Origin of the sequence: Roseovarius autotrophicus, from assembly GCF_018069895.1 — a bacterium.
Taxonomy (GTDB): Bacteria; Pseudomonadota; Alphaproteobacteria; order Rhodobacterales; family Rhodobacteraceae; genus Roseovarius; species Roseovarius autotrophicus.
Window position 1 is genome coordinate 1 of the sequence record NZ_JAGQDH010000016.1, and the last position, 55,865, is coordinate 55,865.

The following is a 55,865-nucleotide window of genomic DNA, read 5'->3' on the forward strand; positions in this document are numbered from 1 at the left end:
CTATCTCGCCACCACCCTGCGCGCCATCCTCGACGGCCACCCGCAGAGCGGCATCGAAGACCTCATGCCATGGCGCTTCAACCAGCCGTCAAGCCTCGCCGCATAGGGTCTCGACGTCGCGCTTACGTTGAAAGCAGACGACAGAATCATTGGAAAGCTGCTTGCAAAAAAAGGGTGAGCCTTACCATTTTTCCGCACAGAATTGAGGCGCAGCTTGCTGCGCCGCCGCGTGATCGCCGGGCCGGCACGCCTTTGGCGTGACGGCCTGGCGATTTTGAGGTGTTGCGCTCCGTTTTGGGGTCACACGTATTCGGCAGGGATAAAGTGGCAGCCACAACCGTCGCCTCGCCAGACCGCGGCCCGTCGAGCGCGCGGCCCTCTCCCGAGGACAGGGCGCGACAGGTTGCAAGAGATCCCCGCCTGCGCGGGGATGACGGGGTGACGGGGTGACGGGAGTCCGCCCGCGCGGGGATGACGGGTGCATGGGGCGCGGCCCCATCACCCCCTTGCCGCCACGCCCCGGCAGGCTTATCTTCGCCAATGCAGCACCGGCCCCGCGCCGTGCCTGCTGCGCCCGAGGGCTCATCGCCCTGACCCTGTCAGGCTCCCTGATCCCCTGAGCACGACCCGGCCCGGCACCCCGCCCGACCGGGATCTTTCAGGAGACATCCCATGTCCAAAGGTAAAAGCCAGAACAACCGCGAGGCCAAGAAGCCCAAGAAGGAAAAGCCCAAGGTTCTTGCCACCGCGAATTCCAACCGCGACAAGAACGCCACGGTGATCGCGGGCAAATCGGTCAAGTGACGCCGCCCTGCGGCTGTCGGGATGATCCCCGCTTTGGCGGGGATCACGCGGGGTTTCAGGCAAAGAGGGCGGCGCCCGCCGCTCAGACCTCTGCCGCCTTGCGCGGCAGCACCCAGTCCGCGCGGGGGAAGTGGCAGGTATAGCCCTGCGGGAAGCGGTCGAGATAGTCCTGATGCTCCGGCTCCGCCTCCCAGAAATCTCCCACCGGTTCCACCTCTGTGACCACCTTGCCGGGCCAGAGGCCGGACGCCTCCACATCGGCGATGGTGCGCAGGGCCTCGGCCTTCTGCTCCTCGGAGCAGTAGTAGATCGCCGAGCGATAGCTGAGCCCCACATCGTTGCCCTGCCGGTTGGTCGTGGTGGGATCGTGGATCTGAAAGAAGAATTCCAGCAGCCGCCGATAGCTGATCCGCGCGGGATCGAACATGATCTCGATGCCCTCGGCATGGGTGCCATGGTTGCGATAGGTCGCATTGGGCACATCGCCACCAGTATAGCCCACGCGGGTGGAAATCACCCCGTCAAGCCTGCGGATGAGGTCCTGCATCCCCCAGAAACAGCCCCCCGCCAGAACCGCGCGTTCGCTCATGTCACGTCCTCCACCTGATCGAGATAGTCGCCATATCCCTCGGCCTCCATGTCGTCACGATGGATGAATCGCAGGCTGGCCGAGTTGATGCAATAGCGCAGTCCGCCCCGGTCATGCGGACCGTCGGGAAAGACATGGCCGAGATGACTGTCACCGCCGCGGCTGCGGACCTCGGTGCGGATCATACCCATGGTGAAATCATGCTTCTCGACCACATGCGCGGGGGTGATGGGCTTGGTGAAGCTCGGCCAGCCGCAGCCTGATTCGTATTTGTCTGAACTGGCGAAAAGCGGCTCTCCCGAAACAATGTCCACATAGATGCCGGGGGCCTTGTTATGGAGATACTTGCCCGTGCCGGGGCGCTCGGTGCCGTTCTTCTGCGTCACCCGGTACTCCTCGGGCGAGAGGGCGGCGATGCGGTCGGGATCCTTCTGGTATGGGGGCATGTCGGTCTCCTTTTCGGGGTTCGTCATAAAAGATGGGTCTCGGATAGGGAAATCAATGGCGCGTGGGGATTGCCGGAACGTGTCTCTGGTCATATGATTTGACCAATCGGTTCAGGACGCTGCGATGCCATTCGAGAAAGTAACTCCCGAAAAGCTATCGACCGCGGTGACGCGGCAGATCGAAAAGCTTATCCTGCGCGGGATCCTGCGTCCAGGTGAGCGGCTGCCCGCCGAGCGCGAACTGGCCGAGAAGCTGGGCGTATCGCGCCCCTCGCTGCGAGAGGCGGTGGCAGATCTTCAGGACAAGGGGCTGCTTACGACGCGCGCCGGGGCGGGCGTCTATGTTGCCGATGTTCTGGGCAGCGCGTTCTCGCCCGCGCTGATTCGGCTTTTCGCCGATCATGACGAGGCGGTGTTCGACTATATCGGCTTTCGGCGTGATCTGGAGGGGCTGGCGGCCTGCCGCGCGGCGCGGCTTGCGTCCGATACCGATCTGCGGGTGATCCAGACCGTGATGGACAAGATGGAGGCGGCGCACAAAAAGACCAACCCGACCGACGAGGCGCGGCTTGATGCCGAGTTTCACATGGCGATCATCGAGGCGAGCCATAACGTCATCATGTTGCACATGATGCGTTCGATGTTCCAGCTTTTGCGCGAGGGCGTGTTCTACAACCGCCAGGTCATGTTCAGGCAGCGCACCACACGCGGCGTGCTGCTTGACCAGCATCGGGCAATCAACACCGCGATTCAGGTGCGCGATTCGAAGGCAGCGCAGGCGGCGGTCGAGGCGCATCTGAACTATGTCGAAAAGGCGCTCTCGGATCAGCAGAAGGCCGACCGCAACGAGGCCATCGCGCGCCAGCGGTTCGAGCACGAGCAATCCCGCTGAGACAGACCGCGTGGCAACGGGCATGTCTGCGCCCGGCGCGTCCATGTTGGGTTGGCTGGTGCGTTGGCCACCATATCTTGCTGTGCCGCCACTATTTTGAGCAAAACGCCATATAAAGTAATGCTTTAATCGACACTGTTCATGTGATAGGCTCTCCGTAACAACAAAGCTGACCGCAACAATGCGGCGGCGCGAGGCAGTAGAGAGCAGTTCAATGAAAACATGGGGCAGGCAGCCTCTTCTATGGGGCTTGGTCGTTCTGGCAGCCGTATGGATGCTTGTGGTCGTACCGCTGAGCGCCGCTGCCGCGCCTTATGCCGGCTTTGTCATGGATGCGCGCAACGGCAAGGTGCTTTATTCCGAGAATGCCGATACGCCGCTGCATCCGGCCTCTCTGACCAAGATGATGACGCTTTACGTGGTCTTCGAGGCGGTCGAGAATGGCGAGATCGGGCTTGACGATATGGTGCGGATCTCGGCCAACGCTGCGAACGAGCCGCCAAGCAAGCTGGGCTTGCGCGCGGGGCAGACGATCAAGCTTCGCTATCTGATCCGCGCAGCAGCCGTGCGCTCGGCCAATGACGCGGCGACCGCACTGGCCGAGGCGATCGAGGGTTCGGAGGCGCAATTCGCCCGACGCATGAACCGCACCGCCAAGGCGATGGGGATGACGCGCACCAATTTCAAGAATGCCCATGGCCTGACCCAGACCGGTCACCTCTCGACCGCGCGCGACATGACCATTCTAGGGCGACATATGTTTTACGACTATCCGCAGTATTACAATCTGTTCTCGCGGCTTGAGGCCGATGCCGGCATCGCGAAGGTGCAGCACACCAACCGCCGGATGCTCAGCAGTTATCGTGGGGCGGACGGGATCAAGACAGGCTACACCCGTGCAGCGGGCTTCAACCTCACTGCCAGCGCCGAGCGCGGCGGTGTCCGGGTGATCGCCACGGTCTTTGGTGGCAAGTCAACCGCCTCGCGCAATGCGAAGGTGGCGGAATTGCTGGATCTTGGCTTTCGCAAGACCCCGAATCGGGTGGCTGTGGCAACCCCCATCCGGCCCGCCTACGTGGGCAAGATCGGCACCGCGCCAATCATGATTGCCGAGGGCGAGGCACGGCCGAACGTGGCGGGCAAGACCGTGCGGCTGACTGCGGCCGCCGCTGTCAGGAAAAGCCTGCGCCCGCAACTGCGCCCCGGCGCAGAGGCCCCGACCCTCGTGGCCGCCATTGGTGCGACAGCGATCGAGCAGGCGGTGCAGGCGGCCGCCGAGGGGGCGGTCGCGCTTCAGGCGCGCGTGGAGGCCGTGGCAGAAGTCGCGCCGCCCGTATCCTTGCGCCCCGAGCCGAGACCGGAGGAACCGAAGGTCACGCAGGTCGCCGCGGCCGTGACCGAAGCTGAACCCGAGGTCGTCACCCGCATCTCCACCTCGGACGGGCGGCATTGGGGCGTCAATGTCGGTCGTTATCCCAGCCAATACAAGGCGCGGCAGGTGCTTTTGCAGACCGCGCTTTCCGAGATGTCCACGCTTGATGGAAGCCTGCGCAAGGTGGTCAAGCGGCCGTCTGGGTTTGACGCGAATTTCATGGGGCTGAGCCGCGAGACCGCCGATCTTGCCTGCCGTCGTCTTCAGGCCAAGAAGGTCACCTGTTTCATGATCGGGCCGGGCTGAGCGGTCACTCGCCGCGCAGCACGGCAAGCGCATAGGGCGGCCACATCATCGCCCGGCGAAACCGCCCCAACGGCCAGCGCCGGGGCGGTTTTTGCATGATGTCGGGGTAGGGATGGCGCGGAGGGCGATCCATCGCCAGATCGGCAAGAAGTGCGCCCGCATAGCTTGCCATCGCAACGCCGTTGCCGTGATAGCTGAGCCCGGTAAAGGCGCCGGGCATGTCGGGGATCGGCCCGACATAGGGCGTGAGGTCCGGGGCGAGCGACAGAAGGCCGTTCCAGCTATGCGGCGTCTCTACATGACGCCATGCCGGGAACATCGCGTCGAAATGCCCCCGGATCGTGCGGTGCATCCGGGCATCGAACGGGGCCGAGGAAAACAGCCCCCCGCGCATCCCGAAAAGCATCCGGTTATCGGGAATGAGGCGAAAATAATGCAAAAAGAACCGGTCATCGTAGCACATTTGCCTGGTGGTCCAGCCCTGCGCATCCAGTTCGTCGCCGGTCATCGGGCGGGTGACGATGACGTTGGATTGCGTCGGCAGATAGCGCGCGCGCATCCAGCCCGGCAGATCGTCCGAGGAATAGCCATTGGTCGCCACGATCAGGCGGCGCGCGGTGATCCGGGCTTCGGGCGTGTTGAGGTGAAAGGCCCCTTCCTGCCGGATCGCCGTGACCGGTGAGCGGGTGTGGATGCGCGCACCTGCCCGCGTCGCGGCCCCGGCAAGCCCAAGGGTATATTTCATCGGGTTGAGAGCAAGGCCAAGCGGTGTTGTGAGGGCTGCGTGAAACGGGCCGCGCATCCCGGCCTGCGCCAGCTCTTCGCCGGGGATCAGCGTGGGCGTCACACCGTAATTCGCGGCGATGCGGGCCGCGCGTTCGGGGAAAGAGGCCGCTGCCTGCGGGGTATGGGCCAGGAGGGTCTCACCCTCGGAATGGGTGTCGGCGGTGATGTCGTGGCGTGCGATCAGGTCTTGCGCCATGCGCACCGCCTCAACCTCGGTGCGGCGCCAGGCGTGCCGTGCCTTCTCGCCATGCATCCGCCGCAGCATCGCGTCAGAGGCCGCCGATCCGCCCAGACAGCAAAACCCGCCATTGCGCCCCGAGGCGCCCCAGCCTGGTGTTTCCGCCTCGAACACGCGCACATCCTGTCCCGCCTCGGCCAGATGGAGGGCCGCCGAAAGGCCGGTAAAGCCCGCGCCGATCACCGCCACGTCGCAGGTAATGCGTCCCTCGGCGCGCGAATGGTCGGGCGCCGCGACGGTGGTGGGCCAGAAACAGCGCGCGCGTGGCCCCTCGCCATAGGCATGGGCGGGAAAGATTCGTCTCATCCCTGCACCGCGGCGCGCTCCTCTGCCTCGCGGCGCAGCGCCGAACGTTTGGTGATCAAAGAGGCGCTGATGACACCGACGGCCACGATCCCGATCATGATGGTCGAGAGCGCGTTGATCTCGGGCGAGACGCCAAGCCGGACCGCCGACCATATCTTGATGGGCAGCGTGGTCGCCGATGGACCGGCGGTAAAGGACGCGATCACGAGGTCGTCAAGCGAGAGCGTAAAGGCCAGAAGCCAGCCGGAGATGACCGCCGGTGCGATGATCGGCAGGGTGACAAGGCGGAAGGCGTCGAAATGCGAGCAGCCCAGATCAAGCGCCGCCTCCTCCAGCGAGCGATCGAAGGTCATCAGCCGCGACGACACAACCACCGCGACGAAGGCCATGGAAAAGGTGGTATGCGCGAGGATTATGGTGAATATCCCGCGATCAAGCCCGATGCCGATGAACAACAGCAACAGCGACAGGCCGGTGATCACTTCGGGCATCACGAGCGGCGCATAGATCATACCTGAAAACAGCGTCCGGCCCGGAAAACGCCCTACCCGCACCAGCACCAGCGCCGCCATCGTCCCCAGCACCGTGGCAACGGTAGACGACGCCACCGCCACCTTGAGCGTGACCTTGGCCGCGTCGATGAAGCCCTGATTGGAAAACAGCGTGCCATACCACTGCGTCGAGAACCCCGCCCAGACCGTCACCAGCCGCGAGGCATTGAAGCTGTAGATGATGAGGATCAGCATCGGCAGGTAAAGAAACGCAAAGCCGAGCGTGAGCGAGGTGGCGTTGAACCATGTGAGCCGTCTCATTCCTCAGCCTCCCGCTGCTTCTGCTGGTTGATCTGGAACAGCACGATGGGAATGATCAGGATCAGGAGCAGGATCACCGCCACGGCACTGGCCACCGGCCAGTCGCGGTTGTTGAAGAACTCTTCCCAAAGTACCTTGCCGATCATCAGGGTTTGCGACCCGCCCAGAAGCGAGGGGATGACGAACTCGCCTATGGTGGGGATGAAGACGAGGAAACATCCCGCGATGATGCCGTTTTTCGACAAGGGCACCGTCACCAGCCAGAAGGCCGAGAGGCGCGAACAGCCCAGATCCTCGGCTGCCTCCAGAAGCGAGCCGTCCATCCGCTCCAGCGCCGAATAGATCGGCAGGATCATGAACGGCAGATAGGTGTAAACGATGCCGATATAGACCGCCGTCTGCGTGTTGAGGATCGTGAGCGGCGTGGAGATCACCCCCAGCCAGAGCAGGAACTGATTGAGATAGCCCTCGGTCGAGAGGATGCCCATCCACGAATAGACCCGGATCAGGAACGAGGTCCAGAACGGCAGGATCACCAGCATCATCAACGTGGGGCGCCAATGGTCCGGGGCGTTGGCCATGCCATAGGCGATCGGATAGCCCACGAGAAGCGTGAGCACCGTGGCGATGAGGGCGATTTGCAGCGAGGACAGATAGGCCTTCCAGTAAAGATCGTCCTGCGTGAGAAAGATGAAATTCTCGAAATCGAGTTGCGACAGGAACGCCTTGATCCCCGCCCACCCCTCGGACAGGTCGAGCGTGGGGGTATAGGGCGGGATGGCAAGCGCGATATCCGACAGCGAAATCTTGAAAACAATCAGGAACGGCACCAGAAACAGCGCCAGAAGCCAGGTAAAGGGCAGCGCGATCAGCAGGAAACGGCGCATCCCCTCACTCCTTCAACAGCACGGTGGCGGTGTCGGTCCATGACAGCCAAACGGTGTCTTCCCAAGTGAAGCCGCGCCGCGACAGGCGGCGGGTGTTGGCGGTCTGCGCCTTGAGCATCTGCCCCGAGGGCAGCTTGACGTGATAGGTCGAGAGATTGCCGAGATAGGCGATGTCGATGATCGTGCCCTCAACCACGTTGCGCCGATCCTCGGGGCGCTCGGCGCTGATAGCCACCTTTTCGGGGCGCAGCGCAATATGACAGGTGTCGCCATTGTCGAAAACGGTCTCGGCCTCGGCGTAGAGGGGCGGCACCCCTTCGGCATAATGGACCTCATAGCCCGCGCCGGATCTTTGCGCCTTGCCAGAGAGGATCGTTACCTCGCCGATGAAATCGGCCACATAGACGGAATTTGGTGTCTCATAGATCCGCGCGGGCGTGTCGGCCTGGATGATGCGGCCATTGTCCATCACGGCCACGCGAGAGGCCACGGTCATCGCCTCTTCCTGATCGTGGGTGACGATGACAAAGGTGGTGCCGGTCTTTTCCTGAATATCCATCAACTCGAATTGCGTCGCCGTGCGCAGCTTGGCGTCGAGCGCGCCCATGGGCTCGTCCAGAAGCAGCAGCTTGGGTGCCTTGGCGAGGCTGCGCGCAAGCGCCACGCGCTGCCGCTGGCCGCCGGAGATCTGATGCGGCTTGCGCTTGGCGAACTGCGTGAGGCGGGTGAGCTTCAGCATCTCCTCGACCCGTGCCGCGATCTCGTCCCTGGGTTTGCCGTCGCGCTTGAGGCCGAAGGCGATATTGTCCCAGACCGAGAGATGCGGGAAAAGCGCGTAGGACTGGAACATCATGTTCACCGCGCGCTTGTTGGGCGGAATCGGCGCAATGTCCTTGCCGCCCAGAAGGATCGTGCCCTCGGTCGGTTTTTCGAAACCCGCAAGCATCCGCATCATCGTGGTCTTGCCACAGCCCGAGGGGCCGAGCAGGGCAAAGAATTCGCGCTCGTAGATGTCGAATGTCTGGTTGTCGATGGCGGTGAAATCACCGAATCGCTTCGTAACATTGCGGAACTGGATAAGCGGTCTTGCCTCGGGATCATTCCACGGCTCGAAGACGATCTGCCCCATTGTGCCCCCGGCTGTTATCGTTGGAAAAAGGCCCGCGCCGTCGGGGGCGCGGGCCGTGTGCGGGATCAGGTGCCGGACTTGATCCTGGTCCAGAGCCGGGTGACGATCCGCTGGACATTGGCCGGGTAGGGCGTGGTGGTGAAGAGGTTTTCCATCGCCTCGTCCGAGGGGTAAATGCCCGGATCGCCGATCACGTCTTCTTCGAGAAACTCCTTCGAGGCCGCGTTGCCGTTGGCATAATAGACATAGTTCGACGCGGCGGCCATGTTTTCAGGGTCCATGATGAAATTCAGGAACAGATGCGCCGCGTCCGGGTTGGGCGCATCGACCGGAATGGCCATCTGGTCGAACCACATCTGCGCGCCCTCGGTGGGGGCGTTATAGACGATCTCGACGCCGTTATCGGCCTCTTCGGCGCGGTCGCGCGCCTGAAGGATGTCACCCGACCAGCCGACGGCCACGCAGATATCGCCATTGGCGAGGGCGTTGATATATTCCGAGCTGTGGAATTTCTGGATGTAGGGGCGCACCGCGCTTAGCACAGGCTCGGCCTTGGCGATCACGTCCGGGTCATGGCTGTTGGGGTCTTCGCCGATATATTTGAGCGCCATCGGGATCATCTCGGCGGGTGCATCCAGGAAATGCACGCCGCAGGCGGCCAGTTTTTCCATGTTCGCCGGGTTCAGCACCAGTTCGAGACTGTCAAGCGGCGCATCCTCGCCAAGCACCTCTGTCACCTTGCCGACATTCGCGCCGATGCCGGTGGTGCCCCACATGTAGTTGATCGAATAGTCGTTGCCGGGGTCGTATTGCGCGGTGCGCGCCTCGATCACATCCCACATGTTCGCGAGATTGGGCAGCTTGGACTTGTCGAGCTTCTGGAACGCACCTGCTGTAATCTGGCGTTGCAGGAACGTGCCGGTCGGCACCACCACGTCATACCCCGATCCGCCGGCGAGCATCTTGGTCTCCAGCACCTCGTTGCTGTCGAACACGTCGTAGATCAGCTTGATCCCGGTCTCCTGCTCGAATTTCGACAGAAGCCCCTCATCGATGTAGTCGGACCAGTTGTAGACCCGGACTTCCTGCGCATGAGCCGCGAAAGCCGTAAGCGCGAGCGCGGCGGTGGTGGTCATCATCAGATGTCGCATTGTCTTCTCCTGTTGGTTTGGCACGTTTCCTGCCTTGCCGTAGATTTGATCAAAAAATGCCGTGACTGGCAATATGGTAATGTTTCCACGCAGCCGTTAAACTCGCAAGGATGGAGTTTGGGAATGGATCGGAGAGGGCGCAGGGATGCAGAAAACCGCACGGAAAACGGGCAGTGAGGCGGCGCCCGTTTCACGCCTTCCGGCGCATGAGACGATCTATCGCCAACTGCGCGCGCTGGTGCTGTTTGGCGACCTGGCGCCAGGGCAGGCGGTGACGATTCAGGGCCTGTGCGAGCGGCTCGGCGCGGGCATGACCCCGGTGCGCGAGGCGCTGCGACGGCTCATCGCTGAGGGCGCGCTGGAATTGCAGGGCAACAGGCGGGTCTCGGTGCCCTTGCTCGACGCCGGGCATGTAGGAGAATTGATCTTTGCCCGTCAATGGCTTGATCCACATCTGGCCGAACGTGCCACAGCCCGCGCGAGCATGGAAGACTTGCGCGCGCTGACGGCCATCGACAACGATCTGGATCGCGCGATCCTGCGCGGCGACATGCGTGGCTATCTTGAGCTAAACTACCGCTTTCATCGCCGTATCTACGAGCTTGCCGATGCGCCGATCCTCGCCGACGTGGCGGACGGGCTGTGGCTGCGTTTCGGCCCCTCGCTGCGGGTGGTCTGCGGGCGGGTTGGCACGCAAGGTTTACCGGACAAGCACAAGGATCTGCTTGCGGCCATGCGCGCGCGCGATCATCAGGCCGCTGCCGAGGCGATCCGGGCGGATGTGGTGCAGGGAATGGAGCAGGTGCGGCAATCTCTGGCGCGGGCGGTGCGGGCCGACTGAGTCGATTGACAGGAATAAATTTGATCATATTCTGGGCGCAAAGCGGCTGACCGGGCCGCCCTCGATTTCCCATACTGAAAGGGACCGCCATGACCGCGATCACCAACCACCTTCCCACGGCCGATCTTCAGGCGCTTGACGCTGCGCATCACATGCACCCTTTCACCCATGGCGACGGGATCAATGCCAAGGGCGCACGGATCATCACCCGCGCCCGTGGTGTGACGCTCACCGACAGCGAGGGCAACGAGATCCTCGACGCCATGGCCGGACTGTGGTGCGTCAACGTCGGCTACGGGCGCGAGGAACTGGTCGAGGCGGCGGCGCGGCAGATGCGCGAACTGCCGTTCTACAACACCTTCTTCCAGACCAGCCATGTGCCCGCCATAGCCCTTGCCGCGAAGCTGGCGGAACTGGCGCCTGGAGATCTGAACCACGTGTTCTTTGCCGGGTCGGGGTCCGAGGCGAACGACACCAATATCCGCATGGTGCGCACCTACTGGGCCGAGATGGGCAAGCCCGAGCGCAACATCATCATCGCGCGGAAAAACGGCTATCACGGCTCGTCCATGGGCAGCGCGAGCCTTGGCGGCATGGCGGGGATGCACGCGCAGGGGGGGATGCCCATTCCCGACATCCACCATATCGACCAGCCCCACTGGTATGCCGAAGGCGGCGACATGGACCCCGAGGCATTCGGCCTCGCGCGCGCGCGGCAACTGGAGGAAAAGATCGAGGAACTGGGGCCGCACCGTGTCGGGGCGTTCATCGGAGAGCCGGTGCAGGGCGCGGGTGGCGTGATCATCCCGCCTGACAGCTACTGGCCCGAGATCCAGCGGATCTGCGACAAGTATGGCATTCTGCTGATCGCCGACGAGGTGATCTGCGGGTTCGGGCGCACGGGCAACTGGTTCGGCAGCCAGACCATGGGCATCCGCCCTGACATCATGACCATCGCCAAGGGCTTGTCCTCAGGTTATGCGCCGATTGGCGGCTCGATCGTCAATGACCGCGTGGTCAATGTGATCAATGGCTGTGAGTTCAACCACGGCTATACCTATTCCGGGCACCCGGTTTCCTGTGCCGTAGCGCTGGAGAACCTGCGTATTCTTGAAGAAGAGCGCATCATAGAGCGCGTGGCCAGGCAAACCGCGCCCTACATGAAGGAGAAATGGGAGAGCCTGACCGCACATCCGCTGGTGGGCGAGGCGCGGATCGTGGGGCTGATGGGTTCGATCGCGCTGACGCCCGACAAGGCGGCCCGTGCCAGGTTCGCCTCGGAGCCTGGGACGGTGGGCTATATCTGCCGCGAGCGGTGTTTTGCCAACAACCTGGTGATGCGCCATGTAGGGGATCGCATGATCATCTCGCCGCCGCTGGTGATCGGGAACGCGGATATCGATACGCTCATCGAGCGCGCGTGGCAGTCGCTGGACGAGGCCGAGCGCCGGATCCGGGCGGATGGTCTGATGCAAGCGGCGGCGTGAGGGGCCAGCCCCTCACACTCCCCGGGATATTTGAGGCCAGAAGAAACAGCGCGCGATCTGCGGTTTCTTCTGGCCGGAAATATCCCCGCCGGAGGCTCCTGTCCGTGCCACCTGCGCCGAGGCTTGTCAGTCTTTCACATACATTTTCCGCGGGCGGTTGCAGAAGGTTTCCGCAGAGCCGCTTTCGGTGATGAGGATTGATTCGGTGATCTCAAGCCCCCAGTCCGACATCCAGAGACCCGGCATGAAGTGAAACGTCATGCCCGGCTCGAGTACGGTTTCGTCCTCGGCGCGCAAGGATATGGTGCGCTCGCCCCAGTCGGGTGGATAGCTGAGGCCGATGGGATAGCCGCAGCGCGCGCCGCGCTCGATCCCGGCACGTTCAAGAGGCGCGGCGAGCGCATTGGCGATGTCGCAGGCGCGGTTGCCTGCCTTTGCGGCCTCCAGCCCTGCCTCCAGCCCCTCGACCAGAGCCTTTTCGGCGTCGAGCAGGAATTGCGGCGGCTTACCCAGAAAAAGCGTCCGGCAGAACGGCGCGTGATAGCGGCGGTAACAGCCGGAAATCTCGAAGAATGTGGCCTCTCCGGTGGCAAATTCACGCCCGTTCCACGTCAGGTGCGGGGCGGCGGCATCGCTGCCCGAGGGCAACAGTGGCACGATGGCCGGGTAATCGCCCCAGGCCCCCTCCACGCCGCGGATCGCGTCGCGGAAGATCTCGGCCACGATCTCGTTCTTGGGGATGCCCGGCTCCACCCGTTCCATCAGGCCATCGGTGATCTTTTCCGAGATGAGCGCGGCCTTGCGGATGAATACCAACTCTTCTTCGGATTTTACCGTGCGTTGCCAGTTCACCAATGCGGTTGCGTCAAGGAATGTCGCCTCGGGCAGTTCTTCGCGCAGCGTCTGCATCGCCTTGGCCGAGAAATAGTAATTGTCCATCTCCACGCCGATCCGCTTGTCGGCAAGGCCCATGCCGCGCAGGCGCTCTGCCAGATCCTGCATCGGGTGGCGCTCGGTCGATTGAACGTAATTATCGGCATAGCCGATCACCCGGTCATCAGTCATCCAGACGGTGCGCACCGCGCCGTTGGCATCCTGGTTGCGCCCCCACCAGACCGGATCGGCCTCGGGCAGGACGATCACACCCTGATGCACATAGAAAGACCAGCCGTCATAGCCAGTGACCCAGTGCTGGTTCGACGGGTCGGTGATGAAGAGCACGTCCAGACCCTGCCGTGCCATGGCGGAGCGGGTCTTGTCGAGCCGGCGGGCATATTCCGCGTCGGAAAAGGGCAGGTCCTTGGTGATCATGGGCGCGTCCGTCCTGTGATTTGCCGCGCCATATTGAGGTTTTGGCTCTGATCTGACAAAGAAAATCCGTCAGACCATGTCGCTTTCAGACCAGAGAGCGGCCAGAATTTTCCGCAGCGCCCCTTGGCGCGCCCGTTCCCGAAAGGAAAGACGATGCTCAGAAACGATCAACTCGACCAATGGGACCGCGAGAATTTCTTTCATCCCTCCACGCATCTGGCGCAATTCGCGCGGGGCGAGGCCCCCAATCGGGTCATCACCGGGGGCAGCGGCTGCCATATCGAGGATCGTGACGGGAACCGCCTGCTTGATGCCTTTGCCGGGCTTTACTGTGTCAATGTGGGCTATGGTCGTCAGGAAATCGCCGAGGCGATCGCCGCGCAGGCGCGTGAGTTGGCCTATTACCACGCCTATGTGGGCCATGGCACCGAGGCGTCGATCACGCTGGCCAAGATGATCCTCGACCGCGCGCCAGCGCATATGTCCAAGGTCTATTTCGGCCTCTCGGGTTCGGACGCCAACGAGACCAACATCAAGCTGATATGGTATTACAACAACATCCTCGGGCGTCCCGAGAAGAAGAAGATCATCTCTCGCTGGCGCGGCTATCACGGCTCCGGGCTGATGACCGGCTCGCTGACGGGGCTGGAGCTTTTCCACAAGAAGTTTGATTTGCCGCTGGCGCAGGTGCTGCATACCGAGGCACCCTATTATTATCGCCGCGCCGAACTTGGGCAATCCGAGGCGCAGTTCACCGCGCATTGTGCGGCGGAGCTTGAGGCGCTGATCGCGCGGGAAGGGGCGGACACCATCGCCGCCTTCATCGGCGAACCGGTCCTGGGCACAGGGGGCATCGTGCCGCCGCCTACAGGCTATTGGGCCGCCATTCAGGAGGTGCTGGAGAAGCACGACATCCTGCTGATTGCCGACGAAGTGGTGACGGGCTTTGGCCGTCTCGGCACGATGTTCGGATCCGAGCATTATGGCCTGAAGCCTGACCTCATCACCATCGCCAAGGGGTTGACGAGCGCCTATGCGCCGCTCTCGGGCAGCATTGTAGGCGAAAAGATGTGGAAGGTGCTGGAGCAGGGCACGGACGAGAACGGCCCCATCGGCCACGGATGGACCTATTCGGCCCATCCCGTCGGGGCTGCGGCGGGGGTGGCGAATCTCAAGCTTCTCGACGATCTGGACCTCATCGCCAACAACCGCAAGGTGGGCGGCTATCTCAACCGCACCATGGCCGAGGCGCTGGCGGATCACCCGAATGTCGGCGAGGTGCGCGGCGAGGGGATGCTTTGTGCGGTGGAGTTTGTGAAGGACACGGACAGCCGCACATTCTTTGATCCCGGCGACAAGATCGGCCCGCAGATTGCCGCCGCGCTGGCCGCTGATCACGTCATCGGGCGTGCCATGCCGCAGGGTGATATCCTCGGTTTCGCGCCGCCCTTCTGCCTGACGCGCCAAGAGGCGGACGAGGTGGTGGACAAGACGTTGAAGGCGGTAAGATCGGTTCTGAACTGAGCGCTCTTTCCTGATTTGACGGATTCGCGGGCTATTCGCCCCAGAGGTTCGCGAATCCGGCTAAAAACGTCGCAGATCGCTTGCATCGGACAAAGTTTGGCGCTTAAGTCGTGTGCGAACGTGGAAAAACCACGATGTAAAGTACAGGGAGTATCGGTTGTCCGGAACATCCGTGAGGGATGCGTTCGTAGAGTTCGAACGTGTGCAGAAAAGTTACGACGGCGAAACGCTTGTCGTGAAGGATCTCAATCTTAGCATTCCCAAGGGCGAGTTTCTGACCATGCTCGGGCCGTCGGGTTCGGGTAAGACAACCTGCCTGATGATGCTGGCGGGGTTCGAGACCGCGACCCATGGCGATATCCGTCTCGAGGGGCGGCCCATCAACCACATTCCGCCGCACAAGCGCGGGATCGGGATGGTGTTTCAGAATTACGCACTTTTTCCGCACATGACAATTGCCGAGAACCTGAGCTTTCCACTCGAGGTGCGCGGCATGGGCAAATCCGAGCGCGAGGGCAAGATCCGCCGCGCGCTCGATATGGTCGAGATGGGCGATTTCGGCGGGCGGCGCCCGGCGCAGCTTTCAGGCGGACAGCAGCAGCGGGTCGCGCTGGCGCGCGCGCTGGTGTTCGAGCCGGAGCTTGTGCTGATGGACGAGCCGCTTGGCGCGCTTGACAAGCAGCTGCGGGAAAAGATGCAGTTCGAGATCACGCACCTGGCACATAATCTTGGGATCACAACGGTTTACGTCACCCATGATCAGACCGAGGCGCTGACCATGTCGGACCGGGTGGCGGTGTTCAACGATGGCAAGATTCAGCAGATTGCGCCGCCGGACGAGCTTTACGAGAGCCCGCAGAACAGCTTTGTCGCGCAGTTCATCGGCGAGAACAACACGCTGGAAGGGACTGTGAAGGAAATCAAGGATGGTGTGGCCGTGGTCGAGCTTGATGATGGCGAACTGATCGACGCCAAGCCTGTCAATGTCGAGAGGCCCGGCGACCGCACGCTGGTTTCCATCCGGCCCGAGCGGGTCGAATTCAACCGCGAGCGGCTGCGCGCGGGGGTGCACACGCTCAAGGCCGAGGTGGCCGAATTCATCTACATGGGCGATATCTTCCGCACCCGACTCAAGGTGGCGGGGCGGGACGATTTCATCATCAAGACCCGCAACGCCCCCGATCAACGCCGCCTGCAACCGGGTGAGGAGATCGAGATCGGCTGGTTGCCGGAGGACTGCCGGGCGCTCGATCTGCCGACGCGCTAGACCAAATACCCCGCGCGCGGAACGTGTGCGGGGCTAATACGGTCGGGGCGCAAGAGGCGTTCCGGCCCGATAAACTCAGGGAGCAACCATGAAAAAGACACTTATCCTCACCACCGCCCTGACCGGGATGGCATTCGCCGCCTCGGCGCAGGAAGTCACGGTCATGTCTTGGGGCGGAGCCTATACCAAGAGTCAGGTGGAAGCCTATCACAAGCCCTTCACCGCCGAGACCGGTATCCGTGTCAATTCGGTCGACGCCGACAACCCGGCCACGCCGATCAAGGCGCAGGTCGAGGCGGGCAATGTCACTGTGGACGTGGCCGATATCGAACTGGCCGATGCTGTGCGGCTTTGCGACGAGGGGCTGTTGGAGGTGATCGACCATTCGGCGCTTCCGCCCGCGCCCGACGGCACCCCCGCGACCGAGGATTTCCTGGCTGCCGCGATGGTCTCGGACTGTGCCGTGCCGTCGATCGTGTGGTCCACCGTGGTGGCCTACAACACCAACAACGTGAGCGGCACGCCGACCACGCTGGCCGATTTCTTCGACACCGCGACGTTCCCCGGCAAGCGCGGCGCGCGCAAGGACCCGACATCGCTTCTGGAAATGGCGCTGATGGCCGATGGTGTGCCTGCCGGTCAGGTCTATGATCTGCTGTCAACCGACGCGGGCGTGGACCGCGCCTTTGCCAAGCTCGACACGATCAAGTCCGATGTCGTGTGGTGGGAAGCGGGCGCTCAGCCGCCGCAGCTTCTGGCCGATGGCGAGGTGGTGATGTCCACCGCGTATAATGGACGTATCTTCAATGCGCAGTTGACCGAGGGCCAGCCCTTCGGCATCATCTGGGATGGTCAGATCCTTGATTTCGACCTTTTCGTGATCCCGAAAGGTGCGCCCAACAAGGAAGAGGCGCTCAAATTCATCAGCTTCTCGACCGATACGCAGCGTCTGGCGGATCAGGCGGCGTGGATCAGCTACGGTCCGGCGCGTGCCTCGTCCGCGCCGCTCGTGGGCCTGTTCAACGATGGCAAAACCGAGATGGGCCCGCACATGCCGACGGCGCCCGAGAACCTTAAGAACGCGCTGGCCAACGACTTCGAGTTCTGGGCCGATCGCAAGGTTGAGCTGACCGAGCGGTTCAACGCCTGGCTTCTGCGCTGATAGCCCGAGACAGGACCGGGGCGCGCGTGCGGCCCGGTCCACGCGCGCCCCGGCGCGGACGAGATGAGGGAATGACCGACATGGCCGATACCGCCCAGATGCAGACCGACGTTGCCGGCGCACTGCGCACGCCCGATGGCCGGCCGCTCAAGCAGGCGCTGGCACAGGCCGAGCGGCGTGCGAAAATCCGGGCGTTTCTTCTGGTGCTGCCGCTTCTGGCCTTTGTGCTTCTGACCTTCATCATTCCCATCGGGCAGATGCTGTCGCGTTCTGTCCTGAACGACACGTTCAGCGCCAATATGCCCGCGTTGACCGAATGGTTCCGAGAGAATCCCGGTGCCCAGCCGGACGAGGCCGCGTTCGAGGCGCTGGTGCTCGATCTGCGCGTGGCGCGCGAGAGCCGCACGCAGGGGGCGGTCGGCACGCGGATCAATTACGAGGTGCCGGGGACGCGCTCTCTGTTTACCGGAACGGCGCGTCGGGTTGACAGCCTCGAGCCGCCCTTCCGTGAGGCGGTGCTCGACGTGGACGAGAACTGGGCGCGGCGCGATCTCTGGGCTGCCATGCGTTCGGCTGCGCAGCCCGTCACGCTCAACTTTTACCAAGCGGCGGTGGATCGCAAGATCAGCCCCGAAGGCAGGTTCCAGCGCGCTGACGATCAAAGCCGCATCTATGTCAAGCTTTTCATCCGCACCTTCTTGCTTTCCCTCGTTATCACGGGGCTTTGCCTCATCCTCGGTTTTCCCGTGGCGCATCTTCTGGCGGTGCTTCCGATGCGCAAGGCGAGCCTGCTGCTCATTCTCGTGCTTTTGCCCTTCTGGACATCGCTTCTGGTGCGCACGACAAGCTGGATGGTGCTCTTGCAGGGGCAGGGGGTGATCAACAACACGCTGGTGGCGCTCGGTATCTTGAGCGACGATGGCCGCCTGGCGATGATGTATAACCAGACCGGCACCATCATTGCGATGACGCATATCCTGCTGCCCTTCATGATCCTGCCGCTTTATTCGGTGATGAAGACCATCCCGCCAAGCTATGCCCGCGCTGCGCGCAGTCTGGGGGCCACAAGCTGGACCACCTTTCGCCGTATCTATGTGCCGCAGACCGTGCCGGGGATCGGCGCCGGGGCGATCCTCGTCTTCATCCTCGCGGTCGGGTATTACATCACGCCCGCGCTTGTGGGCGGGGCCACCGGCACGCTGATTTCCAACCAGATCGCCTTTCACATGCTGAGTTCGCTGAACTGGTCGCTGGCAGCGGCACTGGCGGCGATGCTGCTGGCGGCCGTGCTGGTGCTCTACTGGGTCTATGATCGCATCGTCGGTATCGACAACATGAAACTGGGATAGGACCGATGGCGCTTCCGATCTACGCATCTCCGCTCGAACGGCTCTGGCATTACGTCTATCTCGTGCTCTGCGGGCTGATCTTCTTCTTCCTGATCGCGCCGATCCTTGTGATCATTCCGCTCAGCTTTAACGCCGAGCCTTATTTCACCTTCACCCAGAAGATGCTGACCTTCGACTCCGAGGGCTATTCGATGCGCTGGTATGACAACCTGCTGACCTTCGGGATGCAGGAGCCGGGCGCGGCGCGTGATGGCAACTGGTGGGCGGATGTCTGGACCAATGCCGCTTGGGTCAAGGCCGCCAAAAACTCAGTGATCATCGGGTTTTTCGCCACGATCCTCGCTACCTCGCTAGGCACGCTGGCGGCGCTTGGCCTGTCGCGGCCCGAGATGCCCTATCAAAAGGCGATCATGGCCGTTCTTATCTCGCCCATGATCGTGCCGATCATCATCACGGCGACGGGGCTGTTTTTCTTCTACTCCGCCACCGGGCTTGCCAACAGTTATCTGGGCGTGATCCTGGCCCATGCGACGCTTGGCATTCCCTTCGTTATCATCACCGTGACGGCGACGCTTGCGGGGTTCGACCGTTCGCTTTTGCGCGCCTCGGCCAATCTCGGGGCCGGTCCTGTGCGCACCTTTTTCAAGGTGCAATTGCCGCTCATCACGCCGGGTGTGGTGTCGGGGGCGCTTTTCGCCTTTGTCACCTCGTTCGACGAGGTGGTGGTGGTGCTCTTCGTCGGCAGCCACGAGCAACAGACCATTCCGCGCCAGATGTGGAACGGTATTCGCGAACAGATCAGCCCGTCGATCCTTGCGGTGGCGACGCTTCTCGTGATCATTTCCATAGCCCTGCTGACAACGGTAGAACTGCTGCGCCGTCGGTCCGAGCGGCTGCGGGGGATGTCCCCGACCTGAGCAAAATCCGCGCCGCTCAGGCGCGGTATCTTGCAAGAAACATCTCGACCGCGCCATCCGCTACGCGGTTCATGGCAGTGTTGTCGGGGCTTTGGCACAGCCCGCAAAGCGCGCGCACGAAAAGATCACCCTTGCACAGTTCGACAAACTGATCGGCGGCAAGATCCATGTCCTCGATTCGGAGCGCGCCGCGCTCGACATAGACGCGCAGCACGAGGCTCAGCCGGTCGCGCGCAAGTTTTGGACCGGATGTGTAAAAGCGCCGCCCCAGTTCGGGAAAGCGATGCGATTCCGCCACGCAGATGCGAAACACCTGCTGGCCGAAATCCGACAGATAAAACCGCAAGATACGGTCTGCCACCTCGCGCAGAAGCGTCTCGACTGATTGGGTAAGGTCAAAGGCGTCGATCGCCTCATCGGCCTGTCGGTTGCATTCCAGCCGCGCCACTTCGGAGAACAGGAGCCGCTTGTCCGGGAAATAGCTGTAAAGCGTCGCCTTGGATACCTTGGCTTCGCGCGCGATTTCATCGACGCTCGCGCCCTCGAACCCGTCGCGCATGAACACGCGCCGCGCCCCTTCGAGCACCTGATCGAATTTGCGCCCTTTCTTGATTTCCGTGGCCTGAGCCGTCATGCGTCTCTCCCCCTGAACTACGAGTGTAGTCAGGCCAGGGGGAGGGGTGCAAGCCTGTGCGTGACCGGCAGGAGGCGACGGGCGCGTTACTTCAAGGGCTTGACGGTGCCTTGCTTCACCGTCTGCGGGGCAGGGTCCGGGAAGGTGAAGGTCGGGGTGAGCGTGCTTGAGTCGAAATTGAACGCCAGCGCCGGGGTGGCCGTCAGCGCGACCGAGAGGAAGAGAGCGGTGAGGGTCTGTTTCATGGTCGTCTCCACAAGTAAACCGTTTGGTTTACTTTATATCGACGCCCGACCGTCCCGCGTCAAGCCATATTGAACAATACAGTTCACTTTGAGTCAAAGGTTGGCTTTGCCATCGTGATATTCGCGTTATAAAAGTAGTTTAGAATAATTCCAGAGAGGCTGCCCCATGATTCCCGGTATCTCGTCGCGTCGGCGGTTCAGCGACCTGAGCGAGCAGGAAATCCTTGCGCTTGCAATATCTTCCGAGGAGGATGACGCGCGGATCTACCGCTCCTATGCCGAGATGTTGCGTGCCGATTATCCTGATACAGCCGCGATTTTCGAGGGCATGGCCAAGGAAGAGGACGGCCACCGCCAGCGCCTGATCGAGTTGCATCGCAGCCGCTTTGGCGAGGTCATCCCGCTGATCCGGCGCGAGCATGTGGCGGGGTTCTATGCGCGGCGTCCGGTCTGGCTGGTGGAAAATCTCGGGATCGAGCGTATCCGCGCCGAGGCGGAGGGAATGGAACGGGATGCCGAGACATTCTACCTCAAGGCCGCGAAGGCCAGCAGCGATGCGGCGACGCGTAAGTTGCTGGGCGATCTGGCCGCGGCCGAAGCCGGGCATCAGGCGCGCGCGGGTGAGTTGAAGGAGGCGCATCTGAGCGAGGATGTGCTTGAAAAGGAACAAAGAAAATCACACCGTCAGTTCATTCTCACCTGGGTGCAGCCGGGGCTTGCGGGGCTGATGGACGGCTCTGTCTCGACGCTCGCACCGATCTTTGCCACGGCCTTTGCCACGCAGGACACCTGGACGACCTTTTTGGTCGGGCTGGCGGCGAGTGTGGGGGCGGGAATCTCGATGGGGTTCACCGAGGCGGCGAGTGACGATGGCGAATTGTCGGGGCGGGGCAGCCCGGTAAAGCGCGGATTTGCCTCGGGAATCATGACCACGGTGGGGGGGCTGGGTCATGCGCTGCCTTATCTCATTGCCGATTTCTGGACCGCCACCACAATCGCATTCATTATTGTTTTCGTGGAGTTGTGGGCGATCGTCTGGATCCAGAACCGTTATATGGACACGCCGTTCTTTCGGGCGACCTTTCAGGTGGTGCTGGGGGGCGCGCTGGTCTTTGCCGCGGGGGTGCTGATCGGCAGCGGCTGAGCCGATGGGGGCGTGCACCCTGTGCCATGTGCACACGGTTTGTGGACGCAGCCGGGAGGGTGCCGGACGGTGGCGCAGGGCGGCATTAACCGGGGCGGGGGAGGGTGGCCCATCTGCCCCGATCCTGCCCCCCGATCCTGCCCGAGGTGCCGCCCGTGATCATCGACGTCAACAGCCGCCAGTTCCGCAGCCACCTGCGCGCCTATCTCGATCATGTGATGATGACCGGCGACCGGGTGCTGATCCATCGCCACGGCACGCCCGTGGCGGCGCTGGTCTGCAAGCAGGATTTCGAGGCGCTGGAAGAGGTGTCGAAACACGAGGCGGTTCTTTTTGACCATGTGCAGCAGCAGCAACGGGACCGGTTCCGGCTGATGAAGGGAAAGATGCGGCGGAGGTGGTGAGGGATAATCGCCGCGCCGCGACCCGTCGACAGGCCGCCCCCCCTCAATGCGCCTCGGCCCAGTTCGCGCCGACGCCTGCGTCCACCACGAGCGGCACGTCGAGGTGGATGGCCGGCCGGGGGGCGGATTGCATCACGTCGCGGGCGATCTCGGTGAGGCGATCCACGGCGCTTTCCGCCACTTCGAAGATCAGTTCGTCATGGACCTGAAGCAGCATCTTCGCGGGCAGGTCCGCGATAGCGGCAGGCATCCGGATCATGGCGCGGCGGATGATGTCGGCGGCGGTGCCCTGAATCGGCGCGTTGATCGCGGCGCGGCGGGCGAAGCCTGCGCGGGGGCCACGGGCCGAAATCTCGGGGGTGTGGATGCGGCGGCCAAAGAGGGTCTGGACGTGCCCGTGTTCCTTCGCAAAGGCAATCGTGTCGTCCATATAGGCGCGGATGCCGGGGAAACGCTCGAAATAGCGGTCGATGAAGCCCTGCGCCTCGCCTCTCGGGATGCGCAGGTTGCGCGCGAGGCCAAAACCCGAGATGCCGTAGATCACGCCGAAATTGATCGCCTTGGCGCGGCGGCGGATCTCGGGGGTCATCTGGTCCATGGGCACGCTGAACATCTCCGACGCTGTCATGGCGTGGATGTCCTGACCGTCGTGGAACGCCTGCTTGAGGCTGTCGATGCCCGCGACATGGGCGAGGATGCGCAATTCGATCTGGGAATAGTCAAGCGATACGAGGCGGTGGCCGGGGGCGGCGACGAAAGCCTCGCGGATGCGGCGGCCCTCTTCCGAGCGCACGGGGATGTTCTGGAGGTTGGGATCAGTCGAGGCGAGGCGGCCGGTATTGGCACCGGTCTGGACGTAAGATGTGTGGACGCGGCCCGTGTCGGGGTCGATATGGTCCTGAAGCGCATCCGTATAGGTGGATTTGAGCTTTGACAGTTGCCGCCAGTCGAGCACGCGGGCGGGCAGGTCGTGCTCGGTGGCGAGGTCTTCGAGCACGTCGGCACCGGTGGCATAAGCGCCGGTTTTGCCCTTCTCGCCGCCCGGAAGGCCCATCTCGTCAAAGAGGATCTCGCCCAGTTGCTTGGGGGAACCGACGTTGAAGCTGCGACCCGCGAGGGTGTGGATCTCTGATTCCAGCGCGGCCATCTTTTGCGCGAACTTGCCCGACATGGCGCGCAGGGTGGCGCGATCGACGGTGATGCCCGCGCGCTCCATCGCGGCCAGCACCGGCACGAGGGGGCGTTCGAGCGTCTCGTAGACGGCGGTGACGCGGGCGCGGTGAAGCTGCGGCCTGAAGGTCAGCCACAGGCGCAGCGTGATGTCGGCATCCTCGGCGGCATAGCCGGTGGCGGCGTCGATCGGCACACGGTCAAAGGTGATGGCGGATTTGCCCGAACCAAGGAGGGTCTTGATGGGAATGGGGGTATGGGACAGATAGCGCTCCGAGAGCGTGTCCATGCCGTGCCCGTGCAGCCCGGAATGCAGCGCATAGGACAGGAGCATCGTGTCGTCGATGGGCGCGATGGCGAGGCCATGATTCGCGAGGATCTTGGCGTCGTATTTCATGTTCTGGCCGATCTTGAGAATGGCGTCATCCTCGAGAATTGGCCGGAGCGCGGCGAGGGCATCGTCAAGCGGGATCTGCCCCTCGGCCAGCGCGTCGGAGGAAAAGAGATCGCCCGAAGCGCCATCCTTGTGCGCCAGCGGGATGTAGCAGGCGCGCCCCGGCGCGGTGGCGAGCGAGATGCCGACAAGCGCGGCCTGCATCTCGTTGAGCGAGGTGGTTTCAGTGTCAAAGGCCACATAGCCCTGGGCGCGGATCGCGGCGAGCCAGGGGGCGAGCGTCTTGAGATCGCGGATGCACTCGTATGTTTCGGGGGCGATGGCGGGCCAGTCAGGCGTCTCGGCGGCTGCCTCGTCGCCCCGTTGCGGGGCCGGCTCGGGGAGGATGGGTGCCTCGCGGCCAAGCGCCTCGGCGATACGCCTTGACAGCGTGCGGAATTCCATCCGCGCGAGGAAACCCAGAAGTGTGTCGGGGTCCGGGTCGCGCACTTCGAGGTCGTCGAGGGTGAATCCGAGCGGCGTGTCGCAGTCGAGCTGCACGAGGCGTCGGGACAGCTCGATCTGGTCGCGCATCTCGATCAGGGTCTGGCGGCGTTTGGGCTGGGGGATTTCCCCGGCGCGGTCGAGCAATTCCTCGAGCGAGCCAAACTCGTTGATCAGAAGCGCCGCTGTCTTGATGCCGATGCCGGGTGCGCCGGGCACGTTGTCCACGCTGTCGCCTGCGAGCGCCTGCACATCGACCACGCGCGAGGGATCGACGCCGAATTTCTCGCGCACGCCATCGGCGTCGATGCGGCGGTTCTTCATCGCGTCGAGCATCTCGACCCCGTCGCCGACAAGCTGCATCAGGTCCTTGTCGGACGAGATGATCGTCACCCGCCCGCCTGCATCGCGCGCGCGGCAGGCCAGCGTGGCGATGATGTCGTCGGCCTCATAGCCCTCGATCTCTTCGCAGGCGATGTTGAAGGCGCGGGTCGCCTCGCGGGTCAGCGGGATCTGCGGGCGCAGATCCGCGGGCATTTCCTCGCGGTTGGCCTTATACTCGGGGTAGAGATCGTTGCGGAAGGTATGGCTGCCCTTGTCGAAGATCACCGCCACATGGGTGGGCGCGTCATGGCCGTTGTTGCCCTCGACATAGCGTTGCAGCATGTTGCAGAACCCTGCGACCGCCCCGACCGGCAGCCCGTCGGATTTGCGCGTCAGCGGCGGCAGCGCGTGATAGGCACGGAAGATGAAGGACGAACCGTCGATCAGGTGCAGATGACAGCCTTTGCCGAATGACATCGGACGCCCTCCCGTTCAGGCTTCATCGTTCCAAAAATACTCAAGTCGTGACGCGGCCACAGGTGCGCGGCGACGGCTCAGATCTTGCCCTCGAAATCGTGGTGGATGAGTTTGGCGTCGCAATAAGGGCATTCCACATAGCCGCGCTCCTGGGGAATCTGGAGCCAGACGCGGGGATGGCCCAAAGCGCCCTCGCCGCCGTCGCAGGCCACGCGATAGCTCTCGACAATGCGGATTTCGGGGGCTGCGGTCACCATCGGGAGATTTCCTTTTGCGAAGCGTTGGACTAGGTCGGACTATGATGGAACGCGCGGCGGGGGGCAAGAGCGGCATGGGGCAGAACGCCATCGAAATCCGGGGTCTGGTCAAGACCTATGCGGGCGGGCGGCACGGGCCGGAAAAGCGCGCGCTGAAGGGTGTCGATCTGGATATCCCGCAAGGCTCGGTTTTCGGTCTGTTGGGGCCGAATGGCGCGGGCAAATCGACGTTGATCAACATTCTGGCGGGTCTGGTCATCAAGACGGCCGGGCAGGTGACGATCTGGGGCTTCGATCAGGACCGCAACCCGCGTCAGAGCCGGGCCGCCATTGGTGTCATGCCGCAGGAGTTGAACCTTGATCCGTTCTTTACCCCGCGCGAGGCGCTGGAGGTGCAGGCGGGGCTATACGGCGTGCCGCGCGCGCAGCGCCGCAGCGACGAAATCTTGCGGATGGTTGGGCTGGAGGACAAGGCCGGGGCCTATGCGCGCACGCTGTCGGGGGGGATGCGGCGCAGGCTTCTGCTGGCCAAGGCGCTGGTGCATCACCCGCATGTTCTGGTGCTCGACGAGCCGACGGCGGGGGTGGATATCGAGTTGCGCCAGATGCTGTGGGAGAATGTGCGCCGTCTCAACCGCGATGGCATGACGATCATCCTGACCACGCATTATCTGGAGGAAGCCGAGGAGATGTGCGACGAGATCGCCATCATCAACGAGGGCGAGGTGGTGGCGCGCGACAGCACGGCACGTCTGCTGGGGCGGCTTGACGGCAAGACGATGATCATTCAGCCCGAAAGCGAGGTCACGGCGCTGCCCGAGGGGCCGGGGCTGGAGGTGACGCGGCGCGCGGACGGGGCGATCGTGATCGCCTATCGCGCCGGAGAGACCGGGGCCGAGGCGGTGCTGGCAGCGGTGCGGGCAGCGGGGATCAGCATCCGCGACGTGCGCACCGAGCAGGCGGATTTGCAGGATGTGTTTCTGGATCTGACGCGCAGCCGGGCGGGCTGAGGGTCACAGGCGACCCAACTCTCCAAGGATCGCCAGCGCCGCCGCGCGCGGGTCTTGCGCGGCCCAGACAGGGCGGCCGACGACGATGTGATCGGCGCCGTCGCGCACCGCTTGTGCGGGTGTGGCGACGCGCTTCTGGTCGCCCAATGCGCTGCCTGCGGGGCGCACGCCGGGGGTGACGATGAGGCGGCCGGTGGCCTCTGGCAGGGCGCGGATCATCGCCGCCTCCTGCGGGCTGGCGATGACGCCATCGGCCCCTGCGTCAAAGGCGCGCGTGGCGCGTTCGGCTACAAGATCGGGCAGATCGCCCGGCTTGATCAGCCCTGCGTCCAGATCCGCGCGGTCGAGCGAGGTGAGGATCGTGACGGCGAGAATTTTCAGCGGCTTGCCGCCCGCCCCTTCCTTTGCTGCGCGCACCACATGGGGATCGCCATGCACGGTCAGGAAATCGAGATCGAACCGCGCCAGCCCGCGCACAGCGGCCTCGATGGTCGCGCCGATGTCGAAAAGCTTCATGTCGAGAAAGATGCGCTTGCCATGCTCCTGCTTGAGCTCGTCGGCCAGCGCGAGACCGCCTCCGGTGAGCATCCCGAGACCGATCTTGTAGAACGAGACGGCATCGCCCAACTCTCCGGTCAGGTTCAGCGCCGAGAGCGCGTCGGGCAGGTCGAGGGCAACGATCAGGCGGTCGTCGGACATGTGGGCACTCCGGACAAGGGTATCGGGCGGTTTCGGGCCTTGTCGCGATGTGCCGAAGGGCCGTCAAGCCCCCTGTCGGATCGACCGCCGGCTTCAGGCGGCCAGAGCGGGTGAGGTGCCGCAGGTCGGCGGCGCGGCGTGGCGCAGCCGCAGGGCCGCGCGGCCCGAGCGATGCGCGTCGAGCGCACGGGCACGCAGGCGGCGCATAACGTAATCGAAAGCGGCGGTCATCGGCGCGGGCAGATCGACCGGATAGGCGAAACGCGCGCCGTCCGCGATGATCTCGGCGAGGGTCTCGAAGCTGCCGGTCTCGGGGTTGTAGCGGACCGGGCCGAGGGTCAGGTGCAGTTCCGGCATGGTGCTTCTCCTTGTCTGGCGGACGCTATGCCTGTGGATAACTTATGAAAATCTGGGGATTCCATGGTGTTGCGCCAAGGGGCGTCACAAGAATGTGCATTTTTCGACAATCCCTCGTGCGGGCGGCTTGAACCTCACGGGGGTGTTACCCATGTCTGCCTAAAGGTTCCCGACCGTCGCACGCCTATCGCAGGGTGCGGGCAGAGGGGAACGCTTGGGAAAAGGAGAATGCCCATGGACTTCAACAAGTTCACGGAACGGTCGCGCGGATTTGTGCAGGCCGCCCAGACCATCGCGATGCGTGAAAGCCATCAGAAACTTGCCCCCGAACATATCCTGAAGGCGCTTCTGGACGATCCGGAGGGGCTTGCCAGCAATCTTATCAAGCGTGCGGGCGGCGATCCGGCGCGTGTGGCGCAGGCCAATGATCTGGCGCTGGGCAAGATTCCGCAGGTCTCGGGCGATGCGGGCCAGACCTATATGGACCAGCAGACCGGCAAGGTTCTGGCCGAGGCCGAGAAGCTGGCGGCGAAGGCCAAGGACAGCTTTGTGCCGGTGGAGCGGATCCTTTGCGCGCTCGCCGTCGTGCGCTCGCCCGCCAAGGACGCGCTGGAGGCCGGTGGCGTCAGCGCGCAGAAGATCAACGAGGCGATCAACGACCTGCGCAAGGGCCGCACCGCCGACACGGCAAGCGCCGAGGACACCTATGAGGCGCTCGATAAATACGCGCGCGACCTGACCGAGGCGGCGCGCGAGGGCAAGATCGACCCGATCATCGGCCGCGACGACGAAATCCGCCGCGCGATGCAGGTGCTGAGCCGCCGGACCAAGAACAACCCGGTTCTGATCGGCGAGCCGGGCGTGGGCAAGACCGCGATCGCCGAGGGGCTTGCGCTGCGCATCGTCAATGGCGACGTGCCCGAATCCTTGCGCAACAAGCGGCTTCTGGCGCTGGACATGGGCGCGCTGATTGCGGGCGCGAAATATCGCGGCGAGTTCGAGGAGCGGCTGAAGGGTGTGCTCAACGAGGTGACGCAGGCCGCGGGCGAGATCATTCTCTTTATCGATGAGATGCACACGCTGGTGGGCGCGGGCAAGACGGATGGCGCGATGGATGCCGCCAACCTGATCAAGCCGGCGCTGGCGCGCGGCGAGTTGCACTGTGTGGGCGCGACCACGCTGGATGAATACCGCAAGCACGTGGAGAAGGACGCAGCCCTTGCCCGCCGGTTCCAGCCGATTGTGGTCGAGGAGCCGACGGTCGAGGACACGATTTCCATCCTGCGCGGGATCAAGGAAAAATACGAGCTGCACCACGGGGTGCGCATCTCTGATTCGGCGCTGGTGGCGGCGGCGACGCTTTCGCATCGCTATATCACCGACCGGTTCTTGCCCGACAAGGCGATCGACCTGATGGACGAGGCGGCGTCTCGGCTCCGGATGGAAGTGGACAGCAAGCCCGAGGAACTGGACGCGCTCGACCGCGAGATCCTGCAAAAGCAGATCGAGGCCGAGGCGCTCAAGAAGGAGGACGACGCGGCCTCGAAGGACCGGCTGGCCAAGCTGGAGCGGGAATTGGCCGAGTTGCAGGAACGCTCTGCCGAGATGACGGCGCAATGGCAGGCCGAGCGCGACAAGCTGGCAAGCGCGCGCGACATCAAGGAGCAGCTTGACCGCGCCCGCAGCGATCTTGAGAGCGCCAAGCGCGAGGGCAATCTCGCCCGCGCCGGGGAATTGTCCTACGGCGTGATTCCGGGGCTCGAAAAGCGGTTGGCCGAGGCCGAGACGCAGGGCGACGAGATGATGGTCGAGGAGGCCGTTCGGCCCGAGCAGATCGCGCAGGTGGTCGAACGCTGGACCGGGATCCCGACGGCCAAGATGCTGGAGGGTGAGCGCGACAAGCTGCTTGGCATGGAGGCGAACCTGCATCGCCGCGTGATCGGGCAGGATCAGGCCGTCAAGGCCGTGGCCAATGCGGTGCGGCGCGCGCGTGCGGGGCTCAACGATGAGGGGCGCCCCTTGGGCTCGTTCCTCTTTCTTGGCCCCACCGGCGTGGGCAAGACCGAGCTGACCAAGGCGGTGGCCGAGTTCCTGTTTGACGATGACAGCGCCATGGTGCGCATCGACATGAGCGAGTTCATGGAAAAGCATTCGGTCGCGCGGCTCATTGGTGCGCCTCCGGGCTATGTGGGCTATGAGGAAGGTGGCGTGCTGACCGAGGCGGTGCGGCGCCGGCCCTATCAGGTGATCCTGTTCGACGAGGTCGAAAAGGCGCACCCGGAGGTGTTCAACGTGCTGTTGCAGGTGCTTGATGATGGCGTGCTGACCGATGGTCAGGGGCGCACGGTCGATTTCAAGCAGACGCTGATCATCCTCACGTCGAACCTTGGTTCTCAGGTGTTGAGCCAGTTGCCGGAAGGCTCGGACGCGGGCGAGGCCAAGCGCGGTGTGATGGAGGCGGTGCGGGCGCATTTCCGGCCCGAGTTCCTTAACCGGCTGGATGAGATCGTGATCTTTGACCGGCTCACGCGGCCGCAGATGGATAGCATCGTCGATATCCAGATGGCACGGCTTCTCAAGCGGCTGGCGGTGCGCAAGATCACGCTGGCGCTTGATGACGCAGCGCGCAAATGGCTGGCCGACGAGGGCTATGATCCGGTCTATGGCGCGCGCCCGCTCAAGCGGGTGATCCAGAAGGCGTTGCAGGATCCGCTGGCGGAGGGGCTTTTGGCGGGGGATATCCTCGACGGGGCCACGGTGCCGGTGACCGCCGGGCCCGAGGGCATCATCATCGGCGAGCGCGTGGGCACGACCCGGCAGGAGCCGCCGGCCGACGCGGTGGTGCATTAAGCCAGGCAGGCCATCGCCCGGCGGGGCAGTGGCCTGTTTCGGCCTCGACTTTTGCGCGGTGGCGTGACACTTCGCCAAGTCGAAAGGATGGGCCGATGCGGGACGAGAGCGCGTCAGCGGCCCGGCAGGCGGTGCGCGTGTCGGGCCATTTCGGGGAATGGATGCAGGGGCGGCTGGGGCCTGAAGGGCCGGTCGCCCTTGTGACATTGTGCTGCCCCGTTCTCGGCGTGTGTGCGCCGGGGGGCGATGTGCGGCTCTCGGACCTGTTCAACGAGGCGCGGCTGACGGGGTTCGCGGCGGCGCTGGGCCTTTGCGGCGATTGGCCGGGGCTGTCCTGCGACATGCCGTTGGGTGCCGGCGCGGGCGCCTCGACCGCGTGTCTTGTGGCGGCGGCGCGGGCCTGCGGGTTCGACGGCACGCCGGAGCGGCTGGCGCGGGCCTGTCTGGCGGTGGAGGGGGCGAGCGATCCGTTGATGTATCCCGCCCCTGACCGATTGCTCTGGGCGTCGCGTGAGGCGCGGGTGGTGGCGGCGCTGCCGCCGGTGCCGCGCGCCGAGATCGTCGCCGGCTACTGGGGTGCGCCGGTGCGCACCGATCCGGCGGATTGCGATTTTCCCGACATATCGGACCTCGTAGCGAGGTGGCGCGGGGGCGGCGAACTGGCGCTCTTGGGGGCGCTGTCAAGCGAGGCGGCGCGGCGCTCTGATGCGTTGCGGGGGCCGGGCGATCCGATGACGGCCCTCGCGCGCGATCTCGGGGCTCTGGGCCATACGCGTGCGTATACTGGTGCGGCGCGGGCGCTGATCTTTGCGCCCGGCACGGTGCCCGAAGGGGCCGAGGCGGCGCTTTGCGAGGCGGGGCTGACGGGGGGCTTTCGATTTGTCACGGGGGGCGGCGCATGAGCTTTGCGGGCATGATGCTGGTGGGGCTGGCGATTGATCTGGCCCTCGGCTGGCCTGGCTGGCTCTATGAAAGGGTCGGGCATCCGGTGACATGGCTGGGCGCGGTGATCGCGTGGCTGGAGCGGTTGGCCAATCACGGCGAGCGATCCATACGCATTGGTATGGGCGCGCTCTGCGTGGCGCTGGTTCTGGCCGTTGCGACCGGGCCTGCGCTGCTGGTGCAATGGCTCTTGCCCGACGGGATCCCGGGCGTGATCCTTGGCGGGGTTCTGGCCTGGCCGCTGATTGCGCTGCGCTCGATGCATGTGCATGTGGCCGCTGTGGCAGCACCTCTGGCGGCGGGCGATCTGGCCGCGGCGCGCGCGGCGGTGGCGATGATCGTGGGGCGCGACCCGAACACTCTCGATGAGGCGGGCGTGGCGCGCGCGGCGATCGAGAGTCTTGCCGAGAATACCGGCGACGGGATCGTGGCACCGGTGTTCTGGGGCGTGGTGGCGGGGCTGCCGGGGATCGCCGCCTACAAGGCGGTGAACACGCTCGATTCGATGATCGGGCACCGGAGTGCGCGTTACGAGGCCTTCGGCAAGGTGGCGGCGCGGCTCGACGATCTGGCGAACCTGATCCCTGCGCGGCTGACCGGGGTACTTTTTGCGCTGGCCGCGCCGCGCGAGACAGGGCGCGCGCTGCGGGTGATGATGCGCGACGCGCGGGCGCATCGCTCGCCCAATGCGGGCTGGTCCGAAGGGGCGATGGCAGGGGCGCTGGACGTGCGCCTGTCCGGGCCGAGGATTTACGGCGACAGGGTGAGCGAGGAGCCGTGGCTTAACGGTGGGGCGCGCGATCCGGCAGCAGGCGATCTGCGGCGGGCGCTGCGGCTTTACGCGCGCGCCATGGGGCTGATGGCGCTTGCGCTGGGGGCGCTCTGGCTGGTCTAAGGCGGGCATGACGGCGCTCAGGGATCACGGCGGTAATCTGGATGCGGCGCGGCTCTGCCATGGCGGTGCGGCGGCGGAGTGGCTTGATCTGTCCACGGGGATCAACCCGGTGCCCTATCCGATGCCGGTTCTGTCCGCGCGCGCGTTGACGGCACTGCCGACGCGCGAGGATATGGCGGCGCTGAGTGTGGCGGCGGCAGCGTGCTATGGCACGAACGCGGAAGTGGTGCCGCTGGCGGGCGCGCAGGGGGCGATACAGGCGGTGCCGTATCTTGCCGCGCGCGATGTGGCGCGGGTGCTGGGGCCGACCTATAACGAACATGCCGCCGCTTTGCGCGCGGCGGGCTGGGCGGTGGCGGAGGTGGCCGAGACAGCGGCGCTTGCCGGGGCCGATCTGGCGGTGGTGGTCAATCCCAACAATCCCTGCGGGCGACGGCACGCGCCCGAGGCGCTTCTGGCGCTGGCGGGTCAGGTGGGGTGCCTGGTGGTCGATGAGAGCTTTGCCGATCCCGAGCCGGGGTTGTCGTTGGCCCCGATGCTTGACGGGGTGGGCAACGTGGTCGTGCTGCGGTCCTTCGGCAAGTTCTACGGGCTGGCGGGGCTGCGGCTGGGCTTTGCGCTTTGCGGCGGCGCGCTTGCAAAGCGACTGAGGGAGATGGCGGGGCCGTGGCCCGTCTCTGGCCCGGCGATCGAAGCGGGTCGCGTGGCGCTTGGCGATGCGGACTGGCAGCGGGCGACGCGCGAAAGGCTGGTGCGCGATGCCATGCGGCTTGACGCGCTGGCGGAGGCGGCGGGGTGGCGGCTGATCGGGGGCACGCCGCTTTTTCGCAGCTATCATGCGCCTGAGGCGGCCGAGGCGCAGGAGAGACTGGCCCGCGCCCGGATCTGGACGCGGATTTTTCCGTGGTCGGGGACATGGATCCGGCTTGGTCTGCCGGGACCGGAGGAAGATTGGGCGCGGCTTGCGGCGGCGCTCAGGGGGTAAGCGACACGTCTTGCCTCTCGCTTCCCGGCATCCCCGTGAAAACGGGGATCTCTTGTGGGCCAGAGACCCTCGGGTCATGCCCGAGGGTGACGGGTATCTGTTTGGTCGGTCGTGGGCAAACGGCACGGGGGAGCGTCAGTCAGGGGCCGCAATTGCGGCCCTGACCGCGCGCACGCGGTCGGCATTGTCGCGGGCGAGCCGGCCGTCAGTGTGCCACAGGCTGTTCTCGAACCCCACGCGTAGCTTGCCGCCCGCCTGATGCGCGGCCTTGAGGCAGGCGGTCTCGGCGCGGCCAAAGGCGCAGACGGCCCAATCGGCGGGTATGTCGCGGGCGCGCAAGCGGTCGAGGAACGGCGCGAGGTCGCGCGTGTCGCTTTCCTGCCCGGCGCTGTAGCGGCCAAGCACGAAGATGAGTTGCAGATCGGTCGCTGCCAGCAGGTCGGGCGGCAGGAGCCGCGCGAGAAGATCGAAATCGTCCGCGTGGTAAAGGATGTGCTGCACCGAGATGCCGCGCGCGGCGCAGGTGGCGTAAAAGGGCGTTGCGGCCTCGGCCTCGGCGGCCATTTCGCGCAAGGCGACCGAGACCATCGCCGCCCCCGCCTCGAGCGCCACGGCGCGCTGGTGCGGGGGCGCGTAGAGGCCCGCCGCCTCGGTCGTGATCTGGAGCGTCATGGCGGGCACGGTTTGGCGCAACTCCGCAAGCGCCTCGCGATAGGCCCCGGCGTCGAGCAGGTGTTGACCTTTGGCGTCGCGCAGATGCAGGTGCAGCCCGTCCGCACCCGCCTCGGCACAGGCGCGGGCGGTCTCGACGATCTCGGGCAGGGTGAGCGGCAGGGCGGGATGATCGGCCCTGGTACGGCGCGCGCCGGTGGGCGCGACCATCAGACGGGGGAGCGCGGTCATGGCAGGACGGTGCGCAGCGCGGTGGAAAGCTTGTCCACCAACTCGGCGATCTGGGTGTCGTCGATGATGAAGGGCGGCGCAAGCAGCACATGATCGCCCTGCCGCCCGTCGATGGTGCCGCCCATCGGATAGCAGATCAGCCCGGCCTCGAAGGCTGCGGCCTTGAGCGCCTTGTTGATGGCGCGCTCGGGGGCGAAGGGCGTCTTGGTGGCGCGGTCCTCGACGATCTCAAGCCCGCGGAACATGCCGCGCCCGCGAATGTCGCCGATATGGGGGTGCTGGCCAAACGCCTCTTGCAGCGCCGCGTCAAGCCGCGCGCCCATCTTGGCAGCGCGGGCGGTCATGCCTCCGGCGGTCAGCTTTTCGACCACCACATCGGCGGCGGCGCAGGCGATGGGATGGCCGATATAGGTGTGCCCGTGCTGGAAGAAGCCCGTGCCCTGCTCGATGGCGGCATAGATCGCGCCCGAGCACAGCATCGCGCCGATGGGCTGATAGCCTGCGCCCAGACCCTTGGCGATGGTGACGATATCGGGGCGCACGCCGTCCTGTTCGCAGGCGAACAGCGTGCCGGTTCGGCCCATGCCGCACATCACCTCGTCTAGGATCAGCAGGATGCCGTGACGGTCGCAGATCTCGCGGATGTGCCTGAAATAGCCGGGCACGGGGGGCACCGCGCCCAGGGTCGCGCCGACGACCGGCTCGGCCACGAAGGCGATGACGGTTTCGGGGCCGAGACGGTTAAGTTCCGCCTCAAGCTCACCCGCCACGCGCAGGCCGTAATCCTCGGGCGATTCGCCGTCCTCGCGCCCGCGATATTCGAAACAGGGCGCGATATGCGAGGTTTCGACCATCAGCGGCGCAAACGGCTCTCGCCGCCACAGGTTGCCCCCCGTTCCGAGCGCGCCAAGGGTGTTGCCGTGATAGCTCTGCCGTCGGGCGATGAAACGGGTGCGGCTGGTCTCGCCCTTCTCAAGAAAATACTGGCGGGCGAGCTTGAGCGCGGCCTCGACCGCCTCGGACCCGCCGGAGACGAAATAGACCCGCTCGATCCCCTCGGGTGCATGGGCGATGAGGCGATCGGCGAGGCGCTCGGCCGGCTCGGAGGTGAAGAACCCGGTATGGGCGAAGGCGATCCGGTCGGCCTGATCCTTGATCGCCTGCGTCACCTCCGGGTCGGAATGGCCAAGGCAGGAGACCGCCGCGCCGCCCGAGCCGTCGAGATACTGCTTGCCGGTTGCGTCGATGATATAAGCCCCCTCGCCACGCATGGCGACGGGGGGGTGGGCGCGGGTGTGGCGGGGAAAGACATGGGTCATGGCGGCGTCCTTTGATGCTTGGCGCCAGTGAAACAAATCAATCAAGTGTTGACAATAGATGAAACGAATGGAACGACTTGTTTCAATGAATATCCGGGGGGACCATCTGGCCGCGTCGTTCGAAGAGCGTATGGCCCGCAATTTCGACCGCCTCAGCGACAAGCTGCGGCTGGCGGCAGAGTATGTGGCGGCGCATCCGGTGGATATTGCCACGCGGTCGCTGCGTGTGGTGGCGCAGGAGAGCGGGCTTGCGCCGGCGACCTTTTCGCGGCTGGCGCGGGGGCTGGACTATGACAGTTTCGAGGAGTTGCGCGAGGCGATGCGCGCCAAGATCGGGCGGCGTGTCAACAGTTTCGCCGAACGCGCCGGACGGCTGCAAACGGCGCATGAGGCGGGTGAGACCGGGTTTGTCGAGGCGCATGTGACCGCCTGTCAGAGCAACCTTCAGACGCTGTTGAGCGATATAGACAGGGCCCTTCTGGAGCGCACGGTGGAGCGGCTCCATGCGGCGCGCAACGTGCTTTTGTTCGGGGCGCTTGGCTCGACCGGCGTTGTGGAATACCTTTCCTATATGGCGAATTTCTGTTCGGGAAACTGGTCGATGGCTGGGCGCATGGGGGCCTCGCTCGGTGCGGCGCTGACGGGAATGGACGCGCGCGATGCGCTGGTGATCGTGACCAAGCCGCCCTATGCGACCCGGTCGATCGAAGCGGCGCATATGGGCGCGGCGCAGGGGGCCTTCGTGGTGGTGATCACCGACAGCCCCGCCTGTCCGGCCCTGTCTTCGGCCTCGGCGGGCTTCGTGCTGCCCACCGACAGCCCGCATTTCTATTCGTCCTACGTCACCACGCTGGCCTTCATGGAGGTTCTGGTGGGCATGCTGGTCGGCCGCGCAGGCAGCGTGGCGCGCGCCCGCATCGCGCAGGTCGAGGAAAGCAGCCGTCGTCTTGGAGAGGTCTGGGACGGCTGATATCAACCGCAACAACATCAATCAAAGGGAGAACATGATGTTTGACAGGTTCAAGTTCACGATGACCGGCGCGGCGCTTGTCGCGTTGATGGCCCCGGCCGCCATGGCCGAGGAGTTCATCACCATCGGCACCGGCGGTGTCACCGGGGTCTATTATCCCACCGGCGGCGCGATCTGCCGTCTGGTCAACAAGGACCGCAAGACGCACGGCATCCGCTGCTCGGTGGAATCGACCGGCGGCTCGGTCTACAACCTCAAGACCATCCGCGCGGGCGAACTGGAATTCGGCGTCGTGCAATCGGACTGGCAGCACCATTCCTTCAACGGCACCTCGGACAATTTCGCCGCTGATGGCCCGTTCGAGGAGCTGCGCGCGGTGTTCTCGATCCATCCCGAGCCGTTCACCGTGGTGGCGCGCGCCGACAGCGGCATCAAGACCTTTGACGATCTCAAGGGCAAGCGCGTGAACCTCGGCAATCCCGGCTCGGGCGCGCGCGGCACCTTCGAGGTGGTGATGGAGAAGATGGGCTGGAGCGTCGGCGATTTTGCGCTGGCCGCCGAACTGCGCCCCGCCGAGCAGAGCCAGGCGCTGTGCGACAACCAGATCGACGCGATGGTGTTCACCGTGGGCCACCCCTCTGGCACCATTCAGGAGGCCACCACCGCCTGTGACAGCATTCTGGTCAACGTGACCGGCCCGGCGATTGAAGAACTGATCGCTGAAAACGCCTATTACCGCAGCGCGACCGTGCCCGGCGGCATGTATCGCGGCACCGACGCGGATGTGGCGACCTTTGGTGTCGGCGCGACCTTCGTCACCTCGGCCAATGTCTCGGACGAGGCGGTCTATACGGTGGTCGCGGCGGTGTTCGACAATTTCGACGATTTCCGCGGGCTGCACCCGGCCTTCGCCAATCTCGACCCCAAGGAAATGGCAAGCGCCGGTCTCTCGGCGCCGCTGCATCCTGGCGCGGCGAAGTATTACAAGGAAAAAGGTCTGATCGACTGATCGGATCCTGATTCTGGCCGGGGCGGCACGTCGCCCCGGCTATTCCGGTTTTGGAGATTTCAGGTAAGCGCATAAGGTTGACAGACTGCGGGACCAACGCGGCGCGACAGGGAGAGTGTGACGATGACCAGCGAGACAAAGGGCAGTGGCCCGCTGAGCGAGGCCGAACTTCAGGAACTGGTCTCGTCCAGCGATGGCGGCGCACGCAATCCGGCGGGCGCGGTGGGTCTGTTTCTGGCCGCCGTGGCGGTGATCTGGTCGCTGTTTCAGATCGCGCTGGCCTCGCCCATATCCAATTACCTGCTGCCGGGCGCGGTGCTGAACAATTCGCGGCAATTCCATCTGGCTTTTGCGATTTTCCTTGCCTTCATGGCCTATCCGATGTTTCGCAGCAGTCCGCGGTCCTACATCCCGATTTATGACTGGGTGCTGGCGTTGGCCGGCACGTTCATCGCGCTTTACGGCTATGTGTTCTACGACAAGATCGTGCGCAATGGCGGGCTGGCGGATGACACCGACAAATGGGTGGCGCTGGTGGGGCTCTTGATCCTGTTCGAAGGCGCGCGGCGCGCGCTCGGGCCTGCCATGGCGCTTATTGCCACGATTTTCCTGGTCTATGTGTTCTTTGGTGCGTCCGACTGGGTGCCCGAGGTGATCCGCTGGAAGGGTGCAAGCCTGCAAAAGGCCATGAGTCATATGTGGATCACCGCCGAAGGGGTGTTCGGTATCGCGCTGGGCGTCTCGACGCGGTTCGTGTTCCTTTTCGTGCTCTTTGGTGCGCTATTGGACAAGGCGGGAGCGGGCAATTATTTCATCAAGATGGCGTTCGGCGCGCTGGGCCACCTGCGCGGCGGGCCGGCCAAGGCGGCGGTGGTCGGTTCTGCCGCCACCGGCCTCATTTCGGGGTCGTCCATTGCCAATGTGGTCACCACCGGCACCTTTACCATTCCGCTGATGAAGCGGGTGGGGTTCTCCTCGGAAAAGGCGGGGGCGGTCGAGGTGGCTAGCTCTGTCAACGGGCAGATCATGCCCCCCGTCATGGGGGCTGCGGCCTTCCTGATGGTGGAATATGTGGGGATTTCCTATGTCGAGGTGATCACCCACGCCTTTCTGCCTGCCACGATCAGCTATATCGCGCTGGTCTATATCGTGCACCTTGAGGCGGTGAAGCAGAACATGCCGACAATCGGTGACCGGGTGGTGAGCCTTGGCCGCACGATCGGGGGGATGGGCCTGTTCTTCGCCGGGTTCGCGGCGCTCTGCTACGGGGTGCAATATCCGGTGGGCTGGATCGTGACGGCGGTGCCCGATGGCTCTGGTCTGATTCTTTCGGGACTTCTGGTGCTGGCCTATGTCGCGCTCTTGTGGCTGGCGGCGCAGGTGCCGGACCTGGAACCCGACGACCCCAACGCCGAGGAGGTACGCCTGCCGGTTGTGGGCGAGATCTACAAGGCGGGGCTTTACTATCTGCTGCCCATCGTGGTGCTGGTCTATTTCCTGATGATCGAGCAGAAATCGCCCGGCCTTTCGGCGTTCTGGGCGTCGGCGCTGCTGTTCGTGATCCTGCTCACGCAGCGCCCGCTCAAGACCATCTTTCGCGGCGAAAGCGACATGGCCAACGCGTTCCGCGCCGGGGTCATGGACCTGTTGACCGGCCTCATCGCGGGCGCGCGCAACATGATCGGGATCGGTCTTGCCACGGCAACGGCAGGGGTGATCGTGGGCACGGTGACGCTGACCGGCGTCGGGCAGGTGATGGCCGATCTGGTGGAGTTCCTGTCGGGCGGTAACCTGATCCTGATGCTGATCATGGTGGGGCTTTTGAGCCTTGTGCTGGGCATGGGCCTGCCGACCACGGCCAACTATATCGTGGTCTCCTCGCTCATGGCGGGGGTGGTGGTGCAGCTTGGGGCGCAATCGGGGCTGATCGTGCCGCTGATCGCCGTGCATCTTTTCGTGTTCTATTTCGGGATCATGGCAGATGTGACGCCGCCGGTGGGGCTGGCGAGTTTCGCGGCTTCGGCGGTGTCGGGGGGTGATGCGATCAAGACCGGGTTCGCCGCGTTCTTCTACAGCCTGAGGACCGTGGCGCTGCCGTTCGTGTTTATCTTCAACACCAACCTGTTGCTGATTGACGTGACGGTGACGCAAGGGATCATCACCTTCGTGGTGGCGACAATCGCGATCCTTGTCTTTACCGCCGGCACGATGGGCTGGTTCCTCACGAAAAACCGCATCTATGAAAGCGTGGCGTTGATCCTCGTGGCGTTTGCCTTGTTCCGGCCCGACTATTTCATGAACCGGATCCAGCCGCCGTTCGAGATGGTCGAGCCTGCGCGGCTTGAACAGGCGCTCGATGCTGCCCATGCGGGGCAGGACCTGCGGATCGTGGTGGCGGGGCCGGATTTCATGACCGGCCGGCTGAGGGAAACCACGCTGGTCCTGCCGGTGACGGGCGATGGCAGTGGGGCGAGTCTGTTGCAGGAGTTCGGGCTGACGCTTATCCCTGACGGCGCGCGCACCACGCTGGACGAGCCGATGTTCGGCACGCCCTTTGCCGAGGTCTTCCAGGGATTTGATTTCTATGGCGACGAGCCGGTGGTCATCACCTCGGTCAAGGCACCGATGGATCAGTGGCCGCAGGAGTTGATGTTCATTCCCGCCTTCTTGCTGCTGGCGTTCATCGCGCTCTTGCAGCGCGCGCGTATTGGTCGGGAAACCCCAGTGAAGGAAGGAGCCACGGCATGACCGGTCCTGTTCTCTGTGCCATAGATGTCAGCAACCCGCACCGCGATGACGAGGTCTTGCGCGTGGCGTGGCGGCTGGCCGGACTGGATGGCGCGCAGCTTGATGTTATCACCGTGGTGCCCGATTACGGGATGAGCGTGGTCGGCAGCTTCTTTGGCGGTGGCCATCACGAGAAACTGGAGGCCGAGGCGCGCCGACTGCTGCATGATCTGGTGACCGAGGTGCTGGGCGCCGAGATCAACGAAAAGGTGCGCCACGTCGTGAGCACCGGCAATGCCTATGACGAGATCCTGCGCGTGGCCAAGGCCGATGGTGCGGGCCTGATCGTGGTCGGCGCGCACAAGCCGGATTTCAGCGACTATCTGCTCGGCCCCAATGCCGCGCGGGTGGTGCGCCACGCCAAATGTTCGGTGATGGTGGTGCGGTAGGGGGCCGGTCGCCCGGCCCCTATGGCCTTATCCCGGCAGTTTCACCTTGCGCAGATAGGGCAGGTCCGCCTCGAAGCTGCCGAATTTCTGGCGCGCGGCGTCGTCATTCACAGAGGGCGGCACGATCACGTCCTGGCCTATGGTCCAGTCGGCAGGGGTGGCCACGCCGTGTTTCGCCGTCGTCTGGAGCGCGTCGAGGGCGCGCAGCACCTCGGCAAAATTGCGGCCCACGGTCATCGGGTAGGTCATGCTGAGCTTGAGTTGCTTGTCCGGCCCGATGATGAATACGCTACGCACCGTGGCGCTGTCGGCGGGGGTGCGACCGTCGGGCAGATAGGCCTCGGCGGGCAGCATGTCGAAAGCCTTGGAGACGGCCAGACCGTCATCGGCGATGATCGGGAATTTCGGCGCGGCGCCGCCGACCTTTTCGATATCGGCCTTCCATTTCCTGTGGTCCTCGACGCCATCGACGGAAACGCCGATCACCTTGGTGCCGCGTTTCTCCCATTCATCGGCAAGCCGCGCCACGGCGCCGAATTCGGTGGTGCAGACGGGCGTGAAATCCTTGGGATGCGAGAACAGAATCGCCCAGCTGTCGCCGATCCAGTCGTGCAGGGAAAAGGTGCCGAGATCGGTCTCGACGGTGAGATCGGGGATCGTGTCGTTGATGCGAAGTGCCATGAAAGCCTCCTTTGAAGATGGGCGCGGGGAATTTGATCAAATTATACGCCAGGCCGACTCATCCGGTCTTGCGGCGCGCCCGAACGGCTGACAGAGTGCCGCCAAATCCACGGAGGTCAACCATGATCGAGAGAAAGAGTTTCTATATTGACGGTGCCTGGCAGAAGCCCCTTTCGGGGCGGGACCACGCCGTCATCAACCCCTCGCTTGAGGAGCCCTGCGCGGTGATCGCGCTTGGCGGGCAGGCCGATACCGATGCCGCCGTGGCCGCAGCCAAGGCGGCCTTTCCCGGCTGGATGGCCACCCCGCCCGAGGAGCGGATCGCCCATGTCGAGAAGATACTGAAGGTCTATGAGAGCCGCGCCGAGGATCTGGCGCAGGCCACCAGCATGGAAATGGGCGCGCCAATCGACATGGCGCGCCAGCAACAGGTGCCCTCGGGGACATGGCACATCACCAATTTCCTGACCGCCGCGCGTGCGTTCAAATTCGACGAGCCGCTTGGCGATCATGCCCCGAACGACCGGATCATTCACGAGCCGGTTGGCGTGGTGGCGATGATCACGCCGTGGAACTGGCCGCAGAACCAGATCACCCTCAAGGTTATCGCGGGGCTGATCGCAGGCTGCACCATGGTGCTGAAGCCAAGCGAGGAATCGCCGCTCAATGCGCTGATCTTCGCCGAGATCATCCATGAGGCGGGCCTGCCCAAGGGCGTTTTCAATTTGGTGAATGGCGATGGCGCGGGCGTGGGCAGCCAGCTTTCGGCGCATCCGGATGTGGATATGATCAGTTTCACCGGCTCGTCGCGGGCGGGACGGCTCATCTCGAAATCCGCCGCCGACACGCTCAAGCGCGTCAGCCTCGAGTTGGGCGGCAAGGGCGCGAACCTGATCTTTGCCGATGCGGATGACAAGGCCGTCAAGCGCGGCGTGATCCATTGCATGAACAACACGGGCCAGTCCTGCAACGCGCCCACACGGATGCTGGTGGAGCGGTCGCGCTATGCGCAGGCGGTGGATGAGGCGGCCGAGGTCGCGGTCTCGATCAAGGTCGGGCCGGCCCATGAGGAGGGCCGCCATGTCGGGCCCGTGGTCAATGAGGCGCAGTTCAACAAGATACAGGGCCTGATCCAGCAAGGCATCGACGAGGGCGCGCGGCTGGTGGCGGGCGGTCTGGGTCGTCCCGATGGCCTCAATCGCGGCTTCTTCGTGCGGCCGACGGTGTTTGCCGATGTCACCAACGAGATGACCATCGCGCGCGAGGAAATCTTTGGCCCGGTGCTGTCGATCATCCCGTTCGATACCGAGGAGGAGGGCCTGGCCATCGCCAATGACACGCCCTATGGCCTGACAAACTATGTCCAGACCGGCGATCCGGCGCGCGCCAATCGCCTTGCGCGGGCCTTGCGCTCGGGCATGGTCGAGATGAACGGCAAATCGCGCAGCGCGGGCTCTCCCTTTGGCGGGATGAAGCAGTCGGGCCACGGGCGCGAGGGCGGCAAATGGGGGATCGAGGACTTCCTGGAGGTCAAGGCCGTCTCGGGCTGGACGCCGGGGGCCTGAGCCGCCTCAGAACGGGGCGGGGGCGCGAAACCGCATCCCGCGCCCGCCATCGGGGTGGCGCAGGCGCAATTCCTCGGAATGCAGCATCAGGTGCGGGTGATCCCGCGCCGCACCCGTCGCATAGAACGGATCGCCCAGGATCGGGTGGCCGAGCGCCAGCATGTGCACACGCAACTGATGGCTGCGCCCGGTCTTTGGCATCAGGCGCACGCGGCTTTCGGTGTCATCTGTGCGCAGCACGCGCCAGTCGGTCTGCGCCGGGCGGCCCGTGTCATGGCAGACCATCTGCCGGGGGCGGTTGGGCCAATCGACGATCAGCGGCAGATCGACCGTGCCTTGCGCGGGCTCCAGCCGTCCCCAGACGCGGGCGACATAGGTTTTCTGCACCTGCCGACGCTCGAATTGCAGGCCAAGGTGGCGCTGTGCATGAGGGGTGAGGGCAAAGATCATCACGCCTGATGTGTCGCGGTCCAGCCGGTGCACGAGCAGCGCCGTCGGGAATGCCTCCACCACGCGCGCAAGCAGGCAATCGGCCAGTTCCGGCCCCTTGCCGGGCACGCTCAGCAGGCCCGCAGGCTTGTGCAGCACGACGATCTCGTGATCGTCATGCAGGATGTCGAGCGGCTGATCTGGCGGGGTGTAGTCGGTCATGGCGCGGCCTTACACCATGCCATCGGCGGGGGCCATGGGGGCCTCGGGCTTCTTCTGGCTGCAAATATCCCGGGGGGGCGCCCGTAAGGGCGACGGGGGCAGCGCCCCCTATTCCGCCGCCCGCCGCAGGCCGGACAGAAGGCGGTGAAACTTTTCGCCCTGAACGGCGACATGGGCACGCAGCGCCTGGGCCGCGCGCTCGGGCGCCCCCTCGCGCAGGGCGGCGACGATGGCCTCGTGCTCGGCCATGGATTGCGCCATGCGCCCGCGCACGCGAAGCTGCATCCGGCGAAACGGCTTGAGCCGCCGGTGCAGACGCAGCGCCTCCTGTTCGAGAAAGGCATTGCCCGCCTCGCGATAGATCCGGTGGTGGAATCGCTCGTTCTCGCGGTAATAGGCGTCGGTATCGCCCGCTTCGATCGCCGCCGTGCAGAGCGCGTTAGCGGCGTCAAGATCGGCCAAGGCCGGTTCGGAGATGCGCCGTGCGGCAAGGCGTCCGCATACGCCTTCGATCTCGGCCATGGTCTCGAACATTTCCAGAAGTTCGACCGGCCCGGGCTGGCGGATGAACACGCCCCGGCGCGGGATCTGCTCGGCCAGCCCCGATGCCACCAGCCGCCCGAGCGCCTCGCGGATCGGTGTGCGCGAAACGTTGAACTGTGCCGCGAGCCGGGTTTCGTCGAGACGATCGCCATCGTTGAAAGCGCCGGTGAAGATCATCTCTTCCAGCGTATCGGCGATGGTATCGGCGCGACGTTCAGACATGGAAAGACGCTAATGCCGAACCTTCTGGTGCGCAAGATTGAAAATCTTGTATACAAAATTCTTGACTCTGGATGCGCGTTGCCAAACACTCCTCACACCGCCCCGGACAGGAGAGAGCCGGGGCAGACATGGGAGGACAACATGAAATTCACCGCCTTCGCGGCCGCCGCCGCAAGCGCCCTCGTGCTGGGCGCGACGGCCGAGTCCGCAGAACTGCGCCTTTCGCATCAGTGGTCGAATCAGGACATCCGGCACCGGGTCGCGCAGATCGTCGCCGATGAGGTCGCGGCTGCCGGGGTCGATCTTGATATCCGGATTTTCGGCTCTCAATCGCTGTTCAAGGCGCGCGAGCAATACACGCCGCTGAGCCGGGGACAGCTTGACATGACGGTGCTGCCGCTCAGCTATGCGGGTGGCCAACAGCCCTCGTATAACCTCACCCTCATGCCCGGTCTGGTGAAGAACCACGACCACGCCGCACGCCTGACCAACAGCCCCTTCATGGAGGCGCTGGAGGCGAAGATGGCCGAGGATGACGTGATGGTGCTGGTGCATGGCTATCTTGCCGGGGGGTTCGCCGCCAAGGACAGGTGCATCCGCCGCCCCGAGGACATCGCGGGGATGCAGACGCGCGCTGCCGGCAAGGCGTTCGAGCAGATGCTGGCGGGGGCGGGCGCGTCCATCGCCTCGATGGCCAGTTCCGAGATCTACAACGCCATGCAGACCGGCGTTCTCGATGCGGTCAACACCTCGTCCTCGTCTTTCGTGTCCTTCCGCATCTACGAGCAGGTGAAGTGCTACACGCCCGCAGGCGATATCGCGCTGTGGTTCATGTATCAGCCGCTTCTGATGAACAAATCCACCTTTGACGGGTTGACCGAGGCGCAGCAGGCGGCGCTTCTGGCGGCGGCGGCAAAGGCAGAGGCGTTCTATCTCGAAGAGGCCAAGAAGGAAGACGCGGCCTCGGTCGATGTCTACCGCGAGGCGGGCGTCGAGATCGCCGAGATGACCGAGGAGGATTTTGCGGCCTGGCTGGATCTGGCCCGTGAAACCGCCTTCAAGGAGTTTGTCGCGAGCGTGCCCGACGGGCAGGCGCTTCTGGACATGGCGCTCGCTGTCGAGTGATGCGCGATCCGGGCCGCCGCGCGCAGGTGGCGGCCCGCTTTTTCCGCCCTGACACATTGATGAGGTCCGACCATGGCCGGCCAAAGCTCGGGTGCCATCGCACGCACCGGACGTAACCCCTTCTTGCGCTTCGTCGCCGCGCTTTCTACCCTTGCGGGATGGATGTCGGCCGCCATGATCGTCGCGGCGGTGCTGATCACCTGCCAGATGATCTGGATACGTTTCGTGCTCAACGGCACAACTGTCTGGCAGACCGAGGCGGTGGTTTACCTCATGATCGCCGCCACGCTTCTGGGTCTGTCTTATGTGCAGCGCCTGCGCGGACATGTGAACGTGGACCTGATCCCGATGGCGCTGCCGCGCCGGGTGCGCAAGGGGTTGGCGGTTCTCACACTCTCGCTCTCTATCGTGGTGATCGCGGTCATGCTCTGGTATGGCACCGAATTCTGGCACCTCGCCTGGTCGCGCGGCTGGAGATCGGACACGGTCTGGGCGATCAAGCTCTGGATTCCCTATCTGGCGCTGCCCCTGGGCCTTGCGCTCTTTCTGCTGCAACTCGTGGCCGACCTGATTGCCGTGCTGCTTGGTGTCGATAAACCTTTCGGATTGGAGGACGCCTGATGGACCCGCTTCTGCTTGGCCTCATCGTGGCGATTGCCACCATCGTCGTGCTGTTCTCCGGCGTGTCGGTCGCGGTCGGTCTGCTGATCGTCTCGGGCGGGTTCCTGATCGTGTTCGACGGGATGCGCTCGCTTGAACTCATGCCGGAAATCATGTTCGGCAAGCTTGACAATTTCGCGCTTCTCTCGATCCCGATGTTCATCATCATGGGGGCCTCCATCGCCTCGACGCGGGCGGGCGCGGATCTTTACGAGGCGCTGGAGCGGTGGCTTACGCGCGTGCCCGGCGGCCTCGTGATCTCGAATCTCGGGGCCTGCGCGCTTTTCTCGGCCATGTCCGGTTCGTCTCCCGCGACCTGCGCCGCCATCGGCAAGATGGGCATCCCCGAGATGCGCAAGCGCGGCTACCCGGATGCGGTCGCCGCCGGTTCGATCGCGGCGGGCGGCACGCTCGGCATTCTCATTCCGCCCTCGGTCACGATGATCGTCTACGGTATCGCCACGGAAACCTCGATCGGGCGGCTGTTTCTGGCGGGCGTCATTCCGGGGATGATGCTGGTGGCCCTCTTCATGGCCTGGTCGCTCTATCAGACGTGGAAATCGGGCGATGTGAACCTTCTGGGCGGGCGCGTCTATTCCTGGCGGCAAAAGCTCGAGATCCTGCCGCGCGTCCTGCCCTTTCTCGCCATCATCATTGGCGTGCTCTATGCCATGTATGGCGGCATCGCCACGCCATCCGAGACGGCGGCGGTCGGCGCGCTGCTGTGTCTGCTGATCGCGATGATCATCTACCGGCTGTGGTCGCCTGTCGCGCTCTGGGTGGTGCTGCGCGATTCAACCCGCGAAAGCGTGATGATCCTTTTCATCATCGCGGCGGCGGGGGTGTTTTCCTATATGCTGTCGTCGCTCTTCATCACCCAGTCCATCGCGCAATGGATCGGCACGCTTGAGGTGAACCGCTGGGTGCTGATGGGGGCGATCAACGTCTTTTTGCTGGTTGCGGGCTTCTTTCTGCCGCCCGTGGCCGTGATCCTGATGGCCGCGCCGATCCTGTTGCCGATCATCACCACCGCCGGGTTCGATCCGATCTGGTTTGCGGTGGTGCTGACCATCAACATGGAAATCGGGCTGATTTCGCCGCCCGTGGGCCTCAACCTTTATGTGATCAACGGCATCGCGCCCGACATCAAGCTCAAGACCATCCTCTACGGCTCGCTTCCTTATGTGGGCTGCATGGTGGTGGCGATCATCCTTCTGTGCCTGTTTCCGGGTCTGGCCACATGGCTGCCCGATCTGGTGATGGGCGCATCACGATGAGCGTGCTGGCCGATCTTCTGTCAACCGTGTTCGAGCGGCGCTATTTCACTTCGGGCGCGCCCGACCCGCGCAACCGCTCGTTGGAGGAACTTGCGCGCGATCTTCTGGGCAGTTCCGGCGAGGTGTCGGGCATGGCGCTGGCGCGGCACATGCTGGAGCGGTATGCCGGCCTGGGGGATGACGAGAAAGCCGCGTTCTTCGGCTTTCTCGCCCGCGATCTGAGCTTCGATCCCGAGGCAGTGCGCACGGCGCTCGCCGCCTTCGAGGCCGATCCATCCCGCACCACCTATGACGCCTTCTTGGCCGCCGCCGAGCCATCGCGGCAAGAGCTTGCCCGCCGTCTCAATCAGGTGCCGGGGGCCACGGGGCAACTGGTTGCCATGCGTGCCGATCTTCTGCGGCTGATGCGCGAGGAGCCCGGGCTTGGCGTGGTCGATCTCGACCTAAAGCACCTGTTTTTGTCGTGGTTCAATCGCGGTTTTCTGGTGCTGCGTCCGATCAACTGGTCCTCGCCTGCCGATGTGCTGGAAAAGATCATCGCCTATGAGGCGGTCCATGCCATTGACAGTTGGGACGATCTGCGCCGCCGCCTTGCCCCGCAGGACCGGCGCTGTTTCGCCTTCTTTCATCCGGCCATGCCCGATGAGCCGCTGATCTTTGTCGAAGTGGCGCTGACGCGCGGCATTCCCGGCGCGATCCATGATGTTCTGTCGGAGGAGCGCGCGGCCATCCCCGCGACCGAGGCCGATACGGCGGTGTTCTACTCGATCTCCAACTGTCAGGCGGGGCTTGCCGGGATTTCTTTCGGCAATTCGCTGATCAAGCAGGTGGTGGCAGATCTGGCGCAGGAATTGCCCGATCTGAGGACCTTCGTCACCCTCTCGCCCATTCCCGGCCTCTGGCGCTGGCTGTCGGAGACCGGGCGCGCCCTGCCTGATGAGCCGCAGGCGCGGCGGGCCATCGCGGCGCTCTACCTGCTGGAGGGCAAGCGCGGTGACGGCACGCCCCATGACCCGGTGGCGCGGTTCCATCTTGGCAACGGGGCCTCGGTCCATGCCATCCACGCCCGCGCCGATCTGTCCCCAAACGGAGAGCGGCAGTCAGGCGGCGTGATGGTGAATTACCTTTACGATCTCGCCCAGATTTCGCAAAACCACGAACGGTTCGCCGGGGCGGGACGGATCGCCGCCTCATCGGGGGTCAAATCCCTCGCCGCGAGTGCCGACAAGACCGAGTGAAGGATCATCGCCATGGCCAACCCCCTCTATGATCGCCTGTTCGGATGCCATGCGGGCAACACCGCGCTGTTCCTGCACCTGCAAGGCGGCGAAGCACTCAGCTATGACGCCTTCCTGAAACTGGCCGCGCGCTATGCCCATGCGTTCCGCGCGGCGGGGCTTGCGCCCGGTGACCGGCTCGCGGTGCAGGTGGAGAAATCGCCGCAGGCGCTTGCCGTCTATGCGGCAGCGGTGCAGGCGGGGATCGTGTTCCTGCCGCTCAACACCGCCTATACCGGTGACGAGCTGGGGTATTTCGTCTCTGATAGCGGCGCGCGTGTGCTTCTGTGCGATCCCGCCCGCGTCGGGGCGTTGCAAGCGGTGGCCGATGCGTCGGGTGCAGCACTGCTGACGCTCGGGCCGGACGGGGCGGGCACGCTTGCCGACGCCGCCGAGGGCCAGCCCGAGACATTCGAGACCACGCCGCGCGACGAGGGCGACCTCGCCGCCTTTCTCTATACCTCGGGCACCACGGGCCGTTCCAAGGGGGCGATGCTGACGCAGACCAACCTTCTTTCCAACGCCGAGGTGCTGGTGGATTACTGGCGTTTCACCGGAGATGATGTGCTGCTGCACGCCTTGCCGATCTTTCACACCCATGGCCTTTTCGTGGCGACGAACGTGATCCTGCTGGCGGGCGCGTCGATGATCTTCCTGCCGAAATTCGACACGGATGCGATGATCGCCCACCTGCCGCGCGCCACCACCATGATGGGCGTGCCAACCTTCTACACGCGGCTTCTGGACGATCCGCGCCTGGAGCGCGCTCTGGTGGGGCATATGCGGCTTTTCATCTCCGGCTCGGCCCCGCTGCTGGCGGAAACCCATGTGGCGTTCGAGGCGCGCACCGGCCACCGCATCCTTGAGCGATACGGCATGACAGAGACCAACATGAACACCTCCAACCCCTATGAGGGCGAGCGACGCGCGGGCACCGTGGGCTTTCCCCTGCCGGGGGTGGAACTGCGCATCACCGATCCGGAGACCGGCGCGGAAAAGCCCCGGGGCGAGGTCGGCATGATCGAGGTGCGCGGGCCGAACGTGTTCAAGGGTTACTGGAAGATGCCTGAAAAGACGGCGGAGGAACTGCGCGAGAACGGGTTTTTCATCACTGGCGATCTGGGCCAGATCGACGCGCGTGGCTATGTCTCGATCGTGGGGCGCGCCAAGGACCTCATCATCTCGGGGGGCTACAACATCTACCCGAAGGAAATCGAGCTTTTGCTCGACGATCAGCCCGGCGTTCTGGAAAGCGCGGTGGTGGGCGTGCCCCATCCCGATTTCGGCGAGACGGTGGTGGGCTTCATTGTCCCCGAAAAGGGCGCCACGCCCGATCTTGATGCCATCGCAGAGGCGGCGGCAGGCTCGCTTGCGCGCTTCAAGCACCCGCGCCGGCTCATCATGCTTGACGCGCTGCCGCGCAACACCATGGGCAAGGTGCAGAAGAACGTGCTGCGGGCGGAATATGGCGGGCTGTTCGCGGCGGGGTGAGCTTGCCGCGCGCCCTCCTCAGCCTGCCTTGTTCGAGATCTCGATCAGGTTGCCATCCGGGTCGCGCAGGTAGAGCGACATGATCGGCCCGGTGGCGCCGGTCCGGGGCAGGGGGCCATCCTCGATCGTCACGCCAAGCGCCGCAAGATGCGCCTGCCACGCGTCAAGCGGCGTCGCGCTCAGGAAACACAGATCGGCGGAGCCGGGGGTGGCGCGGGCGGCTTTCGGCAAGAACTCGGCCCTGGCCTGATGCAGATTGATCTTCTGCGCACCAAAGCGCAAGGCGTGTCGCCCGGTGCCGTCGGCGGTGCGGAACGTCTCGGGCCTCATGCCAAGCGCATCGCGGTAGAAGTCCAGCGTGGCGGCCATGTCGGAGACGGTCAGGACGAGGTGGTCGAGATGGCTGATCTTCGGTGCGGTCACAGCGAATCCTCCGGGCGAAATCCCTCTGGGATACGGTCGATCCCGTCCAGCATCAGGTCGGCCATCACCTCGGCCACCCGTGGAGCCATACCGAAACCGATCTTGAACCCGCCATTGGCGATGAACGCGCCGGGGTGCAGCGGGTGCGGCCCCAGCATCGGCGCGCGGCTTCGTGCCCGGGGACGCAGCCCGGCCCATCGGTCAATGACCGGGGCCTCCGCCAGCACCGGCAGGGCGGCGCGCGCGGTGGCGATCACCGCGTCAAGCTGTGCGTCCGTCGAGGTGGCGTCGGTATAGGCGCGCTCGGAGGTAGAGCCGACGGCCACCGTCCTGTCCGCGTGCGGCACGATATGCACACCCCCGGCAAAGACCTGCGGCAGGTCGCGGGCGTCATGGCGCAAAAGCGCGCCCTGTCCCTTGACGCCGTTGCCCACGGGGCGGCTCAAGGCGGCGCTCAACTCCTCCAGCCCCGCGACGCCCGTGGCCCAGAGGATACGGCCCTCGTGTGGCCCGTCACGGAGCACCTCGACCCCCTTGCTGCGCAGCGCCGCCACAAGTGCCGCGCAGGCGCGGCGGGGATGGAGCCGCGCGCTCAGCGTGTCACGGATGACATGGCCGGCAGGGCTTTGGGGGCACCAGTCGCCGGTGGCCTTCTCCACCTGCCAGAGGGCCTTGCCCTGCCAGAGCGCGGCGGCGCCCTGTGCGCGCGTGCGTGCCAGCGCCAGTGCCGCCGCATCGGCCACCGGCTGAATCCGCCCCAGCCGCGCATAGCCGGGCGAGACACCGCCGGCCTTTGCCACCTCGGCCCAGAATGCCTCGGCCATCACGAGGCTTTCGAACTGGAACGCCTTCTTGGCGTTCCAGTTCTCTGGCACATGGGGCGCAAGCGCGCCCACCACCCCGCCCGAGGCCCCGGCACCGGGGCCATGCGGGTCGATCACCCGCACGCTTGCGCCGCGCCGCGCACAGGCCCAGGCGGTGGCGAGGCCGAAGATCCCTGCGCCCATCACCGTGATGTCGGTCATTGCAAATCCCCTCGTGCGCGGCCATGCTCGGGGGTCTTCTAGCGGAGTGCACGATGCAGGACCAGCACGCCCCCCTTGTCTGGCGCGACGGCGAGGTGCCGGTGTCTGCGCGCTTTGACGATCCCTATTTCAGCCTTGAGGACGGCTTGGCGGAGACGCGGCATGTGTTTCTTGCGGGCAACGACCTGCCGGCGCGGTTCCGGGACGGGTTTCACATCGCCGAACTGGGCTTTGGCACCGGGCTGAACCTGCTGGCGACGCTTCGGGCGTGGCGGGCAGCGGGGGTGCAGGGGCGGCTTTGCTATACCAGCTTCGAGGCTTTTCCGATGGCATCGCAGGATATGCGGCGCGCGCAAGCCCGGTTTGCAGAGCTTGACGAGGTGGCGGCAGAACTAGCCCCCCATTGGCAGGGACGCGCGCAGGAAATCCACCTGCCGGACCTGCATTTCACGCTGATCGCGGGTGATGCGCGCGAGACGCTGACCCATTGGCAAGGCTTGGCCGATGCCTGGTTTCTCGATGGTTTCGCTCCGGCGAGGAACCCCGAGATGTGGCAGCCCGATCTCATGGCCGAGGTTGCGCGCCATACGGTGCCCGGTGGCACGGCGGCCACCTACACGGCGGCGGGCCATGTGCGGCGGGGCCTGACGGCGGCCGGGTTTTCTGTCAGCCGTGTCGCAGGATACGGGCGCAAGCGCCACATGACGCGCGCGATACTGGACAGGTCATGACCGATCAGAATATCCGCCTCGGCATCTGGATGATGGTGCTGACCACCTTCATCTTTGCGGTGCAGGACGGCATCTCGCGCCATCTGGCGAGCGAGTACAATGTCTTCATGGTGGTGATGATCCGGTTCTGGTTTTTCGCCGCCTTCGTCATGGCGGTGGCCGCGCGCAAGCCGGGCGGCCTGCGCGCCGCCGCCGCGACCTCGCAGCCGCTGGTGCAGGGGTTTCGCGCCGCGCTTCTGGTGGCCCAGATCTGCGTGATGATCACCGCCTTCACCGTTCTGGGGCTGATCGAGAGCCACGCGGTCTTTGCCTGCTATCCGCTGCTGGTTGCCGCGCTGTCGGGGCCGGTGCTGGGCGAGCGGGTGGGCTGGCGCAGGCGGGTGGCGATCGCGGTGGGGTTTGTCGGCGTGCTCATCATCCTCGAACCGGGTTTTGGCGTGTTCCAGCCTGCGGCCATCATTCCCTTTGTCGCGGCGCTGATGTTCGCGCTTTACGGCTTGCTTACGCGCTATGTCGCGCGACGCGACACGGCCGCCACCTCGTTCTTCTGGACGGGCACGGTGGGGGCGCTGGCCATGACCACCGTCGGCGCGTGGTTCTGGGAACCGATGAGCGGTGGCGACTGGATCTGGATGGGCGCGCTTTGCATCACGGGAGCGGCCGGGCATTTCACGCTGATCAAGTCCTACGAGGTGGCCGAGGCAAGCGCCGTGCAACCCTTTGCCTATCTGCAACTGGCCTTTGCCAGCGCCATCGGCATCCTTGTTTTCTCGGAGACGATCCGCCCCAACGTCGCGCTCGGAGTGGCGTTGATCGTGGGGGCGGGGCTGTTCACGCTATGGCGACAGAGGCAGGCGGTCTGAGGCCGGATCAGTCGGTCGCGCGCCGGAGCCCGTCGCCGCCCAATTCCTCCGAGAAGGGGCGCGGCTGCGCCCTCTGTCCAAGCCGCGCGCGATAGGCGGGCAGGCTTTCGGTCACGCGCATCACATAGTTGCGGGTCTCGCGGAAGGGGATGTGTTCGATCCAGTCGATCACGCCATGGACATCGCGGGTGCGCGGGTCGCCGATCTCTTGCTGCCATTGCGTCACGCGCCCCGGCCCGGCATTGTATGCCGCCGCGATCAGCACCGGGTTGCCACCGAACCGCGCCGCAAGCTGCGCAAGATAGGCGCTGCCAAGCCGGGCGTTATAGGCCCAGTCGTTGATCAGCCGCCCCTCGTCATGGTCTTCGCCCAGACGGCCTGCCACCTCGCGCGCGGTGGCGGGCATGACCTGCATCAGTCCGCGCGCGCCCGCAGCGCTGACAACCACCGGGTTGAATTCGCTTTCGCGCCGCGCGATGGCCAGCGACCATTCCATCGGCACGGGCAGGTCCATCTGCGTCATAGGGTGCAGCGGATAATAGGGTGCCTCGATGACGATGCCGCGTTCCGCCGCCGCCTTGCCCAGCATCACTTGAAGATGGGGCTGGTCCAACTCCGCCAGCATCGCGCCCATCTGGCCGATGCCCGGTCGATCCTGGCTGTCGGCCAGATGCAGGAAGAACCGCCGCGCCTGTCCGAGATTGCCCATGCGCAGGCTGAGGGTGGCGATCTCGTGCAGGTCGGTGCGGGCGAAATCCGCCGCACGCCAGTCGGCAAACACCTCCTCGCCGGCAAGGCGAGCCGTCACCTCCACCCCTGCCTTTTCCGCCGCAAGCAGCCCGTAAAAGCTGGTGGCGTGCGCGGCCCCCTCGGCATAGGCAAGCTGTGCCGCCTCGGTGTCGCCCGCCGCTTCGAGCGCGCGCCCAAGCCAGTAACCCGCGCGACCGAGCGAAATCGGGGTGGAAACGGCGGTGCGCAGCCGTTGGAAATGGTCAAGCGCAAGTTCCGGGTCATCAAGATAGCGCAGCGCAACATAACCCGCGAGCCATTCGAGATCGGCGTAATTCGCCCCTTCGGCAAGCTGGTGCAGCGCCGCCAGTTCATAGGCCGGCACCGCCTCGCCCGCGCGCATCTTCTGCCGCGCCAGCGCGCGCCGCCAGCTTGCCCAGCGTTCCGGCTCTCCCAACCCGCCCGCAATCCGGCTCTGGCGCAACAGAACGGCGATGGCGTCCTCGGCAGAGCCATTGAGATGGTGGGTGAAGGTCTCGAAGGCGATGCCGGGATCAAGGCGCAGCGCCTCGGGCACCGCGCCCGGCCCCTCGCGCGCAATGCGCAGGCGCGTTTCCGCGCGCGCCCGCGCCGCGTCGCTGACCAGCGGCAGCATGTCGGCCACGTCAGCAAGGCCGCGCCAGAGCACCATGTCCAGCCGTGCCTCGTGATGGGGGGCCAGAAGCGGCGCGAATTCCAGCATGAAATCTTCATGCTCGGCGCGGGTCAGATCAAGTGTGCGCCACGCGAGCACCAGCCCCGCCTCGGCCTCGCCCGGGCGCCCCCGTGCCAGCAGCGCGCGCGCGAGGTTGAGCGCGCCGGTGCCGGTCTGCGGCGTGTGGCCGTCGTAAAAGGCCAGCACCTGATCGAAGCTGCCATGGGTCATCGCCACCTCGCTCTGGCGGCGCAGATGGTCGAGGCCAGGCCAATGGGCGTTGCGGCCCAGAAAGTCGAGGATCTCTCCGGGTTCGCCCAGCCCCGCGCGCAGCCGGTGCCAGTCGATCAGATCGGCCGCCGCAGCGCCATCGCGGGCCGCGAGCATGCGCGCCACCTCCCATCGCCCGCCCTGCATCGCGGCAAGCGCACTGGCCAGCGGGCGCGGCGCCACCCGTGGCAGATCGGTGGCGTGAACCGCAACGGGTGGCGCCACAATCATCAAAACCAGCCCCAGAACTCGCAACATCTCTTGCCTTTTTCGCCGTGAATGAGGATAGACAGCCCCAGCCTAAGCGGCCCCGCGTCCATGGTCCACTCACGATCATTGGCTCGGCCATATCTTGCGACCAGCAATCTTGCGATCAGAAGGAGCGTGTCATGTTCAGAGGATCCTTTCCTGCCCTCGTCACGCCGTTCAAGAACGGCGAAGTCGATTTCGACACGCTCAAGAATCTCGTGGAGTGGCATGTCGGCGAGGGCAGTCACGGGCTTGTGCCCGTAGGCACCACCGGTGAAAGCCCGACGCTGACCCATGACGAGCACGAGCGCGTCATCGAAGAGGTGGTGCGCGCCGTCGCCGGGCGTATTCCGGTGATCGCGGGCGCGGGCTCGAACAACACGCTCGAGGCGATCCGCTTCATGCGTCATGCCGAGAAGGTGGGCGCCGACGCCGCCCTTGTGGTCACGCCCTATTACAACAAGCCGACGCAGGCGGGCATGATTGCGCATTTCACCGCGCTGCACGACTGCTGCGACTTGCCGATCATCATCTACAACATTCCGGGTCGGTCCGCTGTGGACATGACGCCCGAGACCATGGGCCGTCTTGCGCAACTGCCCCGCATCGTGGGCGTCAAGGACGCGACCGGCGATCTTGCCCGCGTTTGCGCGCAGCGCATCACCTGCGGCAAGGAGTTCCTCCAGATCTCTGGCGAGGATGCCACCGCGCATGGCTTCAACGCCCAGGGCGGGCAGGGCGTGATTTCCGTCACCGCCAATGTCGCGCCGAAACTTGTGGCGCAGGTGCAGGAGGCGACGCTTGCGGGCGATTACGCCACCGCGCTCGCGCTTCAGGACCGGCTCATGCCGCTGCATCGCGCGATCTTTGTCGAGCCGGGGCTGGTGGGCGTCAAATATGCCATGTCGCGGCTCGGCCTGTGCAGCGAGGAGGTGCGCCTGCCGCTCGTGGGCCTGAGCGATCCGGCCAAGGCGCTGGTCGAGGACGGGCTGCGTCACGCGGGCCTGATCAACTGAGGCCGCGCCGCTTCACTGTTCTGCAAATACTCCCGCCGGAGGCAGCCGCGTTTGCCTCAGGTGCCCCGCCGGATATCCGCCCCAAGCGCGGCCATGAGCGGCTCGAAGATCGGAAATGACGTGGCGATGGGGCTGGCGTCATCGACGCTC

53 protein-coding genes (1 of these 53 running past the window's edge) are annotated in these 55,865 nt (G+C 64.8%); 30 read left to right on the plus strand and 23 right to left on the minus strand.

The window, feature by feature from the left end:
• Positions 1-672: 672 nt before the first annotated feature.
• Complete coding sequence (locus KAK09_RS19025; protein WP_272491271.1) at positions 673-804, plus strand: hypothetical protein; 132 nt, start codon at positions 673-675, stop codon at positions 802-804.
• Between the two features lie 82 nt (positions 805-886).
• On the opposite strand, the gene msrA is transcribed toward KAK09_RS19025, so the two are convergent.
• Both msrA and msrB read right to left on the minus strand, forming a co-directional pair.
• Positions 887-1,393 (minus strand): peptide-methionine (S)-S-oxide reductase MsrA, encoded by a 507-nt coding sequence (gene msrA, locus KAK09_RS14075; RefSeq protein WP_210879574.1) that lies wholly within the window; start codon positions 1,391-1,393, stop codon positions 887-889.
• Positions 1,390-1,839, minus strand: coding sequence for a peptide-methionine (R)-S-oxide reductase MsrB (msrB, locus tag KAK09_RS14080; RefSeq protein WP_210879575.1), 450 nt, complete (start codon positions 1,837-1,839; stop codon positions 1,390-1,392). Before msrB ends, msrA begins: the two co-directional genes overlap by 4 nt.
• 124 nt (positions 1,840-1,963) lie before the next feature.
• On the opposite strand from msrB, the gene KAK09_RS14085 reads away from it, so the two are divergent.
• Together KAK09_RS14085 and KAK09_RS14090 are read left to right on the plus strand one after the other, a co-directional pair.
• Positions 1,964-2,731: a FadR/GntR family transcriptional regulator gene (locus tag KAK09_RS14085; RefSeq protein WP_210879576.1), complete on the plus strand. Its 768-nt coding sequence runs from the start codon at positions 1,964-1,966 to the stop codon at positions 2,729-2,731.
• Between the two features lie 274 nt (positions 2,732-3,005).
• Positions 3,006-4,409, plus strand: coding sequence for a D-alanyl-D-alanine carboxypeptidase family protein (locus KAK09_RS14090; RefSeq protein WP_210879577.1), 1,404 nt, complete (start codon positions 3,006-3,008; stop codon positions 4,407-4,409).
• A gap of 4 nt (positions 4,410-4,413) precedes the next feature.
• On the opposite strand, the gene KAK09_RS14095 is transcribed toward KAK09_RS14090, so the two are convergent.
• The 5 genes from KAK09_RS14095 to KAK09_RS14115 form a co-directional block, all read right to left on the minus strand.
• Positions 4,414-5,739, minus strand: a complete 1,326-nt coding sequence (locus KAK09_RS14095) for an NAD(P)/FAD-dependent oxidoreductase (protein ID WP_210879578.1) — start codon at positions 5,737-5,739, stop codon at positions 4,414-4,416.
• On the minus strand, positions 5,736-6,551 hold the full coding sequence (locus KAK09_RS14100; protein ID WP_210879579.1) for an ABC transporter permease: 816 nt from the start codon (positions 6,549-6,551) through the stop codon (positions 5,736-5,738). Before KAK09_RS14100 ends, KAK09_RS14095 begins: the two co-directional genes overlap by 4 nt.
• Positions 6,548-7,438, minus strand: a complete 891-nt coding sequence (locus KAK09_RS14105; protein WP_210879580.1) for an ABC transporter permease subunit — start codon at positions 7,436-7,438, stop codon at positions 6,548-6,550. The genes KAK09_RS14100 and KAK09_RS14105 overlap by 4 nt, the downstream gene beginning before the upstream one ends.
• Before the next feature lie 4 nt (positions 7,439-7,442).
• Positions 7,443-8,567, minus strand: a complete 1,125-nt coding sequence (locus KAK09_RS14110; protein WP_210879581.1) for an ABC transporter ATP-binding protein — start codon at positions 8,565-8,567, stop codon at positions 7,443-7,445.
• Positions 8,568-8,632: 65 nt separating this feature from the next.
• A complete protein-coding gene (locus KAK09_RS14115; RefSeq protein WP_210879582.1) occupies positions 8,633-9,718 on the minus strand; it encodes a polyamine ABC transporter substrate-binding protein in 1,086 nt (361 codons plus the stop codon).
• A 145-nt stretch (positions 9,719-9,863) separates the two neighbouring features.
• Between KAK09_RS14115 and KAK09_RS14120 the strand changes: the two genes are divergently transcribed.
• Positions 9,864-10,559: a GntR family transcriptional regulator gene (locus KAK09_RS14120; RefSeq protein WP_210879583.1), complete on the plus strand. Its 696-nt coding sequence runs from the start codon at positions 9,864-9,866 to the stop codon at positions 10,557-10,559.
• 89 nt (positions 10,560-10,648) lie between these two features.
• Positions 10,649-12,046: an aspartate aminotransferase family protein gene (locus tag KAK09_RS14125; protein WP_210879584.1), complete on the plus strand. Its 1,398-nt coding sequence runs from the start codon at positions 10,649-10,651 to the stop codon at positions 12,044-12,046.
• A gap of 126 nt (positions 12,047-12,172) precedes the next feature.
• Here KAK09_RS14125 and doeA read toward each other — a convergent pair whose 3' ends face one another.
• A complete protein-coding gene (gene doeA, locus KAK09_RS14130; protein ID WP_210879585.1) occupies positions 12,173-13,357 on the minus strand; it encodes an ectoine hydrolase DoeA in 1,185 nt (394 codons plus the stop codon).
• A 153-nt stretch (positions 13,358-13,510) separates the two neighbouring features.
• Here doeA and KAK09_RS14135 point away from each other — a divergent pair, with 153 nt between their 5' ends.
• From KAK09_RS14135 to KAK09_RS14155, 5 genes are all read left to right on the plus strand, one after another.
• The gene (locus KAK09_RS14135) at positions 13,511-14,881 is read left to right on the plus strand and encodes an aspartate aminotransferase family protein (protein WP_210879586.1); all 1,371 of its coding nucleotides are present in this window, start codon (positions 13,511-13,513) and stop codon (positions 14,879-14,881) included.
• A 172-nt stretch (positions 14,882-15,053) separates the two neighbouring features.
• The gene (locus KAK09_RS14140) at positions 15,054-16,148 is read left to right on the plus strand and encodes an ABC transporter ATP-binding protein (protein WP_418895535.1); all 1,095 of its coding nucleotides are present in this window, start codon (positions 15,054-15,056) and stop codon (positions 16,146-16,148) included.
• A gap of 88 nt (positions 16,149-16,236) precedes the next feature.
• Positions 16,237-17,310, plus strand: coding sequence for an ABC transporter substrate-binding protein (locus tag KAK09_RS14145; RefSeq protein WP_210879588.1), 1,074 nt, complete (start codon positions 16,237-16,239; stop codon positions 17,308-17,310).
• 80 nt (positions 17,311-17,390) lie between these two features.
• The gene (locus KAK09_RS14150; RefSeq protein ID WP_418895536.1) at positions 17,391-18,659 is read left to right on the plus strand and encodes an ABC transporter permease; all 1,269 of its coding nucleotides are present in this window, start codon (positions 17,391-17,393) and stop codon (positions 18,657-18,659) included.
• A 5-nt stretch (positions 18,660-18,664) separates the two neighbouring features.
• Entirely contained in the window at positions 18,665-19,576 is a 912-nt protein-coding gene (locus KAK09_RS14155) for an ABC transporter permease (RefSeq protein WP_210879590.1), read from the plus strand.
• A 16-nt stretch (positions 19,577-19,592) separates the two neighbouring features.
• On the opposite strand, the gene KAK09_RS14160 is transcribed toward KAK09_RS14155, so the two are convergent.
• Together KAK09_RS14160 and KAK09_RS14165 are read right to left on the minus strand one after the other, a co-directional pair.
• The gene (locus KAK09_RS14160; RefSeq protein WP_210879591.1) at positions 19,593-20,210 is read right to left on the minus strand and encodes a TetR/AcrR family transcriptional regulator; all 618 of its coding nucleotides are present in this window, start codon (positions 20,208-20,210) and stop codon (positions 19,593-19,595) included.
• Between the two features lie 86 nt (positions 20,211-20,296).
• Positions 20,297-20,455 (minus strand): hypothetical protein, encoded by a 159-nt coding sequence (locus tag KAK09_RS14165; protein ID WP_210879592.1) that lies wholly within the window; start codon positions 20,453-20,455, stop codon positions 20,297-20,299.
• 166 nt (positions 20,456-20,621) lie between these two features.
• On the opposite strand from KAK09_RS14165, the gene mbfA reads away from it, so the two are divergent.
• Positions 20,622-21,599, plus strand: a complete 978-nt coding sequence (gene mbfA, locus KAK09_RS14170; RefSeq protein ID WP_210879593.1) for an iron exporter MbfA — start codon at positions 20,622-20,624, stop codon at positions 21,597-21,599.
• Positions 21,600-21,703: 104 nt separating this feature from the next.
• Positions 21,704-22,003: a type II toxin-antitoxin system prevent-host-death family antitoxin gene (locus tag KAK09_RS14175; RefSeq protein WP_210879594.1), complete on the plus strand. Its 300-nt coding sequence runs from the start codon at positions 21,704-21,706 to the stop codon at positions 22,001-22,003.
• A gap of 43 nt (positions 22,004-22,046) precedes the next feature.
• Here KAK09_RS14175 and polA read toward each other — a convergent pair whose 3' ends face one another.
• Together polA and KAK09_RS14185 are read right to left on the minus strand one after the other, a co-directional pair.
• The gene (polA, locus tag KAK09_RS14180) at positions 22,047-24,851 is read right to left on the minus strand and encodes a DNA polymerase I (RefSeq protein WP_210879595.1); all 2,805 of its coding nucleotides are present in this window, start codon (positions 24,849-24,851) and stop codon (positions 22,047-22,049) included.
• A gap of 77 nt (positions 24,852-24,928) precedes the next feature.
• Complete coding sequence (locus KAK09_RS14185) at positions 24,929-25,108, minus strand: zinc-finger domain-containing protein (RefSeq protein WP_210879596.1); 180 nt, start codon at positions 25,106-25,108, stop codon at positions 24,929-24,931.
• Positions 25,109-25,182: 74 nt separating this feature from the next.
• Here KAK09_RS14185 and KAK09_RS14190 point away from each other — a divergent pair, with 74 nt between their 5' ends.
• Positions 25,183-26,118 carry an ABC transporter ATP-binding protein gene (locus KAK09_RS14190; protein WP_210879630.1) on the plus strand — a complete coding sequence of 312 codons (936 nt, stop codon included), beginning with the start codon at positions 25,183-25,185 and terminating at the stop codon, positions 26,116-26,118.
• A 3-nt stretch (positions 26,119-26,121) separates the two neighbouring features.
• Here the strand turns inward: KAK09_RS14190 and pyrF are convergent, their stop codons facing one another.
• Both pyrF and KAK09_RS14200 read right to left on the minus strand, forming a co-directional pair.
• Positions 26,122-26,817, minus strand: a complete 696-nt coding sequence (pyrF, locus tag KAK09_RS14195) for an orotidine-5'-phosphate decarboxylase (RefSeq protein WP_210879597.1) — start codon at positions 26,815-26,817, stop codon at positions 26,122-26,124.
• Between the two features lie 93 nt (positions 26,818-26,910).
• Entirely contained in the window at positions 26,911-27,174 is a 264-nt protein-coding gene (locus tag KAK09_RS14200; RefSeq protein WP_210879598.1) for a hypothetical protein, read from the minus strand.
• Between the two features lie 234 nt (positions 27,175-27,408).
• Between KAK09_RS14200 and clpB the strand changes: the two genes are divergently transcribed.
• From clpB to cobD, 4 genes are all read left to right on the plus strand, one after another.
• Entirely contained in the window at positions 27,409-30,024 is a 2,616-nt protein-coding gene (gene clpB / locus KAK09_RS14205; RefSeq protein WP_210879599.1) for an ATP-dependent chaperone ClpB, read from the plus strand.
• A gap of 95 nt (positions 30,025-30,119) precedes the next feature.
• The gene (locus tag KAK09_RS14210) at positions 30,120-30,926 is read left to right on the plus strand and encodes a hypothetical protein (RefSeq protein ID WP_210879600.1); all 807 of its coding nucleotides are present in this window, start codon (positions 30,120-30,122) and stop codon (positions 30,924-30,926) included.
• Entirely contained in the window at positions 30,923-31,861 is a 939-nt protein-coding gene (gene cbiB / locus KAK09_RS14215; protein WP_210879601.1) for an adenosylcobinamide-phosphate synthase CbiB, read from the plus strand. The genes KAK09_RS14210 and cbiB overlap by 4 nt, the downstream gene beginning before the upstream one ends.
• Positions 31,862-31,868: 7 nt before the next feature.
• Positions 31,869-32,846 carry a threonine-phosphate decarboxylase CobD gene (gene cobD, locus KAK09_RS14220; RefSeq protein WP_210879602.1) on the plus strand — a complete coding sequence of 326 codons (978 nt, stop codon included), beginning with the start codon at positions 31,869-31,871 and terminating at the stop codon, positions 32,844-32,846.
• 135 nt (positions 32,847-32,981) lie between these two features.
• On the opposite strand, the gene KAK09_RS14225 is transcribed toward cobD, so the two are convergent.
• Positions 32,982-33,749, minus strand: a complete 768-nt coding sequence (locus tag KAK09_RS14225) for a beta-keto acid cleavage family enzyme (RefSeq protein WP_210879603.1) — start codon at positions 33,747-33,749, stop codon at positions 32,982-32,984.
• Positions 33,746-35,068: an aspartate aminotransferase family protein gene (locus KAK09_RS14230; RefSeq protein ID WP_210879604.1), complete on the minus strand. Its 1,323-nt coding sequence runs from the start codon at positions 35,066-35,068 to the stop codon at positions 33,746-33,748. The genes KAK09_RS14225 and KAK09_RS14230 overlap by 4 nt, the downstream gene beginning before the upstream one ends.
• Positions 35,069-35,135: 67 nt before the next feature.
• Here KAK09_RS14230 and KAK09_RS14235 point away from each other — a divergent pair, with 67 nt between their 5' ends.
• From KAK09_RS14235 to KAK09_RS14250, 4 genes are all read left to right on the plus strand, one after another.
• Positions 35,136-36,038 (plus strand): MurR/RpiR family transcriptional regulator, encoded by a 903-nt coding sequence (locus tag KAK09_RS14235; RefSeq protein WP_247651291.1) that lies wholly within the window; start codon positions 35,136-35,138, stop codon positions 36,036-36,038.
• Positions 36,039-36,075: 37 nt separating this feature from the next.
• The gene (locus KAK09_RS14240; protein WP_247651292.1) at positions 36,076-37,047 is read left to right on the plus strand and encodes a TAXI family TRAP transporter solute-binding subunit; all 972 of its coding nucleotides are present in this window, start codon (positions 36,076-36,078) and stop codon (positions 37,045-37,047) included.
• A 123-nt stretch (positions 37,048-37,170) separates the two neighbouring features.
• Complete coding sequence (locus tag KAK09_RS14245; RefSeq protein ID WP_210879605.1) at positions 37,171-39,795, plus strand: TRAP transporter permease; 2,625 nt, start codon at positions 37,171-37,173, stop codon at positions 39,793-39,795.
• Positions 39,792-40,223 carry a universal stress protein gene (locus KAK09_RS14250; RefSeq protein WP_210879606.1) on the plus strand — a complete coding sequence of 144 codons (432 nt, stop codon included), beginning with the start codon at positions 39,792-39,794 and terminating at the stop codon, positions 40,221-40,223. The genes KAK09_RS14245 and KAK09_RS14250 overlap by 4 nt, the downstream gene beginning before the upstream one ends.
• A gap of 27 nt (positions 40,224-40,250) precedes the next feature.
• Here KAK09_RS14250 and KAK09_RS14255 read toward each other — a convergent pair whose 3' ends face one another.
• On the minus strand, positions 40,251-40,904 hold the full coding sequence (locus KAK09_RS14255) for a peroxiredoxin (RefSeq protein WP_210879607.1): 654 nt from the start codon (positions 40,902-40,904) through the stop codon (positions 40,251-40,253).
• A gap of 122 nt (positions 40,905-41,026) precedes the next feature.
• On the opposite strand from KAK09_RS14255, the gene KAK09_RS14260 reads away from it, so the two are divergent.
• Complete coding sequence (locus tag KAK09_RS14260; protein WP_210879608.1) at positions 41,027-42,469, plus strand: aldehyde dehydrogenase family protein; 1,443 nt, start codon at positions 41,027-41,029, stop codon at positions 42,467-42,469.
• 6 nt (positions 42,470-42,475) lie between these two features.
• Here the strand turns inward: KAK09_RS14260 and KAK09_RS14265 are convergent, their stop codons facing one another.
• A complete protein-coding gene (locus KAK09_RS14265; RefSeq protein ID WP_210879609.1) occupies positions 42,476-43,120 on the minus strand; it encodes an RluA family pseudouridine synthase in 645 nt (214 codons plus the stop codon).
• A gap of 108 nt (positions 43,121-43,228) precedes the next feature.
• On the minus strand, positions 43,229-43,885 hold the full coding sequence (locus KAK09_RS14270) for a GntR family transcriptional regulator (RefSeq protein WP_210879610.1): 657 nt from the start codon (positions 43,883-43,885) through the stop codon (positions 43,229-43,231).
• Positions 43,886-44,026: 141 nt separating this feature from the next.
• Here KAK09_RS14270 and dctP point away from each other — a divergent pair, with 141 nt between their 5' ends.
• From dctP to KAK09_RS14295, 5 genes are all read left to right on the plus strand, one after another.
• The gene (gene dctP, locus KAK09_RS14275) at positions 44,027-45,010 is read left to right on the plus strand and encodes a TRAP transporter substrate-binding protein DctP (protein ID WP_210879611.1); all 984 of its coding nucleotides are present in this window, start codon (positions 44,027-44,029) and stop codon (positions 45,008-45,010) included.
• Between the two features lie 72 nt (positions 45,011-45,082).
• Positions 45,083-45,631: a TRAP transporter small permease gene (locus KAK09_RS14280; protein WP_210879612.1), complete on the plus strand. Its 549-nt coding sequence runs from the start codon at positions 45,083-45,085 to the stop codon at positions 45,629-45,631.
• Complete coding sequence (locus KAK09_RS14285) at positions 45,631-46,947, plus strand: TRAP transporter large permease (RefSeq protein WP_210879613.1); 1,317 nt, start codon at positions 45,631-45,633, stop codon at positions 46,945-46,947. Before KAK09_RS14280 ends, KAK09_RS14285 begins: the two co-directional genes overlap by 1 nt.
• The gene (locus KAK09_RS14290; protein WP_210879633.1) at positions 46,944-48,185 is read left to right on the plus strand and encodes a malonyl-CoA decarboxylase; all 1,242 of its coding nucleotides are present in this window, start codon (positions 46,944-46,946) and stop codon (positions 48,183-48,185) included. Before KAK09_RS14285 ends, KAK09_RS14290 begins: the two co-directional genes overlap by 4 nt.
• A gap of 12 nt (positions 48,186-48,197) precedes the next feature.
• Positions 48,198-49,715, plus strand: a complete 1,518-nt coding sequence (locus KAK09_RS14295) for a malonate--CoA ligase (RefSeq protein WP_210879614.1) — start codon at positions 48,198-48,200, stop codon at positions 49,713-49,715.
• An 18-nt stretch (positions 49,716-49,733) separates the two neighbouring features.
• Here the strand turns inward: KAK09_RS14295 and KAK09_RS14300 are convergent, their stop codons facing one another.
• Together KAK09_RS14300 and KAK09_RS14305 are read right to left on the minus strand one after the other, a co-directional pair.
• The gene (locus KAK09_RS14300) at positions 49,734-50,138 is read right to left on the minus strand and encodes a VOC family protein (protein ID WP_210879615.1); all 405 of its coding nucleotides are present in this window, start codon (positions 50,136-50,138) and stop codon (positions 49,734-49,736) included.
• Positions 50,135-51,163: an NAD(P)/FAD-dependent oxidoreductase gene (locus tag KAK09_RS14305; RefSeq protein ID WP_210879616.1), complete on the minus strand. Its 1,029-nt coding sequence runs from the start codon at positions 51,161-51,163 to the stop codon at positions 50,135-50,137. Before KAK09_RS14305 ends, KAK09_RS14300 begins: the two co-directional genes overlap by 4 nt.
• A 53-nt stretch (positions 51,164-51,216) precedes the next feature.
• On the opposite strand from KAK09_RS14305, the gene mnmC2 reads away from it, so the two are divergent.
• Both mnmC2 and KAK09_RS14315 read left to right on the plus strand, forming a co-directional pair.
• A complete protein-coding gene (gene mnmC2, locus KAK09_RS14310; RefSeq protein WP_210879617.1) occupies positions 51,217-51,894 on the plus strand; it encodes a tRNA (5-methylaminomethyl-2-thiouridine)(34)-methyltransferase MnmC2 in 678 nt (225 codons plus the stop codon).
• Entirely contained in the window at positions 51,891-52,757 is an 867-nt protein-coding gene (locus KAK09_RS14315) for a DMT family transporter (RefSeq protein ID WP_210879618.1), read from the plus strand. Before mnmC2 ends, KAK09_RS14315 begins: the two co-directional genes overlap by 4 nt.
• Positions 52,758-52,764: 7 nt before the next feature.
• On the opposite strand, the gene KAK09_RS14320 is transcribed toward KAK09_RS14315, so the two are convergent.
• Positions 52,765-54,708: a lytic transglycosylase domain-containing protein gene (locus tag KAK09_RS14320; protein ID WP_210879619.1), complete on the minus strand. Its 1,944-nt coding sequence runs from the start codon at positions 54,706-54,708 to the stop codon at positions 52,765-52,767.
• 131 nt (positions 54,709-54,839) lie between these two features.
• On the opposite strand from KAK09_RS14320, the gene dapA reads away from it, so the two are divergent.
• A complete protein-coding gene (gene dapA, locus KAK09_RS14325) occupies positions 54,840-55,715 on the plus strand; it encodes a 4-hydroxy-tetrahydrodipicolinate synthase (RefSeq protein WP_210879620.1) in 876 nt (291 codons plus the stop codon).
• Between the two features lie 56 nt (positions 55,716-55,771).
• Here the strand turns inward: dapA and aroA are convergent, their stop codons facing one another.
• On the minus strand, positions 55,772-55,865 hold the end of the coding sequence (aroA, locus tag KAK09_RS14330; protein ID WP_210879621.1) for a 3-phosphoshikimate 1-carboxyvinyltransferase. 1,256 nt of this gene lie beyond the right edge of the window; only the last 94 of its 1,350 coding nucleotides appear in the window; its start codon lies off the right edge, out of view; its stop codon occupies positions 55,772-55,774.

Coding starts and splice junctions, on each gene's coding strand:
- KAK09_RS14150 (WP_418895536.1), top strand. CDS start 17,391: ATGGCCGATACCGCCCAGATGCAGACCGACGTTGCCGGCGCACTGCGC.
- KAK09_RS14145 (WP_210879588.1), top strand. CDS start 16,237: ATGAAAAAGACACTTATCCTCACCACCGCCCTGACCGGGATGGCATTC.
- KAK09_RS14115 (WP_210879582.1), bottom strand. CDS start 9,718: ATGCGACATCTGATGATGACCACCACCGCCGCGCTCGCGCTTACGGCT.
- KAK09_RS14160 (WP_210879591.1), bottom strand. CDS start 20,210: ATGACGGCTCAGGCCACGGAAATCAAGAAAGGGCGCAAATTCGATCAG.
- KAK09_RS14280 (WP_210879612.1), top strand. CDS start 45,083: ATGGCCGGCCAAAGCTCGGGTGCCATCGCACGCACCGGACGTAACCCC.
- KAK09_RS14085 (WP_210879576.1), top strand. CDS start 1,964: ATGCCATTCGAGAAAGTAACTCCCGAAAAGCTATCGACCGCGGTGACG.
- KAK09_RS14315 (WP_210879618.1), top strand. CDS start 51,891: ATGACCGATCAGAATATCCGCCTCGGCATCTGGATGATGGTGCTGACC.
- cbiB (WP_210879601.1), top strand. CDS start 30,923: ATGAGCTTTGCGGGCATGATGCTGGTGGGGCTGGCGATTGATCTGGCC.
- KAK09_RS14165 (WP_210879592.1), bottom strand. CDS start 20,455: ATGAAACAGACCCTCACCGCTCTCTTCCTCTCGGTCGCGCTGACGGCC.
- KAK09_RS14240 (WP_247651292.1), top strand. CDS start 36,076: ATGTTTGACAGGTTCAAGTTCACGATGACCGGCGCGGCGCTTGTCGCG.
- KAK09_RS14225 (WP_210879603.1), bottom strand. CDS start 33,749: ATGACCGCGCTCCCCCGTCTGATGGTCGCGCCCACCGGCGCGCGCCGT.
- mnmC2 (WP_210879617.1), top strand. CDS start 51,217: ATGCAGGACCAGCACGCCCCCCTTGTCTGGCGCGACGGCGAGGTGCCG.
- KAK09_RS14230 (WP_210879604.1), bottom strand. CDS start 35,068: ATGACCCATGTCTTTCCCCGCCACACCCGCGCCCACCCCCCCGTCGCC.
- KAK09_RS14245 (WP_210879605.1), top strand. CDS start 37,171: ATGACCAGCGAGACAAAGGGCAGTGGCCCGCTGAGCGAGGCCGAACTT.
- KAK09_RS14110 (WP_210879581.1), bottom strand. CDS start 8,567: ATGGGGCAGATCGTCTTCGAGCCGTGGAATGATCCCGAGGCAAGACCG.
- KAK09_RS14190 (WP_210879630.1), top strand. CDS start 25,183: ATGGGGCAGAACGCCATCGAAATCCGGGGTCTGGTCAAGACCTATGCG.
- KAK09_RS14125 (WP_210879584.1), top strand. CDS start 10,649: ATGACCGCGATCACCAACCACCTTCCCACGGCCGATCTTCAGGCGCTT.
- KAK09_RS19025 (WP_272491271.1), top strand. CDS start 673: ATGTCCAAAGGTAAAAGCCAGAACAACCGCGAGGCCAAGAAGCCCAAG.
- dctP (WP_210879611.1), top strand. CDS start 44,027: ATGAAATTCACCGCCTTCGCGGCCGCCGCCGCAAGCGCCCTCGTGCTG.
- KAK09_RS14185 (WP_210879596.1), bottom strand. CDS start 25,108: ATGGTGACCGCAGCCCCCGAAATCCGCATTGTCGAGAGCTATCGCGTG.
- cobD (WP_210879602.1), top strand. CDS start 31,869: ATGACGGCGCTCAGGGATCACGGCGGTAATCTGGATGCGGCGCGGCTC.
- KAK09_RS14095 (WP_210879578.1), bottom strand. CDS start 5,739: ATGAGACGAATCTTTCCCGCCCATGCCTATGGCGAGGGGCCACGCGCG.
- KAK09_RS14290 (WP_210879633.1), top strand. CDS start 46,944: ATGAGCGTGCTGGCCGATCTTCTGTCAACCGTGTTCGAGCGGCGCTAT.
- KAK09_RS14090 (WP_210879577.1), top strand. CDS start 3,006: ATGCTTGTGGTCGTACCGCTGAGCGCCGCTGCCGCGCCTTATGCCGGC.
- doeA (WP_210879585.1), bottom strand. CDS start 13,357: ATGATCACCAAGGACCTGCCCTTTTCCGACGCGGAATATGCCCGCCGG.
- pyrF (WP_210879597.1), bottom strand. CDS start 26,817: ATGTCCGACGACCGCCTGATCGTTGCCCTCGACCTGCCCGACGCGCTC.
- KAK09_RS14135 (WP_210879586.1), top strand. CDS start 13,511: ATGCTCAGAAACGATCAACTCGACCAATGGGACCGCGAGAATTTCTTT.
- KAK09_RS14295 (WP_210879614.1), top strand. CDS start 48,198: ATGGCCAACCCCCTCTATGATCGCCTGTTCGGATGCCATGCGGGCAAC.
- KAK09_RS14210 (WP_210879600.1), top strand. CDS start 30,120: ATGCGGGACGAGAGCGCGTCAGCGGCCCGGCAGGCGGTGCGCGTGTCG.
- KAK09_RS14200 (WP_210879598.1), bottom strand. CDS start 27,174: ATGCCGGAACTGCACCTGACCCTCGGCCCGGTCCGCTACAACCCCGAG.
- polA (WP_210879595.1), bottom strand. CDS start 24,851: ATGTCATTCGGCAAAGGCTGTCATCTGCACCTGATCGACGGTTCGTCC.
- KAK09_RS14285 (WP_210879613.1), top strand. CDS start 45,631: ATGGACCCGCTTCTGCTTGGCCTCATCGTGGCGATTGCCACCATCGTC.
- mbfA (WP_210879593.1), top strand. CDS start 20,622: ATGATTCCCGGTATCTCGTCGCGTCGGCGGTTCAGCGACCTGAGCGAG.
- clpB (WP_210879599.1), top strand. CDS start 27,409: ATGGACTTCAACAAGTTCACGGAACGGTCGCGCGGATTTGTGCAGGCC.
- KAK09_RS14250 (WP_210879606.1), top strand. CDS start 39,792: ATGACCGGTCCTGTTCTCTGTGCCATAGATGTCAGCAACCCGCACCGC.
- KAK09_RS14255 (WP_210879607.1), bottom strand. CDS start 40,904: ATGGCACTTCGCATCAACGACACGATCCCCGATCTCACCGTCGAGACC.
- msrA (WP_210879574.1), bottom strand. CDS start 1,393: ATGAGCGAACGCGCGGTTCTGGCGGGGGGCTGTTTCTGGGGGATGCAG.
- KAK09_RS14320 (WP_210879619.1), bottom strand. CDS start 54,708: ATGTTGCGAGTTCTGGGGCTGGTTTTGATGATTGTGGCGCCACCCGTT.
- KAK09_RS14120 (WP_210879583.1), top strand. CDS start 9,864: ATGCAGAAAACCGCACGGAAAACGGGCAGTGAGGCGGCGCCCGTTTCA.
- KAK09_RS14265 (WP_210879609.1), bottom strand. CDS start 43,120: ATGACCGACTACACCCCGCCAGATCAGCCGCTCGACATCCTGCATGAC.
- KAK09_RS14235 (WP_247651291.1), top strand. CDS start 35,136: ATGGAACGACTTGTTTCAATGAATATCCGGGGGGACCATCTGGCCGCG.
- dapA (WP_210879620.1), top strand. CDS start 54,840: ATGTTCAGAGGATCCTTTCCTGCCCTCGTCACGCCGTTCAAGAACGGC.
- KAK09_RS14260 (WP_210879608.1), top strand. CDS start 41,027: ATGATCGAGAGAAAGAGTTTCTATATTGACGGTGCCTGGCAGAAGCCC.
- msrB (WP_210879575.1), bottom strand. CDS start 1,839: ATGCCCCCATACCAGAAGGATCCCGACCGCATCGCCGCCCTCTCGCCC.
- KAK09_RS14270 (WP_210879610.1), bottom strand. CDS start 43,885: ATGTCTGAACGTCGCGCCGATACCATCGCCGATACGCTGGAAGAGATG.
- KAK09_RS14155 (WP_210879590.1), top strand. CDS start 18,665: ATGGCGCTTCCGATCTACGCATCTCCGCTCGAACGGCTCTGGCATTAC.
- KAK09_RS14105 (WP_210879580.1), bottom strand. CDS start 7,438: ATGCGCCGTTTCCTGCTGATCGCGCTGCCCTTTACCTGGCTTCTGGCG.
- KAK09_RS14100 (WP_210879579.1), bottom strand. CDS start 6,551: ATGAGACGGCTCACATGGTTCAACGCCACCTCGCTCACGCTCGGCTTT.
- KAK09_RS14305 (WP_210879616.1), bottom strand. CDS start 51,163: ATGACCGACATCACGGTGATGGGCGCAGGGATCTTCGGCCTCGCCACC.